The sequence below is a fragment of the Microbacterium sp. MYb45 genome (genome assembly GCF_002979655.1).
Lineage (GTDB): Bacteria > Actinomycetota > Actinomycetes > Actinomycetales > Microbacteriaceae > Microbacterium.
Map to the genome: position 1 here is coordinate 1 of NZ_PCPG01000015.1, position 57380 is coordinate 57380.

The window sequence follows — 57380 nt, forward strand, 5'->3', positions numbered from 1 at the left end:
GGCGGGGTGAGCGGGGTGTGCTCGCCCGGGGCGCCGTTGTTGTCGGTGGTCATCGTGCCACTCCTGTCTGGCCGGTCGGCGGCGTCGGGCCACCGGTGTTCTCGATGTGGGCGAGGGCGGCGAGCACGCGGCGGTTGCCCGACTCATCCTGCTCGAAGCCCAGCTTCTGGAAGATGGCGGTGATGTGCTTCTCGACACTCGCCTCGGAGAGGAAGAGGAGACCGGCGATCGCCTGGTTCGACTTCCCCTCCGCGATCAGCGCGAGCACGGTGCGCTCCCGTTCCGTGAGACGCATCATCCTGTCGTCACGGTTGCGCCGCGTGAGCAGCTGCGCCACCACTTCGGGGTCGAGCACCGTGGCACCCTCGGAGATGCGCTGCACCGAGGCGAGGAACTCCGAGACGTCGGCGACGCGATCCTTGAGCAGGTATCCGAGCGGACCACCCTGCGCCGCGATCAGGTCGGAGGCGTAGCGCTCCTCGACGTACTGCGAGAGCACGAGGATGGCGAGCGACGGATGCGTCGACCGGAGTCCGAGCGCCGCGCGGATCCCCTCGTCGGTGAACGTCGGGGGAAGCCGGACGTCCAGGATGCACAGGTCGGGTGCCGTGGTGGCGACGGCCTGGTCGAGGCCCTCGATGTCGGGGAGAGCGGCGACCACCTCGTGGCCGGCGTCTTCGAGCAGACGGACCAGTCCTTCGCGGAGGAGGACGGAGTCCTCGCAGATCAGGATGCGCACGGTACGTTCACCTCCAGGCTGGTCGGTCCGCCCTGCGGACTGTCGAGGCGGAACGTCCCGCCGGCGGCGAGGATACGGTTCGCGATGCCGTCGAGGCCGCCACCCGGCTGCACCTGCGCGCCGCCGATGCCGTTGTCCTCGACCCGCGCCCAGAGCGTGTTCCCCTCGCGGAGCCGCACGATGACTCGGGCTTCACTGGCCCGCGAGTGCTTCGCGGCGTTGGTAAGTGATTCCGCGATCGAGAAGTACACGGCGGCCTCGGCCTCGCGACTGCATCGTCCGTCCATGCGCACATCGAGGTGCACGGGGATGTGCGATCGGCTGGCGAGGGCCGACAGCGCGGCGTCGAGGCCGCGGTCGTCGAGCACGGACGCGTGGATGCCGCGGGCGAGCTGCCGCAGCTCCGTGATGGCCGCCTTGGTCGAGGTGTGCGCCTCGTTGATGAGTTCCTTGGCAGTGTCCGGATCGCTGTCGATCTTCTGCTGAGCGAGGCCGAGCGTCATACCGACGGAGACGAGCCGCGGCTGGACGCCGTCGTGCAGGTCGCGCTCGATGCGTGTGCGCTCCAGATCGGCGGCGCGGACCGCTCCTTCCCGCTGGGCGGTCGAGGTGCGGACGCGTTCGGTGAGCTCCGTCTCCTTGCTGCGGACGACGATCGCCAGTGACAGCGTGCGGTGCAGCAGCGCCAGGCCGATCATCCCGACCACGGAGGCCGCGATGCCGAGGATACCGACCAGCGGTGCCCAGGCGACGGGGATGCCTCCGCCGCCGAACGGTCCCATGACCGCGTCCGCCGCGGTGAGCGGGGCGAAGGAGATGATGATCGACCACACCAGGCTCCAGGCGAGCCGCAGCACGATGAAACCGAGCACGGCCGAGATGGCGAAGTTCGCGACCGCTCGCCACATGCGGGGGTCGATCGCCTGGCGCCCGAGGGAGCGCAGCCAGCCGACGAACCCGGGGCGGTCGCGCTGCTGCAGTCGCAACGGGGTGATCGGGGTGCGGTAGAGGGCACCGACACGGGCGACCTCGAACCACCCGAGTCCGTACAGGGCGTACACGAGCCCGACGAGGAGCACGAGGCCGATGCCGGCGGCGAAGAGCAGACCGAGGCCGGTGCCGAGGAGTCCGCCGAGCATGCCGAAGATGGCGCCGCCGAGCGCGCCGACGCCTGCGAGGTGCAGGATCGTGAGGAAGATGCGCAACGGCGGCTTCACCGCCGTGGCGGGAGCCGGGGTCGCAGTCTGAGTGGTCATGGTTCCAAGGTACGGCGGGGCAGACACGCATGACACCGAGTCAGCCGGACGCTCCGCTTCGGGTTTTCCATAACCCGTCGTGGGTGCTTTCCGCCCCTATCGAGCGCGATGTCCATCTGCTTCACTGGCTGCATGGCAGCCCACGAAGGTGAACCTCACGGCGCAGGTCTCGGTCAACGACTGAACTGGTTGCGCGCGGGAGTGCTCGGCGCGAACGACGGCATCGTCTCGGTCGCCTCACTGGTCGTGGGCGTGGCGGGCGCGACGACCGACAACGCAGCCCTGCTCACCGCGGGGATCGCCGGACTGATCGGCGGGGCGATCTCGATGGCGCTCGGAGAGTACGTCTCGGTGAGCAGCCAGCGCGACAGTGAACGCGCGCTGATCGCGAAGGAGAGTGAGGAGCTGCGCACCATGCCGGCCGCCGAGCTGGCCGAACTCACCGAGCTCTATCGCGACCGGGGCCTCTCCGAGGAGACCGCACGTCAGGTCGCCGAGGAGCTCACCGCACACGATGCGCTCTCCGCCCACCTGGAGGTCGAGCTGGGCATCGACCAGGACGATCTCGTCAATCCGTGGCACGCGGCGCTCTCTTCGGCGGTCGCCTTCACGCTCGGAGCTCTGCTCCCGCTACTCGCCATCCTGCTGCCGCCGCCCGAGTGGCGTGTTCCGATCACCTTCGTCGCCGTCCTGATCGCCCTCGCGATCACCGGTTCACTATCGGCGCGGATCGGCGGGTCCCCGCCCCTGAGGGCATCTATCCGACTGGTCATCGGTGGAGCGCTCGCTCTCGCCGCGACCTGGCTGATCGGCACGCTCCTCGGCACGACCGGCGTCGTCTGAGCGCCGAGCACACCGGGGGACGACGAAGGGCGGATGCCGCAGCATCCGCCCTTCGGGAATCCGGTTCGAGGATCAGTTCGACATGAACCCGACGAGCAGTCCGCCCGTCACCTTCACCGCGAGGTTGTAGATCCCGGCGACGACGGCGCCGAGCACGGTGAAGACGATCAGGTTCAGGATCGCCACGACCGCGGCGAAAGCCATGACCTGCGGCAGACCGACGACCTCCGAAAGCACGAACTCGTTGCCGGTGATGCCGAGCAGGAATCCCTCAGCGGTCTTCATGATCCCGGTCGCCTGGAGCACCAGGAAGATCAGGAAGAACGCCACCATCGTGACCACGGCGAGAGCGACCGCTCCGAGGAACGAGAGCTTCACGGCCGACCAGAAGTCGACGTAGACCAGACGCAGGCGGACCTGCTTGCCACTGGTCTTGCGTGTCGACTTCTTCGCCAGCTTGTCGGCCACTGTACTCATGCGTCTGTATCCTCGGGGGTCTCTGTCGTCTCAGGTGCCTGGGTCTCGGCATCCTCCGCATCGGCCTCGTCTTCGGCGAGGCCACGCTCGCCATTACGGGCGATGGCGAGGATGCGGTCGGCCTCCGTCGTCCGGGCGAACACCACTCCCATGGTGTCTCGACCCTTGGCGGGGACCTCGGCCACGGCAGAGCGTACCACCTTGCCGCTGGAGAGAACCACCAAGACCTCGTCGTCCTCGGCGACGATCAGACCACCCGCGAGAGTGCCCCGATCGTCGTTCAGCTTGGCGACCTTGATGCCTGTTCCACCGCGTCCCTGGACCCGGTATTCCTCGACCGCGGTGCGCTTCGCGTAGCCGCCGTCCGTGACGATGAACACGAACTTCCCGGGGGCGGCGACCGACGCCGACAGCAGGCAGTCCTCGTCGATCTTGAACTTCATACCCCGCACACCGGCCGTCGCCCGACCCATCGGACGCAGCGCCTCATCGGTCGCCTCGAAGCGCACCGACATGCCTCGACGGCTGATGAGGAGGATGTCGTCCTCGGCGTTCACGAGGAGCGCGCTGACGAGCTCGTCCTCGTCGTTCAGACGGATCGCGATGACGCCGCCTTGACGGTTGGTGTCATACGCCTCGAGGCGGGTCTTCTTGACCAGACCCTCGCGCGTGGCCAACACCAGGTAGTCGGCGACCTCGTAGTCGCGGATGTCGAGCACCTGAGCGATGCTCTCGTCGGGCTGCAGCGCCAGCAGGTTCGCGACGTGCATGCCCTTGGCATCGCGTCCGGCCTCCGGCACCTCATACGTCTTCGCGCGGTAGACGCGACCCTTGTCGGTGAAGAAGAGCAGCCAGTGGTGCGTCGTCGTCACGAAGAAGTGCTCGACGATGTCGTTCGCACGAAGCTGCGCGCCCTTGACCCCCTTGCCGCCACGGTGCTGGGAGCGGTAGTTGTCGCTGCGCGTGCGCTTGATGTAGCCCTCGCGCGTGACGGTGACGACCATCTCCTCCTCGGCGATGAGGTCTTCCATCGAGACGTCGCCGTCGAAGCCGTGCAGGATGTGCGTGCGGCGCTCGTCACCGAAGCGGTCGACGATGCCGGTCAGCTCTTCACGGATGATCGTGCGCTGACGGCCCTCGTCGGCGAGGATCGACTTGTAGTCGGTGATCTGTGCTTCGAGCTCGTTCGCCTGGTCGATGATCTTCTGACGCTCGAGTGCAGCCAGACGGCGCAGCTGCATCTGCAGGATCGCGTCGGCCTGGATCTCGTCGATGTCGAGGAGCTCCTGGAGTCCCTCATTCGCATCGGCCGTGGTCTGCGACCGACGGATGAGCGCGATGACCTCGTCGAGCGCGTCGAGCGCCTTCAGGTATCCGCGCAGGATGTGCATGCGCTTCTCGGCCTCGCGCAGACGGAACTCCGTGCGCCGGACGATCACCTCGATCTGGTGCGTGATCCAGTGCGTGATGAAACCGTCGATCGCGAGCGTGCGCGGCACGCCGTCGACGATCGCGAGCATGTTCGCGCCGAAGTTCTCCTGCAGCTGCGTGTGCTTGTACAGGTTGTTCAGCACGACCTTCGCGACCGCGTCGCGCTTGAGCACGACGACCAGGCGCTGACCCGTACGGTCGGAGGACTCGTCGCGGATGTCGGCGATGCCGGTGATCTTGCCGTCGCGGGCGAGGTCGCCGATCTTCACCGCGACGTTGTCGGGGTTGACCTGGTAGGGCAGCTCGGTGATGACGAGGCAGGTGCGGCCCTGGATCTCTTCGACGTTGACGACGGCGCGCATCGTGATTGAGCCGCGGCCCGTGCGGTACGCCTCGTGGACGCCCTTGGTGCCGAGGATCTGCGCGCCGGTCGGGAAGTCCGGACCGGGGATGCGCTGGATCAGGCCGTCGAGCAGCTCCTCGCGGGAGATGCCGGGGTTGTCGAGTGCCCACAGCGCCGCGGCCGATACCTCGCGCAGGTTGTGCGGCGGGATGTTCGTGGCCATGCCGACCGCGATACCGACCGAGCCGTTGACGAGCAGGTTCGGGAAGCGGGCCGGCAGAACCGTCGGCTCCTGAGTCTGACCGTCGTAGTTGTCGGTGAAGTCGACCGTGTCCTCTTCGATGTCGCGCACCATCTCGAGCGCGAGCGGGGCCATCTTGGTCTCGGTGTATCGAGGAGCCGCGGCGCCCATGTTGCCGGGAGAGCCGAAGTTGCCCTGGCCGAGAGCCAGCGGATACCGCAGAGACCACGGCTGCACCAGACGCACGAGGGCGTCGTAGATCGCCGAGTCGCCGTGCGGGTGGTACTGGCCCATGACCTCGCCCACCACACGGGCGCACTTCGAGAACGACTTGTCGGGGCGGAAGCCGCCGTCGTACATGCCGTAGATCACACGGCGGTGAACCGGCTTGAGGCCGTCGCGCACGTCGGGGAGGGCACGCCCGACGATGACCGCCATGGCGTAGTCGAGGTAGCTGCGCTGCATCTCGAACTGGAGGTCGACCTGGTCGATCTTGCCGTGGTCGTGTTCCGGCTCGGTGCGTTCTTCGTCAGTCATCAATCAATCTCTCTGTCACACATCTGGTCTGAGCCCGCGGGGCGTCAGATGTCGAGGAAGCGGACGTCCTTGGCGTTGCGCTGGATGAAGCTGCGTCGGGACTCGACGTCTTCACCCATCAGCACGCTGAAGATCTCGTCGGCGGCGGCGGCATCCTCGATGGTGATCTGCTGCAGGGTGCGCGTGGTGTGATCCATCGTCGTCTCCCACAGCTCCTTCGGGTTCATCTCACCGAGACCCTTGTAGCGCTGGATGCCGGCGTCCTTCGGGATCCGCTTGCCGTTGTCGAGGCCGTGCTTGAGCAGAGCGTCGCGTTCGGCATCGCTGAACACGTACTCGTGCGGGGAGTTCGACCACTTCAGTCGGTACAGCGGCGGCATCGCGAGATACACGAAGCCGGCCTCGATGAGTCCGCGCATGTAGCGGAACAGCAGCGTGAGCAGCAGCGTGGTGATGTGCTGGCCGTCGACGTCGGCATCGGCCATCAACACGATCTTGTGATAGCGCGCCTTCTCGATGTCGAACTCTTCGCCGATGCCCGTGCCGAAGGCCTGGATCATCGCCTGGACTTCCTTGTTGCCCAGGGCCTTGTCGAGACGCGCGCGCTCGACGTTGAGGATCTTGCCGCGGAGCGCCAGGATCGCCTGGGTGTGCGGGTCGCGACCCTGCACGGCGGAACCACCGGCCGAGTCACCCTCGACGAGGAAGATCTCGCTGATCGACGGATCCTTGCTCGTGCAGTCCTTGAGCTTGTCCGGCATGGCCGCCGACTCGAAGACGCTCTTGCGACGTGCGGTCTCGCGGGCCTTGCGGGCGGCGAGGCGAGCGGTCGCCGCGTCGAGAGCCTTGCGGATGATGTTCTTGGCCTGGACCGGGTTGCGTTCGAACCAGTCTCCGAGCTGATCGCCGACGACCTTCTGCACGAAAGCCTTCGCCTCGGTGTTGCCGAGCTTGGTCTTGGTCTGACCCTCGAACTGCGGCTCGCCCAGCTTGATCGAGATGACCGCCGTGAGTCCCTCGCGCACGTCGTCGCCGGAGAGGTTGTCGTCCTTCTCCTTGAGGATGTTGTTCGCACGGGCGTACTTGTTCACCAGGGTCGTGAGCGCCGCGCGGAAGCCTTCCTCGTGCGTTCCGCCCTCGTGGGTGTTGATCGTGTTGGCGTAGGTGAAGACGTTCTCGGTGTAGGAGGTGGTCCACTGCATGGCGACCTCGAGGGAGATCTTTCGCTGCGTGTCCTCCGACTCGAACGCGATGATCTCGTCGTTCACGACCTCGGCATGGCGCACCTTGTTGAGGTACTCGACGTAGTCGACGAGTCCGCGCTCGTAGAAGAAGACATCGCCGGGCTGCTTCGTGATCGTCGCGCCCTCTTCCTCCACCTCATAGGCCGAGGACTCGCGCTCGTCGCGCAGATCGATGCGCAATCCCTTGTTGAGGAACGCCATCTGCTGGAACCGCGTGCGCAGTGTGTCGTAGTCGAAGTCGATCGATTCGGTGAAGATCGACGCGTCCGGCCAGAACGTGATGCTGGTACCGGTCTCGTCGGTCGCCTCGCCCTTCTCGAGCTTCTGCTGCGGGATGCCGCCGTCGGCGAAGGAGTGGCGCCAGACGAAGCCCTTCTGCTTGACCTCGACGTCGAAGCGGGTCGACAGCGCGTTCACGACCGAGGATCCGACACCGTGCAGACCACCGGAGACGGCGTAGGCGCCGCCGCCGAACTTTCCACCGGCGTGCAGGATCGTCAACACGACCTCGACCGTCGACTTGTTCGGGTCGGAGGAGTGCGGGTCGACCGGGATGCCACGACCGTTGTCGACCACGCGCACGCCACCGTCGGCCAGCATCGTCACCGAGATCGTGTCGGCGTATCCGGCGAGTGCTTCATCGACCGAGTTGTCGACGATCTCGTAGACCAAGTGGTGCAGACCGCGCGGACCCGTGGACCCGATGTACATGCCGGGTCGCTTGCGCACCGCCTCGAGGCCTTCGAGGATCTGGATCGAGTCGGCTCCGTACTCGCCGGGCTGCTTGATCTTGGGAGAGATCGTGTTGCTCGTGGTCTCGGAGCCGTCGATGGGGTCGGAGGTTCCCCCGGTGTTCGATTCCGTCTCGTCAGCAGGGGATTCAGGCGTCATCAGAGGGCATTCTCCACATCGATATCACGAACTCCCATTCTAGCGGGGTTTCGTCGGGAAATGCCGCTCAACGGCCGTGTGTGGCCCTCTGAGCGTTGTGGACCCCATTCGTGGTGTCCTACCCGTAGGTGTCGCGCGGGCCCCGCCCTGGAACGACTCTGGGACCCCATTTCCAGGAGGGGACGTCCGGTCCGATGAAGCGGAGGTTCTCGACACCCGCGTCGGGATAGCGACGGCCGATCTCGGTGAGGATGGTCGCCCGCATGAACTGGAGGTTCTTCGCCCAGGCCGTCGAGTCGCACTTCACGGTGAGCAATCCGCGCTCGAGAGAGACCGGTTCGGAGTGCTTCGCGGTATCGGCGCCCGCCAGATCGGCCCACTGCCGGACCAGGTCCTCACGGGCGAGCGTGATCTGCCAGCCGGAGTCCCGACTCAGCTTGTCGAGCACCGCGCCGAGTGCACCCGGATCCCGACCCGGGGTGAACGGCGCGTTGTCGTCGTCGGTGACGATGCGGCGCTTGCGCTTCCAGCTCTTCGAGCTCGGCTGCAGCCCGCGCAGGCGCAGGTACGTGCCCACCGTCTCCGGCACTTCGACCGGCGGAGTCGACGCGGCGTCAGTCATCCGCAGCCTCCCGCTCGTCGCTGATCGTCCCGGCACTGATCCGCACCACGTGGGCATGCAGCACCTCGGGGATATCCTCCTCCACCGCCGCCGTGACCACCACCTGCTCGTAGCCCGCCGTCAGGGTCGCGAGTCGCTGTCGTCGGTCGGCATCGAGTTCGGCGAAGACATCGTCGAGGATCAGCACCGGATCTCCGGCGGGGGACTCGCTGCGCAACAACTCGGCGGACGCCAGTCGGAGCGCGAGCGCGACCGACCAGGATTCGCCGTGTGAGGCGTAACCCTTCACCGGGAGATCACGCACACGCAGGACCAGGTCGTCACGATGCGGACCTGTGAGTGTGAGACCGCGATCGAGCTCGCTCGACCGCTTGGCTGCCAACGAGGCACGGAAGAGTTCCGCGATGTGCTGCGGATCACTGAGCTTGCCGCTGGCAGGGGATTCCTCCGCGCCCGACGCTCCGTCCTCTCCCTCTTCGGGATCCCCACCGCCGACCGACAGCGCCCACTCCAACTGCGGACGATGATCGGCGCCGGCGATGGCCTCATACGCGTCGGCCACCGGCTGCTGAAGATCCGCAGCCAACCGCTGGCGCACCGTGATGATCTCGGAACCGAGTGCGACGAGCTTGTCATCCCAGACATCGAGCGTGCTCAGACCCTCACCGCGGATGCCGCGGGCTCGCGCCGACTTGAGCAGGGCGTTGCGCTGCTTGAGCACGCGGTCGTAGTCCGCGAGCACGGCCGAGATGCGGGGGATACGCTGAATGAGCAGCTGATCCATGAATCGGCGGCGCGCGGAAGGATCGCCACGCACGATCTGCAGATCTTCCGGGGCGAAGAGCACCACATGCGCGTAGCGCGGAAGCTCGTTCGGCTTCGACGGCGAGCCGTTGATGCGGGCCTTGTTCGACCCCTGCCGATTCACCTGCACCTCGGCGAGAACCCGCCGTTCGCCATGCGAGAGCCGCGCACGGATGACCGCGAACTCCTGGCCGTCGCGCACCATCGGCGCATCCGACGACACCCGGTGCGAACCGAGGGTCGCGAGGAAGACCACCGCCTCGGCGAGATTCGTCTTGCCCTGCCCGTTTCGACCGACAAGCACGTTCGGGCCGGGGTGGAGCGCGAGTTCAGCGGTCGCGTAATTGCGGAAGTCGACCAAGCTCAGGTGTTCCACGATCACGCTGTCAGCCTACCTTCGGGCTCTGACATCTCCCTCCGGCGGATTCGAGCCGGCGGCCGCTCGAGTCCGTCGAGCAGCCGCCGGCCGTTGATCACGGAAGCGGTCCGTAGAGCGACGGCGAGGTGCGGGCGCCCGTGGTCTTCTCGAACGCATACGCGAGCCCCAGCAAGGTGCCCTCGTCGAAGTCCCGTCCGAGAAACTCCAGGTTCACGCCGCTGCCGGGAACAGACTCACCCTCGATCGTCCGACCCATCGGAACGGTCACGGACGGCATCCCGGTGTTCGGGCTCAATCTCATGTTCGTCCCCTGGGTCCCATATGCGTTCGTGCTCGGATAGACGATCGCGTCGAGATCGAGATCCTCCATCATCTGGGTCACGAGGGTCTTGCCCGCCGCGATCTGCACCGTGTGCGAGCCGGTGTCGCCGGCCCACGCCTCGTACGTCGCGTCGGTGACGGCGTTGCGTGCCTCGTAGATCGATCGCCGAGACGTCACGAAGCTGTTCGTCGCGAGGATGTCCGTGAGCGTCCGTGCCTCGACCTCGGGACCGAGATGGGTGGCGATGTACTCGTCGAGGTCGTGTCGGAACTCGTTCGTCGATCCGGATCCCTCGTTGAGCACGGCGGCGAAACCTGCCGGCGGCGTCACGGGCACGATGGTCGCGCCCTGGGCGGTCAGCGCCGCAGTCGCCTCCGAGAAGAGGCGGACGGTGCCGGAATTGGTCCCGACCATCGAGGGGATGAAGGCGATGCGCGCACCCTGCAGCGCATCCGGGTCGAGGAACGAGGTGTACGAATCGGGGACCAGTCCCTGCTGCCGTGCGGTGACAGGATCGGCTTCGTCGACTCCGACCACCGCGTCGAGTGCGATGGCCGCGTCGATGACCGATCGGGCCATCGGTCCGCCCGTGTCCTGCGAAAGCGCCAGCGGGATGATGCCGTCACGGCTCGCCAAACCGACGGTGGGACGAACTCCGACGAGCTGGTTGTACGACGACGGGACCCTGATCGATCCGCCGGTGTCGGTGCCGAAGCCGAGCGCGGCGAAATTGGCCGCGACGGCGGCGCCCGTCCCTCCGCTGGACCCGCCGGCCGTCTTCGTGGTGTCGTACGGGCTCGCCACGAGAGATGTCGAACCCGGTTCCTGGAACGACGAGAACTCGGAGACGAACCCGTAGGCGAACTCGTCGAGGCTCGCCTTCGCCATGATCACGGCACCGTCGCTGCGGAGACCGCTGACCATCGAGGCGTCGTTGGTCGTCTGGTTCTCGTTCCAGCACGCGCATCCACCGGTCGTCACCATGTCGACCGTGCCGTAGTTGTCCTTCAGCGCGATCGGAACACCCAGCAACATGCTCGTCATACCCTGGGACGCACGGATCTCATCGGCCTCCGCTGCCGTATCGAGCGCCTTCGGGTTCACCGTGATGATCGAGTTGAGCGGACGACTTCCGCCCGGTACGACGGCACGGTCGTATGCCTCGATCCGATCGAGGTACTCCTGCGTGATGCTCTGCGAACTCGCGACTCCCGCATTCATGGCTGACTGCATGTCGATCACCGTCGCTTCGACGAGCTCGAAGGGCCCGTCGTCGTAGATGATGCGCTGCGACAGATCTGCGAGATCGAGAATCGTGAGCTCACCGTCGGCATCGGTATCCAGGATGGACACGCTCGACCAGTCTGGCGAGGCTGTCGTCAGACCGAGCGAATCCCCTGCGATCTCCAGGTCTTCAGCCGTGAGCACGCAGGCGTCGGAAACGGGTGGGAGCTTTTGGTGGCATGCGGAGCGTCTTTCGTCTGAAGAGACGAGCGCGGCCGCACGGCTATGCGGAGCAGCCGTGCTCTGGGGCACTGCTGACTCTCGCAGCCTGGTGTTTCGTGTTCCGAGCGTTGCTGTTTCCGACAGGTAACGGTCGAAAACCTCAGGATCAGCGCAGGAGGAGGTTCGGCTGAAGAAGGTACTTGAACGAATCGAGACCGGCCTGATCGACCGAAGTCTGGCTCGTGATGAGCACCGGGCTGAGCTTGTTGGCGTTGTCGCTCGACGTGAAGGTCACGCGGACGAACTCGCTCTTCACCGCACCGAGAGCCTCGATCAGATACTGCGGGTTCAGGCCGAGCGTGACTTCGTCGCCGCCCGAGAGAATCGCGTCGACGGACTCGGAAGCCCTGGCGTGCTCGCTGCCCGAAGCATCCATCGTCACACTGTCGTTCGAGAACGTGAAGCGAAGCGGCGCGGCACGGTCGAGCACGAGCGACACACGCCGGACGGCCTCGACGAGATCAGCGGTGTTCACGACCGCGTAGTGGTCGGTCTGCTCGGGGAAGAGGCGGCGGACCGGCGGGAAGTTGCCTTTGATCAGCAGCGATGTGACCGTCTTGTTGCCGGCGGTGAACGCGATGATCTCGCGGTCCCCTGCTCCGGAGAAAGCGATCTGGATGGTGCCGGCGTGGCCGAAGGTCTTTCCGACCTCGAGCAGCGTACGCGCCGGAACCAGTGCGGTCGCCTCGACGGATTCCCCGTCCCACGGAACGTCACGGAGAGAGACCCGGTAACGGTCGGTCGCGACGAGGCTGAGGCTGTGACCCGACACCTCGAGCTGCACGCCGGTCAGCACCGGGGTCACGTCGTCGCGGGAAGCCGCGAATCCGACCTGCGAGATCGCCGTACCGAAGTCATCGGCAGGAACGACACCCGAAGACCCGCTCACCTCGGGGATCGACGGGTATTCCTCGACGGGCATGGCCGCGAGGGTGAACCGGGCGGAGCCGCAGGTGACGGTGATGCCACCGTCTTCTTCGACAGCGATCTCGATCGGAGCGTTCGGAAGCCGGCTGGCGATGTCGGAGAGAAGTCGACCGTGCACGAGGATCGTGCCCGGGGTCTCGACGGTGGCTTCGATCGTCGTCCGTGCGGAGGCCTCGTAGTCGAAAGCCGAAAGTGTGAGTCCGGAACCGTCCGCCTCGATCAGCACACCGGCCAGGATCGGCTGCGGGTTGCGCTGCGGCAGAAGCTTGACGACGAACGAGACAGCCTCGCTGAAGACATCGCGGTTGACCTGAAACCTCACTGGTGCTCCCTTGTCGTCGAACTGTGACGCGTTGTCGTCGGCCCTGCCGGTGCAGGGCTTCCCATGCTAGCCCCCTGTTCGCCCGGATCCCTACGCCGGAGTTCTTGTCGTTCGTTCGACGGTTCTCCCCACCGTCTGGTGATGGGATCGCGCCTTGAAAGACTTAACTCCTTAACGGTGTTAACAGCTGTGGATACTGTGGATAACTCGGTGGATAGCAAGAGCGAGTAAGGAACTACACGCTTGTCAGTTGTGGAATCCCTGAGGAATCCGCGGGCTGGGGCCGACTACGGGTGCGGAGGCTCCCCCATAGTTATCCACAGGTTTGATCGATTGACCCACATTCGTCCCGATCAGACTGACAGTCATCCACAAGTTATCCACATGTGCATAGAGGCATCTATCCGGCGCCGGGAATGCCTGTCAGGACGCGAAAAGGGGGACCCAGCACCCCTTCGGATGCCGAGTCCCCCTCATACCCGCGTGTCGCGGCGTCAGCGACGCCCGAGCTGCGTGGTGATCTCGGTGACCTGGTTGTAGATCGAACGTCGCTCCTTCATGAGCTCGCTGATCTTCTTGTACGCGTACATGACGGTCGTGTGGTCACGGTTGCCGAAGAGCTGACCGATCTTCGGGAGGGACAGGCTGGTGCGCTCCCGACAGAGGTACATGGCGATCTGTCGGGCGGTGGCGATCTGCTGCGATCTGCTGGAACCGTAGAGGTCGTCGACCGTGAGCTTGAAGTACTGCGCCGTGGCCGTGATGATGTCCGTCGGCGAGATGATGTTGTCCTCGGCCGTGTCGATGATGTCGCGGAGCACGGTCTGGGCCAGCGAGATGTCGAGTGCCGATCGATTCAGGCTGGCGAAGGCGGACACCCGGATGAGGGCTCCTTCGAGCTCACGGATGTTCGAGGAGACCACGGTCGCGATGTACTCGAGGACCTCGTCGGGGATGTGCAGCGCCTCGCTCTGCGCCTTCTTCCGGAGGATCGCGATGCGTGTCTCCAGGTCGGGAGCCTGCACGTCGGTGATCAGACCCCATTCGAAGCGGCTCCGCATCCGATCCTCGAAGCCGGTGAGATGCTTCGGGGCGACGTCGCTGGTGATGACGACCTGCTTGTTGTGATCGTGCAGCGTGTTGAAGGTGTGGAAGAAGGCTTCCTGCGTCTCGGCCCGCCCCTGCAGGAACTGGATGTCGTCGATCAGGAGGATGTCGACGTCGCGGTACCTGGCCTGGAACGCGGCGCCACGGTTGTTCGCGATCGAGTTGATGAAGTCGTTGGTGAACTCCTCACTCGAGACGTAGCGAACCTTGACCCCGGCGTAGAGGGACTGCGCGTAGTCACCGATCGCGTGGAGGAGGTGCGTCTTCCCGAGGCCGGAGTCGCCGTAGATGAACAGCGGGTTGTAGGCCTTCGCGGGGGCTTCGGCCACGGCGACGGCGGCCGCGTGGGCGAAGCGGTTCGACTGGCCGATCACGAAGTTGTCGAAGGTGTACTTCGGATTGAGCCGTGATTCGTGGCGCAACTGTGTCGGCTGCTCCATCGGCGACTCCACACGGACCTGCTCGTGTCGCCCGAAATCGCCCACCGCGATCGGCGCCGCCTGCTGCTCGGCCAGCTCGTGATTGACCACGACCCGATATGAGGTCACTTCCTCGCCGATGTGCGAGAGCGCCTCCATGATCGGCAGCCGCAGGCGCTTGTTGATCTGCGCGGCGGTGAGATCGTTCGGCACCTCGAGGTAGAGCGTCGCGGACATGACGCCGGCCGGGACGGCCAGACTCAGAAATCCCTGCAGCTGGGGAGTGACACGATCGTCATCGACCAGAAGCTCCTGCACCGTGGTCCAGATGGGGACGTCGGGCTGGGCAGGTGATGACATGACGCTCCGGACGAGGAATCGAGGCGGGGTCGACGTGCTGTGCCCCTGTGGATAACTTAGGATGCCACGGTAGTCACCGCGGCTGTGAACGGCAACCTGCCCTTGAAAATACGCGCGCGTGTTGTGCTCGCCGGGCGAGCCCCGGTTGTGGATAATGGCTGTGCGGTTCGTGCCGGTGGTCGACCACGGAAGCGCGCAGATTTGCTCTGCGCGCCGGTAAGACGTACCCTAAGTCGGTTGACTTATGCCTTTTTCGGCAGTTCCCCATGTCTCCGGTCGAAGTGAATCCGGTGGCAGCATTCCCGGAGTGATTCCATGAGCAAGCGCACTTTCCAGCCCAACAACCGTCGTCGCGCCAAGAAGCACGGCTTCCGTGCCCGCATGCGTACGCGTGCCGGCCGCGGCATCCTCGCTGCCCGCCGTGCGAAGGGCCGCACCGAGCTCTCTGCGTAGTCCACTGTGCTCGCCCGCCCGTATCGGCTGACCCGCGGGAGCGACTACCGTCTGGTCGTTCGACGCGGATCCCGTTGTGGCGGGGCGCGCGTCATCACCTCGATGTTGACGACGGGCGAGAGCAGGGCCGCGAGGTTCGGATTCATCATCAGCAAGCAGGTAGGCACCGCTGTAGTGCGCAACACCGTGCGTCGGCGACTCAAAGCCGTGTGCGCGGAAGCGCTGCAACGCGTTCCCGAGGGCACGGATGTCGTCATCCGTGCCCTTCCTGCGTCGGCGACGGCATCCTTCGCGGAACTCCGCGCCGATGTTGATCGGTGTCTGAGCCGACTCGCCCCAACGGTCGCGGTGTCGGCATGACCGCTCTCCCGGCCTCGTCCATCGGGACGGCGCGCATGCAGTCGCAGGATGTGCTTCGCAGCGTTCCCCTGGTGCCGCGCAATCTGGTGCTGGGATTCCTCACCGCCTATCGCAAGGTGATCTCCCCTATGTATGGAGATGTCTGTGCGTACTACCCCAGCTGTTCCGCCTACGCTGTAGGTGCGGTGCAGCAGCACGGCGCGGTGAAGGGGGCGGTGCTCTCGGCATGGCGCATCCTCCGCTGCAATCCCTGGACCAGCGGTGGCGTCGACGACGTCCGTCCGCATGAACACTTCCGCTACGACCTGACTGCACACGGTTTCGTCGTCCCTTCCCGAAAGGACTGATCGGTGGGTCTTGACCTTCTGCTAGCCAGCTCCACTCCCAGCGATGCACCTGCTGCGGGTGGCTTCGATCTGATCGGCACCATCCTCTGGCCGCTGAAGTGGGTCGTCGAACTCATCCTCGTCGCCTGGCACTGGCTGCTGACCACCGTCGGCCTTCCCGCCGCATCTGGTCTCACCTGGGTGTTGTCAATCGTCGGACTCGTCATCGTCGTCCGTGCCGCCCTGATCCCGCTGTTCGTGAAGCAGATCAAGAGCCAGCGAAAGATGATGGAAATCGCTCCTGAACTGCGAAAAGTTCAGGAGAAGTACCGAGGTAAGAAGGATCAGCTCTCTCGCGAGGCCATGAGCCGCGAGACGATGGCCCTGTACAAGAAGCACGGCACGACGCCGATGTCGAGCTGTCTGCCGCTGCTCGTGCAGATGCCGATCTTCTTCTCTCTTTACAGCGTGCTGAGTGACGTCAGCAAGCACGCCAAGGACAGTGTCGGTGGCGTCGGGTTGCTGAGCCCGGAGCTCACCAAGGAGTTCTACGACGCGAAGCTCTTCGGAGTCGCTTCGCTGCACGAGACCCTGGGCAACGCGGTCGACGCGCAGAACACGACCGCGATCGTCATCCTGGTCACGCTCGTCGTCCTCATGATCGCCTCGCAGTTCTTCACGCAACTGCAGATCATCTCGAAGAACCTGTCGCCCGAGGCCAAGACCGGCCAGGCGTACCAGATGCAGAAGATCATGCTCTATGTCCTTCCGCTGGGCTTCATCTTCTCGGGTGTCTTCTTCCCGCTCGGTGTCGTCGTGTACTGGTTCATCTCGAACCTCTGGACCATGGGACAGCAGTTCCTCGTCATCCGTGAGATGCCGACTCCCGGCTCTGAAGCCGCCAAGGCCCGTGAAGAGCGCCTCGCTCGTAAGGGCAAGGCGATCGACTCCTCCGGCAAGGTCGTCCCGATGGCCGCATACGAGGCGGAGCAGCAGCGTCTGCTCGAAGAGGCCGAGAAGGCCAAGGCGGAAGCACCGAAGCGTCAGCAGCCGGTGGGTAAGAAGCGCGCGAAGAAGAAGGGGAGCGGCTCATGACTGAGACCATGACCGAGAACACCGAGCCCACGGTGGCTCAGCTCGAGAACGAAGGCGACGTCGCGGCGGACTACCTCGAGGAACTTCTCGACATCGCCGACATCGACGGAGACCTGAATCTCGACGTCCGTCAGGGCCGCGCCTACGTCTCGATCGAAGCTGAGGGCGACGGGCTGTCCCTGCTCTCCGCCCCCGATACGGTGCAGGCGCTGCAGGAGCTGACCCGTCTGGCCGTGCAGAGCAAGACTGGCTCGTTCTCGCGCCTCATCCTCGACATCGCCGGCTCGCGCGACACGCGCCGTCGCCAGCTCGAGACGCTCGTCGACGCTGCCGCAGCCAAGCTCGATGAGGGTTCGTCCCAGGCCTCGCTGCCCTCGATGTCCAGCTATGAGCGCAAGCTCGTGCATGACATCGCCGCGGAACGGGGGCTCGTCTCCGAGTCGTACGGCGAAGGCGCTGACCGGCACACGGTTCTCCGCCGTCGTTGATGTTTCACGTGAAACATCGATTCTGTGTGAACCTTCATGAGTGAGATCGAGCAGGAACCGCCGATCTCCGCCGAGCTGTTCGGAGATCGCATCGAGATCGCGCGGGCGTTCACAGCAGCGCTCGCACGTGAAGGGGAGGAGCGAGGACTCATCGGTCCTCTAGAGCTTCCTCGCCTGTGGACGCGCCACATCCTCAACAGTGTGATCGCCGCGCCTCTCTTCCGCGGTTCTGTTGCCGACATCGGATCCGGTGCGGGCCTTCCCGGGATCGTGCTCGCCATCGCTCGTCCTGATGTGGAGTGGACGCTCGTCGAACCGATGGAGCGTCGGATCACCTGGCTCAATGAACAGGTCTCGGAACTCGGGCTGACGAACACGACCGTGCTGCGTGCGCGGGCTGAAGACGTGCCCCCCGCAAGTTTCGATGTCGTGACGGCGCGCGCGGTGAGCGCGCTGCGGACTCTCGTCCCGATCACGGCACCGCTGGTGCGCGACGGGGGAGAGCTCATCCTTCTCAAGGGTATGAATGCGGCGAACGAGGTAGAGGCTGCTCAGAAGCAGATCAAGAAGTTCCGTCTCTCTGACGTACGGGTGGAAGTACTGGGAGAGGGCGTGCTGCCGGAGACGACCCGCGTGGTTCGAGCTCGAGTGCGCTGAGCTTCTGCCATCAGATAAGCGGGGTGTTTCACGTGAAACACCCCGCTTCCTCGTATCGGGGTGGTCGCGAAGCATCGATGTTTCACGTGAAACACCGCGATAGCTGTAGCTGGCGAAGCCTTCTCATCTACCGGTGGACACCGCTCGGCCGCCGGATGCCGTGCGGGAGAAACCCGGTGTGCATTCGGCCGCCCGTGGGGACTTCACGCAGTCGACCGTGGTCTTCCCTGCGAGTAGGAAGGAGTTCGCGGCTGAGATGGGGACGGTGCACGGAGTGCTACCCATCGACGCGACGCATACCTGCAGGCCCGGGATCGCCGTGCGCGGTGTTTCACGTGAAACGGGGCGATCCGTCCCGCGGAGGATGATCTCGTCTCCGGTCCCCGTATCCGTATATCGATGGCGGGTATGACGAACGGGGAAGGCGTCGTGATGGCTGCGAAGGCTGCGGTTCCGGGAGGTAGTGCCCTGTGAGGACCGGGGTGGCTCCCGCTGGTCTGGGCGCTGTTCCCCTCGGCCTCGTCTCGAGCGGTCGCGACCCATTCGTCGTGAGCTTCACCGGTGCTGGTCGGAAGGCGGCGCCGGAACGAGCGGTGATGCCGGCGTGCGGACGGTACGTCGGTGAAGTCGGAGGAACGGCCCACGGTGTCGATAGCACGGCGAGTTCAGAGGGACCCCTGCGAGGTGCCGCGGTTCTCCTCTGCCTCAGCGTGGTGCCGGAGGCGGACGTGGGCGATGTTTCACGTGAAACGTCGCTCTGCGGGGCAGTGTGCCCCGACGGAACGGGTGTGGCGTACGACGGTGCGGCCACCCGCTGCGGTTCAGACACCGCAGTGTCGCCGTGCTGGTGCGCGCGGGTGGGGGAGTGGTTGCCGTCGTTGTCGTGCGCGGCGCGCTCGCACAGCTTCGCTCCAGTCTCTGCACCACACATGCCGAGCCCGCTGCCCGGGTGGCTTCTGGCTATCGTCACTCCTTCCGCCGCATCAGTTGCCAGCGCGAGCGGCCGACCACTCCCTCCCAGCCGACCAGATTGCTCGTGAGGGTTGTCGGCCCCCGTGCCCGCCTCATGAGGAAGTGAATCCGTCATCGTTTCACGTGAAACGTCGATCCAGGTGCGTGGTGCGGAGAGCATGGATCCCGTCTCGCCCGGTCGCGGTGACCCTCGGAAGCGAGCTGTGCGGGCTCGCTTCCTGCGGAATCGGCGGCCCGTCGTGGGCTCGCGTAAGCCGGTGTCGCCCGCAGCGATTAGAGTGGAACGCGGCCCCGAAAGGAGTGGATGTTTCACGTGAAACAATCCGAGAAGACATCGACGAACGAATCGTTCGGGATGGATACACCGCTCGCGCGGGAGATTGCCGACCTTTCGGCCCGGAGGCGCGCGCTGGAGGCCGCATCGGTCGAGTTCACCGGCGAGACGCGCGTCCTGACGGTGTCGAACCAGAAGGGCGGCGTGGGGAAGACCACGACGGCCGTGAACATTGCGTCCGCACTCGCGGGCCTGGGGGCGAAGGTCCTGGTCATCGACCTCGACCCGCAGGGCAATGCGTCGACCGCGCTCGGTGTTCCGCACAGCGCCGACATCCCCAGTGTCTACGACGTGCTCATCGAGGAGTTCCCCCTCGCCGATATCGTCCAGCCCAGTCCCGAAGATCCCAATCTCTTCTGCGCGCCCAGCACGATCCACCTTGCAGGGGCGGAGATCGAGCTCGTCGCACAGGTGGCCCGCGAACACCGGTTGCGCCGCGCGCTCGTGGACTACCTCGCCGACAATCCGATGGACTTCGTGATCATCGACTGCCCGCCGTCGCTGGGGCTCCTCACGATTAACGCCTTCACGGCCGCATCCGAGGTTTTCATCCCGATCCAGTGCGAGTACTACGCGCTGGAAGGACTGAGCCAGTTGCTCGGTAGTATCCAGATGATCCAGAAGCATCTGAATCCCGACCTGCATCTCTCCACCATCCTGCTCACGATGTTCGACGGCCGCACCCGCCTCGCCCAGCAGGTCGCTGAAGAGGTGCGCACGCACTTCCCGGATCAGGTGCTGGAGACGGTGATTCCGCGCTCGGTCCGTGTATCTGAAGCGCCGAGCTTCGGACAGACCGTGATCGCCTATGACGGACAATCCGCCGGCGCCATCGCCTACCGCGAGGCCGCTGTCGAGATCGCATCGCGGACAGCGACGCAGAGCAAGGAGAAATGATGGCCAAGCGCACTGGACTGGGTCGGGGTATCGGGGCCCTGATCCCCACGGCTGATCAGGCGGAGCGTCCCGTCGATGTGTTCTTCCCTGGTGCGAGCCTGCGGCCGGCTGCCACGGAGGCGACGGTCGGGCCGGATGCCGAGGCACCCGCGCTGGAAGAGGTGCCGGGGATCCACCTGGTCCAGGTCGACCCGAACGCGATCGTCCCGAACCCGCGCCAGCCGCGGACGCACTTCAACCCGGAAGACCTCGCGGAGCTGGTGCACAGCGTGCGCGAGTTCGGCGTGCTGCAGCCCGTGGTCGTGCGCAAGAACACCGAGGGCGAGTACGAGTTGATCATGGGGGAGCGGCGCACCCGCGCCGCTCGTGAGGCAGGACTCGAGACGATCCCGGCCATCGTCCGCGAGACGGCCGATGAGGATCTCCTCCGCGATGCCCTGCTGGAGAACCTCCACCGGTCCGAGCTCAATCCGCTGGAAGAAGCATCTGCATACCAGCAGCTTCTGGAGGACTTCGGCATCACTCAGGAGGAGCTGGCCACGCGCATCGGCCGCTCACGTCCCCAGATCAGCAACACGATCCGGCTCCTGAAGCTGCCCGTCCCCGTGCAGCAGCGCGTCGCGGCCGGGGTGCTGACCGCTGGTCACGCCCGCGCGATCCTCAGTCTCGAGAATCCCGAATCGATGCAGCGCCTCGCCGACAAGGTCGTGAACGAAGACCTCTCCGTGCGCGCCACGGAAGAGGCTGCGAAGTCGCAGCCGTCGGCCGGCAAGACGACGAAAGCGACGCCCGGAGCACGGCGGGCATACCTCGACGAGGTCGCCGGAAAGCTCGGTGACCGGCTGAACACTCGCGTCAAGATCGCACTCGGTGCACGAAAAGGCCAGGTCACGATCGATTTCGCTTCGATTCAGGATCTCAATCGAATTCTCGAGGAGCTCGGCGAGAGCGGCTACGGCTCCGCCAGGTAACACCCACCGTCGTCCGCCCTTCATCTAGACTCGCGTCATCTCGACGTCGAGGGGGAGTCAGTCATGTCCAGAGCAACAGGTCCAGCTGCCATCAAACGCCGTGTGATCGCGGTGAGCATCGCGGCGGCGTTGGGTGGTTTCCTCTTCGGATTCGACACGGCCGTGATCAACGGAGCGGTCGACGCTCTCGCCGGTGACGTCTCCGGGTTCGACCTCGGCACCGCACTGAAGGGCTTCGCCGTCTCGTCGGCCCTCATCGGCTGCGCCGTGGGTGCCTGGTTCGCGGGACCGGTGTCCAACAAGTACGGCCGTATCCCCGTGATGGTGGTCGCCGCGGCGATGTTCTTCATCTCGGCGATCGGATCCGGACTCGCGTTCGGTGTCATCGATCTGATCGTCTGGCGCGTGATCGGTGGTCTCGGCGTCGGGGCGGCATCGGTCATCGCCCCCGCCTACATCGCGGAGGTCTCGCCGGCCGCCGTGCGCGGGCGCCTCGGCTCCCTGCAGCAGCTCGCGATCGTGACCGGTATCTTCGCGGCTCTCCTCTCCGATGCGCTGCTCGCCAACCTCGCGGGAGCGGCCGACCAGCCGCTCTGGGGGCTCACGGCCTGGCGATGGATGTTCATGGTCGCCGCGATCCCCGCCCTCGTCTACGGGCTCATGTCGCTGCGTCTGCCGGAATCGCCGCGGTATCTGGTGCGCAAGGGAGAGTTGGAGCGGGCCGCGAAGGTTCTGGAGACCGTCACGGGGACCATCGACACCGATGCGAAGATCAAGGAGATCACCGGGACGATCAACACCGAGCGCTCCGAGTCTCTGCGAGACCTTCGGGGCAACAGGTTCGGACTGAAGCCGATCGTCTGGATCGGCATCCTGCTCTCGGTGTTCCAGCAGTTCGTCGGCATCAATGTGATCTTCTACTACTCGACGACCCTGTGGCAGTCGGTCGGATTCGATGAGTCGAGCGCCCTGCTCACCTCCGTCATCACCTCGGTGACGAACATCGTCGTGACGATCGTGGCGATCCTGCTGGTCGACAGGATCGGGCGGCGCATCATGCTCCTCGTGGGTTCCGTCGGTATGACGGTGACGCTGGGACTGATGGCGGTCGCGTTCTCGTTCGGCACGCTCGACGCTCAGGGGACGGCGACGCTTCCGGACCCGTGGGCGACCGTCGCCCTGATCTGCGCGAACGGCTTCGTGGTCTTCTTCGGCGCCAGCTGGGGTCCGCTGGTTTGGGTGCTGCTGGGCGAGATCTTCCCGAACTCCATCCGCGCCGGTGCTCTCGCGGTGGCTGCGGCAGCACAGTGGGTCGCGAACTTCTTCATCTCGACCACGTTCCCGGCCTTCGCCGAGATCGGACTCACGTTCGCCTACGGCTTCTACGCGTTCTTCGCCCTCCTGTCGTTCTTCTTCGTGTTCTTCAAGGTTCCCGAGACCAAGGGCAAGGAGCTCGAGGAGATGACCGAGAACATGAAGGTCGTGCGACGCGGGGGTCCGCAGCAGACGTAGGCTGGATGTATGACCGAGTCCGTACAGCGCCGCGCCAGCCTGGAAGTGCTGCGCGCGGAGGCGGCAGACGAGCTCGCGGTCCTCATCCAGGAGCGACTCCTCGGCGGGGAGGACCCCTGGGAGTTCATGGAGGAGCTGCCGAGCGTCGACGAGCTGGTCGTCTACCTCCTGCGCGCCGACAACATCAACGCGAACGACGGAGTGCGCCCGAACGCCGCTCGGCACTACCGTGTGCTGCGTCAGATCGCCCTCGAGTACCCCGAGCTCACCTCGGCCGTCTGGGGGCTTCTCGACGAGAAGCAGCGCCACCGACGCTGGGACCCCAGCGTCGCAGACGCCTCCTGACCGCCTGCGGACACGAAAAAGGCCGCCACCCCCGGGGGATGGCGGCCTTTCGACGTCAGAGGATCAGCCGATGAATGCGGCGAGGTCCTTCTCGAGCGCGAACTTCGGCTTCGCACCGATGATGGTCGTCTTGACCTCACCACCGTGGAAGACCTTCATCGCCGGGATCGACGTGATCTGATACTTCATCGCCAGCTCGGGGTTCTCGTCGACGTTGAGCTTGAGGATGGTGATCTTGTCGGGGTTGTCGGCCTGGATCTCGTCCAGAACCGGCGCGACCATGCGACACGGACCACACCACTCAGCCCAGAAGTCCACCAGCACCGGACCGTCGGCCTGCAGAACGTCCTGCTCCCAGGTCGCCTGGCTCGTAGCCTTTGCACTCATCAGAGTTCTCCTTGATTGGGGTTCGCCTGCTACAACAGCAGACGAGCGAAAAGTGTTCCCGCCGCCTCAGGCGACGATGATCTCGGCAGCCTCTGCGGCCGGAACCTCGACCGAGGCATCCTCGAGATCCGCGAGGAAGTGCTCCGCATCCAGGGCCGCGATCGTTCCGGTGCCGGCAGCCGTGATGGCCTGGCGGTAGGTCGGGTCGATCACGTCGCCGGCGGCGAACACACCGGGAACCGAGGTCTTCGACGAGCGGCCGTCGACCCAGATGGTGCCCTCGGGCGTCAGCTCGAGCTTGTCGTGCACGAGGTGCGTGCGCGGGTCGTTGCCGATCGCGATGAAGAGTCCGTCGATGGGAAGGTCGCTGAGCGTGCCGTCGACCGTGTTGCGCAGCTGCACACCGGAGACGGAATCGCCACCGAGGACCTCGGCGACCTCGCTGTTCCACACGAACTCGATCTTCTCGTTCGCGAAGGCGCGCTCCTGCATGATCTTCGAGGCCCGCAGGGTGTCCTTGCGGTGGATCACGTAGACCTTGGAGGCGAAACGGGTGAGGAACGTGGCCTCTTCCATCGCGGAGTCGCCGCCGCCGACGACGGCGATCGTCTTCTCGCGGAAGAAGAAACCGTCGCAGGTGGCGCACCAGGAGACGCCGTAGCCGGAGAGACGCTCCTCGCCGGCGATGTCGAGCTTGCGGTAGGCCGAGCCGGTCGCGTAGATCAGCGACTGGGTCTCGTGCACCGCACCGGAGCCGAGCGTGACCGTCTTGACGGGGCCGGCGAGGTCGAGCTCAGTGACGTCGTCGTACAGGACCTCGGTGCCGAACTTCTCGGCCTGCTCCTGGAACTTCGCCATCAGCTCGGGACCCTGGATGCCCTCGGGGAAGCCCGGGTAGTTCTCGACCTCGGTGGTGTTCATGAGCTCGCCGCCGACCTCGACCGAACTCGCGATGAGCAGCGGCTTGAGGTTGGCCCTGGCCGCGTAGATGGCAGCCGTGAATCCGGCGGGGCCGGAGCCGATGATGATGACCTGACGCATGTGCTCTCCGTCTTAGAAACTGCGGTCGAATGACCTTCGACTGCTTCAACCCATGGTAACCGCGGGGCATTCCCTCCGCAGTGTGCGCCACCGGGCTGGGAGACGCCTCCGCGCGGATCAGCGGCCGGGCAGGAAACGACGCACGAGGCCGCCGGCCGCCTTGAGCTCGGGGGCGCGCATGAGGGCGAGGATCGCGACGTAGACGACCACGACCGTGAGGCCGATGATCGCGGTCGCGAGGGTCGCCGGGATGACACCGGACGTCGCCCACCCTGAGGGGCCGCCGAGGAGCAGATACACGCCCCAGCCGGCGAAGCCGGCAGGGACTCCCGCCACGGCGAATCGCAGGATGGCGAGCATCCAGGACCCCACCCCGAGCCCACCGATCTTCCGGTGCAGCAGCCAGGTGGCGACGACCGTCTGCAGGGTGCTTGCGATGGACTGACCGAGGGCGACGGCTGCGGCGAGCTGGGTCAGCGGGATCACGTCTGCGGCGAGGAGCCCGGCCGCGGCCAGAGCGGTGATCACGATGAGCACGCACTGGAAGATCGTGAACCAGAACGGCGTTCGGGTGTCGTCGTAGGCGTAGAACGTGCGCTGGACGATGAAGAGGATCGTCAGCGGAATCAGGCTGATCAGGTAACAGAGCAGCACCAGGGCAGCGCCCTGCGCATCGGGCGCGCTCTCTGTGAAGACGCGCGAGGCGGGAATCGCGGCGGCGGCTACGGCCGCCACTGCGGCGACGATGAAGAACAGGAGGGTGCGGATGCTGCGGGAGATGTCTCCGCGCACCTCGTCGTGACGACCGGCTGCCGCATGCTCGCTGATCTGCGTGAAGTACGGCGTCCCGATCGAGAGCACGATGACCGAGTACGGCAGCATGAAGATCAGCCAGGCATTGCCGGTGACCGCGAGCGAGGCACCCGATTCGGAGGCGGCGCTGACGATCCGTCCCTGAAGGATCCCTGCCGCGAGCGATGCGAACGCCATGAGGAAAGTCCAGCCGGCGAGCTTTCCGACACCACCCAATCCGACGCCGCGCCAGTGGAAGTCCGGGCGGAGTGCGAGACCGGTGCGCCGCCAGAACAGCAGGAGCACGAGGGCCTGGATGGCGATGCCGAGGGTCGCGGTCCCGCCGAGTGCGGCGATCATGTCCGGCGTCCAGTCCGCAGCGCTTCGGGACACGGGCGAGAACACCCATCCCAGCAGGAGGAAGCCGATGATCGAGACGATGTTGTTGACGACGGGGGCCCACGTGAACGGGCCGAAGATGCGGCGGGCATTCAGTGCTTCGCCGAGGAGCGCGTAGAGGCCGTAGAAGAGGATCTGTGGAAGACACCAGTACGCGAGAGCCGTCGCGAGCGCCTGGGTGGCGGAAGGGAGGCCACCCGCGACGAGCTGGATCAACCAAGGAGCGGCGATCGTCGCGACAGCGGTGACGGCGACGAGCACGACGGTGCCGAGGGTGAAGAGCTTCGAGATGAACGCGTTGCCGCCGTCCGCATCCGCGGCGGCCTTCACGATCTGCGGCACGATCACGGCCGTGAGGATGCCGACCGAGATGAGCGAGAAGACGCTATTGGGCAGTGTGTTCGCGGCGGCGAACGCGTCGGCGGGACCCGACTTGTACGAGCCGATGACGCCGACGAGGACGATGCTGCGCAGCAGGCCGGTGAGGCGGGAGACGAGAGTGCCGGCGCCGATGACGGCGCTCGCGCGGCCGAGGCTACTCACGCGTGTCTTCTGTCGTGGTGGCGTCCGGGCGGGCTTCCACGGCTTCCTCTTCCTCCAGGGCTTCGATCTGCGCTTCGACTGCTGATTCCTCGACTGCCTCACGCCGCTTGCGACGCACGGTGCGGATCACACCGAGCGCGATCAGCAGCACGATGATGCCGCCCAGGACGACGAGTCCGATCGTCTCCCACTCCGCACGCACCGCGACCCTGAGCGTCTGATCACCCTGGATCTGCACGCCCGTGGGGCTGTAGAGACTGAGTCGGAGGTCGACCTCGCCGCTGCCCACGCGAGCCGACACCGGAACCTTGATGCGTGTCGTGGACTGGGCCTGCACGATCGTCTCGTCCGGGGACCTGACCTCGAGGCGCGGATCCGTCGGCGAGACGAAGAGCTGCACCGTCACAGGCCACGGAAGGTCGTTGCGCACCGCGATCGGCAGATCGGCGTTCGCCGTGAGCAGCTGGATCGTGCTGGACGGGGGGATGTTGACCGCGTCGAGCGTGGCGCTCGTCTGTGCTTGATGATCCGCGAAACCCTCGGCGAACGCGGCGGCCGATGTTCCGACCGACAGCGTGCGCAGGATCCGGATGCGTTCGGGGCTGAGCAGCACCTGGGGGTCGGCGAGGATCGACGAGAACGCGGTGAGCCGAGACTCATCGGCGAGGAGTGTCGTCACGGCGGCGGATCGCGCAGCATCCGGTTCCCCGGTGACCGTGACCGGAACGGGCGCCGCTGCCCGGAGCGTCGCGAGCTCGAACCCGGTCGAGTCGGCGGCGGTGATCGCGTCGCGCAGCGCGTCGGAGGAGCGGTTCTCGTCCCGGTCCAGGCCGATGAGCAGGGGAGCGGTGGGGGCGGCACGCTGTGCCAGCTGGAGGAGGGCGGCCGCCTCGGCGAGAAGTCGCTGACGGTCGGCGGGATTCCGCGCCGCCGCCACCCGCGAGAGCACGTCGGAGGTCGCGGCGTCCGTGACCAGGAGGTCGTTGCCGCCGGCTGTCGCATGAGCCGTGCTCTGTCCGCCGACCGCCGTCGAGGAGACGATCGTCGTGGTGTCGGCGCCCACGTAGCCGGCGAAGGCGGTCAGGTCGGCGGAGGTGGGGGTCTGCGGCCACAGGATGTGCGGCAGAGCGCCGTCGATCGCCGTGAGTTCGTCATCGCTGGGGAGTGCCGGAGACTCCGTGGCGCTCGGGGTCGGACCGGGTGTCGCATCAGGCGCGTCGGTCGGTGCGGCCGTTGCCGGGACTCCCGGGAAGTTCGCGGGATCGAGCAATGGGGTGAGAGCCCGGGGCTGCAGCAGCTCAGGCAGACCCGCCTGCGCCTGCGCCGTCGCATCCGCATCACCGAACTGCAGCGCGAAACGCGCGTTCGGGAGGTTGTCGAGTCGTGTCAGCCAGTCGCGGGCGGTCTCCGGGGCGGCGGTGCCGAGCGCCCGGATCGCGGCGGGGATGGACGGGTCGATGGCCAGCACGGCGGTCGTCCCGGCGACGCCGTCGAGCTGTGCGGTCAGGGCTCCTTCGGGAGCGGTGAGCTCCGAGAGCTCGGCGGCCGTCAGCAGTGCGCCGCCTTCCGGCGTCGCCGTGACGGGAACGAGCACCCCGACCTGCGCGGTCTGGGGGGCGGCGATCACCAGCACACTCGTCGCGGTCGCATCCACGGCCTCGGCGTCTGCGGCATCGCCGGTCGAGGCAGTGAGTTCCGCGCGCAACGGGTAGACGCCGGGCGCGAGGTTGCCCAGGGTCGCCTCGGACACGAAGATCGTGGTCGTCGCCGACGCACCGCCATCGATCGGGTCGGTGTCTTCGGCGCCGATGGAGGCGAAGGCCCCTGTCGCCTCGCCGTCGTCGAGCCAGGTGGAGACGGCCGCAGCATCGGTGAGCGGGGTGCGATTGAGTTCGACCTCGACCTGACCCGTGGTGAGTGCCGCGTCAGTGGCGTTCTCCACGGTGACGATCGCCGACGTGGACGACCCCGGTGCGACGAGCCCGCGAAGACCGGCCGAGACATGCAGCTCGACGTTCTTTTCGTCGTCGGATTGCGCCTGATCGGCGGCGACCGCGGCGCTCGGTGCGACGAACGCACAGCCGCTCACTGCGATCGCGAGAACAGCGGTCGCTCCTGCGAGCCGTCGCAGGCGCGCACGGAGGCCGATGTCGGGGGTGATCGCGGTCATGAAGGTCTTCCTCGAACGCCCGGGAAGAGGCTGCTCGTGAGTACTGACCTAGTGATTCTAGGAGGCTCTGCGAAAGAGAACCCTGAAGACGCGTAGAGTGACGGCCGTGTCCGACACCCCCGCACCGGTCCCCGACCCTCTCCGCACGGCCGCGCTCGCCGCGGATCTCGACGCTGCGGACCTCCGCTCCGAGCCGCTGCGGCGCCTGTGGGGTGAGGAGGCGGACGACGCACTCGCCCGCGGGATGCGGGAGCCGATCCTGAGGGCCATCGACGGTGACTCCGGAACGCTCGCCACGCTCGGGCGTCTGCTCGTGCTCGGAATGCCACAGCCGCGTGCCCACGTCATCGACGCGTTGCCGCGGCTCGGAGTGGACGGACTCGTGGCGCTCGGTCTCGCCGAGGCGGACGCCGACACGGTGACGCCGACGGCCCTGCTGCGACCGCAGTCGTTCGTCGACGCCGACGGGGTGGGGGAATGGTGGATCGCGAGCGATCTCGATGAGGTCGCCCTCGACGCCCCGTTGCCCGCCGACCACGTGCTCGGTGTCGGCGGGGCATCGCGCACGCTCGCCGAGACCATCGTCCCGATCGAAGTGGAGCGCGCGCTCGACCTGGGCACCGGATGCGGCATCCAGGCGCTCCTCGTCGCACGACGCGCCGGCACGGTCGTCGCGACCGACATCTCGACCCGTGCCCTCGCGTTCGCCGAAATCAACGCCCACCTCAACGGGGTGACGAACATCGAGTTCCGCCACGGCAGCATGTTCGAGCCGGTGGCGGGGGAGGCGTTCGACCTGATCGTCTCGAATCCTCCGTTCGTGATCACCCCGCGCGTCGAGGGAGTGCCCGCATACGAATACCGTGACGGCGGACTCGTGGGAGATGCGCTGGTGGAGCAGTTCATCCGCAGCGCCCCTGCCCACCTGACCCGGAACGGCATCGCGCAGCTGCTCGGCAACTGGGAGTCGAAGGCCGCGATCACCGGGCTCGCACGTCTCGAAGCCTGGGTGCCGGCCGAGCTCGACCTGTGGGTGATCGAGCGGGAGGAACTCTCGCCTCTGGGCTACGCGGAACTGTGGATCCGCGATGGGGGGACCACGCCGCGCGACCCCGGTTTCACGCCGCTGCTGACCGCATGGCTCGACGACTTCGCCGCCCGTGGAGTGACCTCGATCGGCTTCGGCTACGTGCTGATGCGTCGGGGCACCTCGGGCGAACCACTGCGGCGAACTGAGCGCATCGCCCAGCCCGTCGCGAACGTCGGGGCCGCCTTGGCGACGGGCCTCGCGGCGCAGGATGTGCTCGCCGAAGGGCTGCCGGCCACCCTGGTGGTCGCTGCCGACGTCACCGAGGCGCGGCATCTGATGCCGGGTGACGATGACCCGAGCGTGATCGAGCTGCGTCAGGGCGGCGGCTTCGGTCGCACGATCTCTGTCGACCCTGCTCTCGCCGGTTTCGTCGGCGCCTGCGACGGAGAACTCACCGTGGTGCAGATCGCGGCCGCGCTGGCGGACCTCTTCGAGGTGCCGCTCGCCGACCTGTGGGCCGACCTCGAGCCCCGCATCCGCTCCCTCATCCTCGACGGCATCCTGCTGCCGGGGGAATAGTCCTCAGATTCATGCGTTGGAATAGATCATGAAGGCTTTCGGATTCCTCTCTTTCGGTCACTACGCCGACGTGCCCGGCTCGGCGACCCGCACCGCGGGCGACATGTTGAAGCAGACGATCGAGATCGCCGAAGGAGCCGACGAGATCGGTGTGAACGGCGCCTCGGTGCGCGTGCACCACTGGGCACGTCAGGCCGCCTCCCCGATGCCGCTGCTGTCGGCGATGGCCGCGCGCACGAAGCGCATCGAAGTCGGTACCGGCGTGATCGACATGCGCTACGAGAACCCCTTCCAGTTCGCCGAAGAGGCGGCCGCCCTCGACTTCATCGCCGACGGCAGGATCGCGCTCGGCGTGAGCCGTGGTTCACCCGAGACGGCGCTGCGCGGCTATGAGACGTTCGGCTACGTCGACGAGGAGGACCCGGAGCGCGGCAGCGTGCTCGCGCGGGAGAAGTTCGACCTGTTCCTGCGGGCGATCGACGGAGAGGGCCTCGCTCCGGGCGACCCGCGCATGGTGGGTGCCGGTCGGTACCTCGCGATCGAGCCGCAATCGCCGACCCTCCGCGACCACATCTGGTGGGGCTCGGGTTCGCGCGCCACGGCTGAGGAGACGGGACGCAAGGGGCTCAACATGATGAGTTCCACCCTCGTGACCGAGGCGACCGGTCAGCCGTTCCACGAGCTGCAGCGGGAGCAGATCGAACTGTTCCGCTCCGCATACAAGGAGGCGGGGCACACCGGCCGCCCGCGGGTCTCGGTCAGCCGCAGCGTCTTCCCGCTCGTCTCCGACATGGACCGGGCCTACTTCGGCCTGCGCAGCGAGGAGAACGCCGACCAGATCGGTGTGATCGACGGCTTCCGCTCGACGTTCGGCAAGACCTACGCCGCCGAGCCGGACGTGCTCATCGCGCAGCTGAAGCAGGACGAGGCCGTGATGGCGGCCGACACCCTTCTGCTCACCATCCCGAACCAGCTCGGCCCGGAGTACAACCTGCACGTGCTGGAGGCGTTCGCGACGCACGTCGCACCGGCGCTCGGCTGGAAGCCCAACACGGAGGGACCCGTCCAGGGCGACGCCGTCTGACGCGGCGCCCGCCCGCTGGCCGGCACCCCGTATCGAGGAATTCACTTTCGGACCGCACCGGTATATCAGTACGCTGACCGCATGCGTGCCTCTCGCAGAGCGACCATCGCCGGAACCATCGTCCTCATCGCGGTGCTCGTCGGCGCCCTCCCGGCTTCGGCCGCGACCGTCGCCTCCTGGGCGACCTGGCAGCCGCTCGTCGGCGTCGGCGGGGCATTCACGACATCGGTTGAGGTGGCCGCGCAGCCGGCGATCAGCGCGACCGTCTCCAGTGATTCACGGGGTGGCGCGCAGATCGGCGTCATCAGCGGGGCCTCGACCTGGCTCTCGGAGGGCACCGCGATCGGTGCGAAGTACGGTTCCAGCAGGAACCAGCCCTACCTGAACCTGCGCCCCCGGGCCGACAACGCCACGAGCCCCTCGACCACGACGTACTCCTTCGCGACGCCGACCCCGACCTCGGGATGGGCCTTCGCAGTGGGGGACATCGACGCGGACTCGGTGCGCATCCAGGCCGTCGCCCCCGACGGACACGTGCTGGATGCGACGGAGATCGGTCTGCGGGACCGGTTCAACTACTGCGCGGAAGGAATCGTCGGCAAGCCGTCGTGCACCGGTGCGGCCGATGATGTGCCGAGTTGGGATGCGACGACTCTCACCCTCACCGGCAACGCGGCGGCCGCGGACACCAGCGGCGCGGCGGCCTGGTTCGAGCCGAGCACCCCGATCAGCTCCCTCAGCCTGATCTTCACCCGTCGCTCGGGTCTTCCCGTGTACCAGACCTGGTTCGCGTCGATCGCGCAGGACATCACGGGCACCGTCACCGACACGGGGGCGCCGACGCCCGGCGTGACCCTCACGCTGACGGACGCGAACGGCACAGTCGTGGGGACCACGACGACCGCGGCAGACGGCACGTACTCGTTCCCCGGGTTCGTCGCCGCTGACGGTTACACCGTGCGCGTGACCCCGCCTGCGGGCAAGATCTCGACCGGGCCGACCACGGTCGCCGTGAACCTCAGCGGCGGGGACGCCGTCGCCGACTTCGGGCTGCGCGACATCGTGCCCGTCGCGGTCTCCGGAACCGTGACCGACACCACCGGTGCTGCGGTCCCCGGTGCGACCGTGACGATCGACGGCCAGACCACGACGACGGATGCCGACGGGAACTACCTGTTCGACCAGGTGCCCGTCGGGACGCATCCCGTGTCGATCACGACCCCGCCCGGCTACACCGTGGCCACTCAGCCGCCGCCGGTCACCGTTCCAGCGGGCAGCGAGGTGCCGATCACGGACGTGGACTTCGTGGTCGCCGAGAACGCCGACCTGCGCGGCACGGTGCGCGCCAACGGATCGGGCGTGGCCGGCGTCACCGTGACCGCGATCGCTCCCGGCGGGGCGACCCTCACACGGGTGACGGATGCGTCGGGGGCGTACTCGTTCCCCCGACTCGCTGCCGGTGACTACACGATCACGATGACGACGCCCGCGGGATTCGTCGCGACGTCTCCGGCCACGCGGAACGAGCAGGTGGCCGCGGTCGACGTGGAGAACGTGGACTTCGAGCTGGCGCGCCTCGGCGCGATCGACGGCACCGTGCGCGATGACGACGGTGCCCCCGTCGCGGGCGTGGTGGTGACACTCACCGGACCGGGCGCGCCGCAGCAGCTCACGTCCGACGCGGACGGCACGTTCGGGCTCGGCGCCCTGCCGCCCGGCGCCTACACCCTCACGGTTGTGCCCCCGACGGGCACGAGCGTCGTCGGCTCGGCGACGCGCACGGTCGTGATCACCGCCGCCGGCGACGTGATCGCCGAGCAGGACTTCACGCTCGCCGCCGATGCCGTCGTCGTGCCGCCGGACCCGACCGACCCGCCGGACCCGAGCACTCCGCCGACCAGTGGGGGCAACGGGACCGACCCGCTTCCCGCGACAGGACTCGGGCCCGAGACGCTCGCCTGGGCGGCCGGCGGTGCGGCCGTTCTCGTGCTCGGCGCGACACTCCTGATCCTCGGCCGCCGGCGCTCCGCGCGGAAGTAGCCCGGGCGGAGAGTCGCACCCGCGTCGCACAGTCCCCCGGGAATCGTGCGACCGCGGGCGAAGACTGCGACCGTGGTCAGCTGCTCTTCGGCGGGCCGAAGAGCTCCTCGCCGTGCTCGTGGAGCAGCTTGTACGCGTCGGCGAAGGTCTCCGGCTCCTTCTCGCCGGGTTTGCCGTACCGGGCCAGAAGCAGCCCGAGCAGCCCGCGTGCCGGCGGCGTCAGGGGCTTGAGGTGCTCCTTCACGTCGGGTTGCGGCACCGCCTCCTCCGGGTTCGGCGGCGTGTAGGAGGGCTTCGTCGTGGGCCAGTCGGCCGGATGCCGGGGCTGATCCAGGTTCACGACGTTGAACAGTGTGTTGGCCGAGGCGTCGCGGTCGTTGAGCGGCTTCAGACCGTGCAGACGCGAGAGCGTCGCCGTGACCGAGCCGTGGTGCATCTCGTCGTGGACGATGGTGCCGCGCTTCGTGTACGCCGACACCGCGATGGCCGGGACGCGGCATCCGAGTCGATCGAAGGTGAACCCCATCTCGCCCGCTCCGGTGTCCTTCGTCGGCTTCGTCGCCGCGGGCGGCGGCACGTGGTCGTAGCATCCGCCGTGTTCGTCGAAAGTGATCAGCAGCAGGGTGTTGACGGCGTTCGACCCCGTCGGCGAGGCGCTCGTGCGCACCGCCTCGTAGATCTCGTGGATCAGCAGATCACCGGCGCGCACGTCGGAGATCGCGCTGTCGAAGACTTCTTCGCCCTCGACGAAGCCCTCCCGGGGTGAGCCGAACGGCGGGTGGAAGTCGTTGTGGTCGTAGACCATCCGCGGCTCGATGAAGGCATACGCGGGGAGCTTGCCGTCCTTCACATCGGCGTAGAAGTCCTCCATCGTGCCGAAGTGGTCCGTGCGCCAGTACTTCTCCAGCACCGGGGCATGCAGCATGCCGGTGAAGGAGACGAGCTGGAGCTTGTCGATGTAGATCTTCCAGTCGAGCTTCTTCTCCTCGAGCCGGTTGAACACCGTCGGGGCGGCCGGTGCATCGATCCACTTGTCGTAGCCGCCGCCGGCCTGGTTCGTCACGAAGCCGTGCGACGTCGAGGCGTGGAAGAAGGAGCGATTGCAGAACGTCTGCGACGGGACGCCGGCGTACCAGTGGTCGAACACCGCGAACTCGGCGGCGAGCGTCGACAGCACCGGCAGCATCGCGGGAGAGAAGGAGCCCATGATGTGCTTCGCCTCGTCGACGCTCGGCTCCTTGCCCTTGCGCAGCCGACGGAAGTTGATGATGTAGTCCTGGAGGAACCCCGACATCGAGGCCTTCTCGCCGTTCGTCGGGGCGTTGTAGGGCGCCTCCATCTGGTCGACGAAGAGCTCGGCATTCGACTTCGGATCCACCGTTCCGAAGATCTGGGTGTTGACGTGCGGATACTCCTCACCCGGATCGGGATCGGGGTGGCTCATGATGCGATCGGTCTCGCCCTCGTAGACGTGCGCCTCGACCACGGTGCCGTCGGATGCCTTGTTGCTGTGCGTGCCGAACGCCAGGCCCTCGAACTTCTCACCCGCAGGCAGGTTCTCCTTCGAGTAGAGATACCCGAGGAGATTGTCGAACGAACGGTTCTCGCCCATCACGACCACGACGTGGTCGAACCCCGGCTCACTGCGCGGGGTCAGCGCGGCGTACGGGTCCGGATCGTCGGCGAAGCCGTCGCGCGCGCCCGCCGCGACGGATGCTCCGATGGCAGCGCCACCCGCGCCACCGACGACCGCGCCGGCGAGGGCCGCCCCGCCGATCTTGAAGAAGCCTCGGCGGGAGGTATCGGGTGCGGGGGAGGACTGCACGTCATCGTCGGCCATGCCGCGATCCTATGGCCGCGGCGTCTCATCGCCGGGGGATGCCGCGGAACTACTCCTGGTGAAGAGGCGTCGGGTCGGTGATCGAGGGTCCGGGCCTTCAGGCGGCGGCGATCCAGAGCAGGGCGCCGTCGCGCCAGCCGAGACCGGCGGTGCCTTCGGGGATCGGATCCTCGTGCCGGGGGCGCACGACTCTCATCCGCTTGCCGGCGAGCTCGACGATGTAGACGATGTCGGCCCCGCGATAGACGTGGGCGATGACGTCGACGCTCACCGGGGCGTCCGCGCCGACGGTCGGGGACAGGTGCAGGTCCTCCTGACGGAGCACCACCTCTCCGCCGCCGTCCGGGCCCGCACCGGTCAACGGCATCTGGATCCCGGTCCCGTCGAGGGTCGCGACAGCGCCCGAGCGGGTCGCCGGAAGGAGGTTCGCCGCCCCGATGAAGTCGGCGGCGAACGGGGTGCGCGGTGCGCCGTAGAGCTCGGCCGGTGCACCCTCCTGCTCGATCACACCGCCGTTCATGAGGACGATCCGGTCGGAGAGGCTCATCGCCTCCTCCTGGTCGTGCGTCACGAACACGGTGGTGAGCCCGAGGGTGCGGTGCAGTTCCTTCAGCTCGACCTGCATGTCTTCACGCAGCCGGGCGTCGAGGTTCGACAGCGGCTCGTCGAGCAGGAGCACGCGGGGCTCGAAGGCGATGGCGCGGGCGAGAGCGACGCGCTGCTGCTGACCGCCCGACAGCTGCGCCGGCATCCGATCGGCGAGGTGTCCCATCTGCACGCGCTCCAGAGCCCGCACGGCCAGCTCCTTCTGCTCGGCCTTCGACTTCTCACCCGACATCCGCAGACCGAAGCGCACGTTTTCGACGACGCTCATGTGCGGGAAGAGCGCGTAGCTCTGGAACATCATGCCCAGGTGCCGCTTCTCGGGCGGCAGCTTCGTCACATCCTGACCCGCGATCTCGATCGTGCCGCCGCTGGGCGACTCGAGACCCGCGATGCAGCGCAGGAGTGTCGTCTTGCCGCAGCCCGAGGGACCGAGGAGGGAGACGAATTCGCCGGACTGCATCGAGAGGTCGATGCCCTTGAGCACCTTCGTCCCCTTGAAGTCCTTGGTGAGTGAGGTGATGGTGAGTGTTGTCATCAGACGAACAACCTTCCCAGGCCGATGATGCGTTCGAGCACGATCATGAGGACGACGGTGAGCAGGACCATGAGAGTCGAGACGGCCGCCACGGTGGGCGACGTGCTGAACTCCAGCTGGCCGTAGATGGCGATGGGGAGCGTCTCGAGCTGCGGGGTGCGCAGGAAGAGGGCGATGACCGCATCGTCGAACGAGATGTTGAAGGCGAAGAAGGCGCCGGCCGCGATGCCGGGGCGGGCGATCGGGAGCACGACGAGCCGGTAGCGATTCCAGGTGCTGGCACCGAGAGTGCGCGCCGCCTCCTCGGTGAAGTGGTCGGCGCGGGTCATCACGCCGGTCACGGTGCGCATCACGTAGGGGATCGCGATGACGATGTGGATCGCGATCAGCACGCCCACGTTGGGTGACCCGATCGTGAGCGACGCGATGGACAGGGCGCCGATGGCGAGGATGATCGTGGGGATCGTCAGTGGCGACATCAACAGCGCCTGGATCGCCGCACCGCCGGGAACCTTGAAGCGGGTGAGAGCGAGGGCGGCTGCGGTGCCGATCGCGGCCGCGAGGATCGCGACGGTGATGCCGACGAGCAGACTCAGGCGGAACGGCTCGAGGTACGTGTCGGAGGTGAGCGCCTCGACGTACCAGTCGAGTGTGAAGCCCTGCCCGGGGAACGTCAGGAAGCGGTTCTCGCCGACCGAGGCACCGGCGACGACCATGAGCGGCACGAGCATGTACAGCGTCACGACGACGCCGAGGACGATCGCGAGGATCCTGCCGAGGATCGGAACGGAACGGACCATGGTCACACCTTCTGCTTCCCGAGCCGGGACGTCGCTGCGAGCACGAGCATGACCCCGGCGAACAGCAGCACGGCCTGCGCGGCCGCGAACGACCAGTCGAGGTTGGTGGTCGCGTCGACGTAGATGGTCTGCGCGAATACGGGGATCTGGGCTCCGCCGATGAAGCGGGGGGTGATGAACGAGCTCACCGACAGGACGAACACGAGCGAGGCACCGGCGACGATGCCGGGTACCGCGAGGGGGAGGACGACGTGTCGCAGCGTGCGCCAGAATCCGGCGCCGAGGGTGCGGGATGCCTCTTCGAGCTGCGGGGTGATGCCGGAGATGACGCCGAGGATGCTGAGCACCGCGAAGGGGAGGAGCACCTGCACCATCGCGATCACGACGCCGGTCTCGGTGCCGAGGAAGCCCTGGGTGCCGCCGACGAGGAACTCCGCGCCGGGGATCTGCATCATCAGCCCGGAGGGTCCCATCAGGACGACCCAGCCGAACGTGCGGACCACGACGCTCGTCATGAGCGGGAGGATCACGACGATCAGGAGGAAGGAGCGCACCTTCGATCCGGCTCGGGCCATCACATAGGAGAGGGGGATGGCGATCACGAGGGTGATCACCGTCTGGATCACCCCCAGGCGGAGCGAACGCAGCGCCGCCTGGAGGTGATATTCACTCGTGAACAACCGGGTGAAGTTGTCGAGGGTGAACCCGCCTGCCGACGATTGCACGCTCATGAGGAGCATGCCGGCCACCGGCGTGACGAAGGCGAGCGCGAGCAGTGCGATCGCCGGCAGGAGCAGGAGCCAGGGCTCCCTACGGGTTCGGACGCTCATTTGGTGATCAGCGCATTCCACTCGTCGGTCCAGGACTGACGGTCGGCGGCGATGTCGCCGGGCGCGTAGACCACGACCGTGTCGAGCTCGTCACCGGTGAGGACCGCATCCGCCGCGTCGTCCGAGAGCTCCGCCTTGGTGTTGACCGGCGAGTACCGCATGTTCTCCGCGAAGACGGCCTGCGCTTCGGGGCGCAGCTCGAAGTCGATGAAGAGCTTCGCGAGGTCGGGGTTGTCCCGGCCCTCGACGACGTTCGCCGTGATGAGGGAGGCGGTGGCGCCCTCCTCGGGGACGATGAACTCGACCGGAAGACCTGCGTCCTGCAGGGTGCCGGCGTAGTCCATCGCGTACGGAGCGATCCACGTGTCGCGCTGGGCGAACGCGGTCTGCAGGTCGGGCGACGTCGGGACCACGATCGCGTCGCCGGCCGAGGCGAGTGCCCCGAGGTCGGCGATGGCCTTCGAGGGGTCGTCGATTCCGCCGCCGAGAGCATCGGCGACGCGGAGCATCGAGAGCACACCGTACGTGTTCGAGAAGTCCGTGAGGGCGACGTGACCGGCGTACGCGTCGTCGAACAGGTCGAGCCACGAGGTGGGCGCCGGAGCATCCGCCTCGGTGTTGTAGACGAGTCCGATCGGCGCCAGCTGGATGACGGGGCCTTCGCCCCGCTCGAGGCCTGCGGTCGCGAGGTCGATCAGGTCACCGGACTCGGACAGGTCGTCGGCCGCGATCGGGGCGATGAGCCCGTCCTGAGCGGCCGTGAACTCCTGGCCGCCCGAGAAGTGCACGACATCGATCTGGGGGCTCGCCTTCTGGGCGGTGACCTGTGCGAGGGCGTCGGCGCTGTACAGCGTGATCAGCTCGACCTTGGCACCGGTCTCCTCCTCGAAGGGATCGACGACGGCCTCGATGAAGGCCTTCTCCCAGTCGCCGCCGAACGAGGTGACGACGATGGTCTCGCCGGCGAACTCCTTGTCGCCGGAGGATGCGGTGTCGTCACCGGATGCACAGCCGGCGAGGACGAGGGCGCCGGTGGCGACGAGCGCCCCGGTGGTGAGGATTCTTCGGGTATTCATGCACTGCTCCTTCGGGATGGGTCCAGCACTGAGTGAACGCCTTAGACCAGGCGTCCGATGGTGAGCTGCTTCGCTCCGTCGATGCGGATCGCGGCGCTCTCCTTGGCGAATTCCGCGAGTCCTTCGGTGATGCCGCCCCAGATGTTGACGGGTGTCCATCCGAGCGGGCCGAGAGTACGGGCACCACGATCGTAGAAGACTCCGATCTCGTACCACTCGAACGGCAGGCCGCCCATCTGCATCGGACGCTGCCAGTACCACTGCAGGTCACCCGGTGCGGGCACGACCTGCTGGTTCTCGAACGGCACCTTCTCGGGGTCGAAGTTCTGGGCCTCTTCGGGAAGGCCGACCATGACCTCGGGTCCGGCGTACATCGCGTGCATGGCCTGCATGGTGACCGGCTTCTCCAGCGCACCCCACATGGCTTCGCAGGTGCGAGGGGCGAGGTCCTCGAACAGGGTGGCGACGGCGCGGACGCCGTTCTCGTACTCGAGGAAGACCTGCTTGGTCATCGTGTTCCTTTCTCTGCAGCGGGGTGTTCCGCTGCGCGTTCACGGGCGGCCGAGACGAACGCCGCGAACAGCGGCATCTCCTCTGCGGCCTCATCGGGGGCGATCATCTTCTCGGGGTGCCACTGCACCGCCCAGAAGGGCCAGTCGTCGTCGGCCTCGACGGCTTCGACGATGCCGTCCGGAGCCCAGGCGACCGGATGGAGGCCGGGCGCGGTGACGTCGATCGACTGGTGGTGGATGGTGTTCACGACGCGGTTCCGCGTGCCGTAGAGCGCCGCGAGACGGCTGCCTTCGGCGAGCGTGATCGGATGCCGTGCCGCCAGCTGCTGGTCGGCGCCGCGCACGGGCTGGTGGTCAGCGGTCGTCGGGATGTCGACGATCAGCGATCCTCCGAAGGCGACGTTGCTGACCTGGAGGCCGCGGCAGATCGCCAGCACCGGCAGACCGCGTTCACGGGCTCCGCGGGCGAGCGCGAGTTCGTAGCCGTCGCGCGAGGGGTCGTAGTTCTTGCCCTCCTGCGGCGCGGCGCCGTAGCGCGAGGGGTGCACGTCTTCTCCGCCGGAGAGGACGAGCCCGTCCAGACGGTCGAGCACCTCGTCGACGCCGGCGGTCGGTGGCAGCAGCACCACGGCGCCGCCGGCGGCCTCTACGGGTGCCGCGTACTCGGTGCCCAGGCTGTGCGCCGGACGGCCGCTGCCGAGGTCGGTGTCGATGAACCGGCGCCAGGTGGTGATGCCGATGAACGGGCGGGTCACGAGAGCTCGATCCAGGTGGTCTTCAGGTCGGTGAACTTCTCCAGGGCGTGCAGGCTCTTGTCGCGGCCGAAACCCGATCCCTTGACGCCGCCGAAGGGGATCGTCATGTCGCCCTCCTCGAAGCAGTTGACCCAGACGACTCCGGCGCGCAGGCGCCGCGACAGGGTGTGCACGGCGTTGAGGTCGGTGCTCCAGAGGGCGGCGGCCAGACCGAACTCGGTGCCGTTCGCGATCGCGAGCGCGTCCTCCACGTCGTCGTACGCGATGACGGAGAGCACAGGACCGAAGACCTCGCGCTGGGCGACCTCGTGTTCGGGGGTGACGCCGAGCACGACCGGGGCGAAGTAGCTGCCGCCGTTGACGGCCCGGAACCGCTCGGCACTGCCGGCGGCGAGTTCGCCGCCCTCGGCCTGGGCGCGCTCGACGAATCCGGCGATCCCCGCGAGTTGCCGCTCGCTGACGATTGCGCCCATCGAGGTGGCGACGTCGAACGGGTCGGCGGGGAGGCTCGTGCGCGCGACCTCGGCCGCGATCTCCAGCGCGCGGTCGCGCTGAGCCCGCGGCACCAGCAGGCGGGAGGATGCCGTGCACATCTGCCCCTGGTTGTAGAAGCAGCCGTCGGCGGTGGCGCGCACGGCCCGTTCCAGGTCGGCATCCGGCAGCACCAGGCTCGCGGTCTTGCCGCCGAGCTCGGGCCAGACGCGTTTGCCGTTGGACGCGGCCGAGTAGCCGAGGAACTTCCGGCCGACCTCGGGCGAGCCGGTGAAGGTGACCACGTCGACGTCGGGGTGTTCGCCGAGTGCGCGGCCGGCGACCTGGCCGGTGCCGGGCGTGACGTTGAGGACGCCGGCGGGGATCCCGGCCTCGACCGCGAGCTCGGCGAGACGCAGCGCGGAGAAGGTGGTGTGCTCGGCGGGCTTGAGCACGACGCTGTTGCCGACCGCGAGGGCGGGGGCGAGCTTCCACGCGGTCATCGTCAGCGGGAAGTTCCACGGCACGACGGCGGCGACCACTCCGGCCGGCTCGCGGGTCACGAGGGCGAGGCTGTTCGGCGCGGTGACCGGCATCTCGTCGAGCACCTTGTCGGCGGCCTCGCCGTACCAGCGGAAGCAGTTCACGACCGCGCGCAGCTCGGTCTGCAGCGCCTCGCGGATGGGCTTGCCCATCTCGAGCGAGATCGTGAGGGCGAGCTCCTCGGCGTTGTCGTGGATCTTCTGCGCGAAGGCGATGAGCAGCTGGCCGCGCTCACGGGGCGCGATGCGCGACCAGACGCCGGAGTCGAAAGCGGCGCGGGCCGAGCGGACGGCCCGGTCGACGTCACCGGCAGAGGCGGCCGTGATCGGCGGGAGCGCACGACCGTCTCGCGGGCTCACGGGAGTCAGAGGCTCGGCCGAGCCCGCCTCCCACGCGCCGTCGATGAACATGCGCGTGTGCAGGGGCAGCGTCGCCGCGCGATCCGCCCAGTCGTCTCCAGTAGCCGTGAACACGATCGTCCTCTCCAGGGGTGATGGCCCTGGAGAGGATACTCGCCCTATTTCGCCACTAGGTCAAGCCATTGAGAACGATCTCGCCATTTCGTTACATGCCAGTAACAGAATCGGCCTACAGGCGGATGGCGCCGGTCGGCATGTCATTGGCCAGCGCTTCGGGGGCCTCATCGACGATCAGCGATCCGCGCAGCACCGGTGTGATCACCACCAGCGACTCCACGACCTCGAGTCCGTCGTGCCCCGCCACCGCCGGGCCCGTGAGGAAGCGGTAGAACTCGTCGGCATCCTTCACGAGCACATTGGCGAGCAGCTGCGAGGTTCCCGTCGTGGCCGCGATGAACTTCACCTCGGGAGCGGCGGCGAGGGCCGCGCCCACCTTCTCGAGCCGAGCCATCGGCACGCGAAGCCATACGAGCGCCTCGAGTCCCAGACCGAACAGGCTCGGCACGACCTCGGTGCGCGGATGCATCAGTCCGCGGCGGCTCAGCGACTCCATGCGTCGCCGGGTCGTCGTGACGTTGAGGCCCAGGGCGCGGGAGAGTTGGGCCACCGGCATCCGTCCGTCCTTCAGGAGGAGTCGGATCAGAGCCTCTTCGTCGTCGCTCAGGGAGTCGGCGGGGTCGACCTCCGAGCCGGACGACTCGTCGAGCATGCGGGCCTGTTCGTCGGTCAGTACGCCCGCACGCCAGTCGTGCCCCGAGCGGAAGAACTTCAGGACAGTGGTGACGTTGATCGAGTCGATGCCCTCGAGCTCGGGGAAGTCGGTGAACAGCAGCTCGCGGATGGAGGCGTCGTCGTGGGGGAGCAGCATGCCGGCGATGTCGCTGCTGCCCTCGAGCACCGAGACCGACGAGGCGTCGGCGCGGCGGGCGAGGGTGCGCGCCACATGCCATAGCGCGTGCGGCTCAGTCGTGATGCGGAACAGCACCGCGCGGGCGTGCAGCACGCGGGCGGGGTCGACGTAGGTGGAGACGCGGACCAGTCCGCGATCGAGCAGCCGCTGTCCCCGACGGGCGACGGTGCGCTCGGGCAGGTCGACCACGCGGGCGATCTCTCCCCACGACGCACGGCCGTTCACCTGCAGGGCCGCGGCGACGATCCGATCGGTCTCGTCGGCCATCACATCGTTCGCGGGCACGGGCTCTCCTTCAGCGGGACGGACTCGGTGGAAGGTTATCCCAGTCCGGGCACGCGCTGAGGCGTCGGTGGTCTCCTCGGCGCGGCAGAGTGGAGCGTCGCCGATGACCCATACTGAACCGATGAACCTTCCCGGACACGCTTTCAGCACCACCACCTGGGCAGAGATCGAACGCACCTTCCACCCGGGAATCACGGGGCAGGCGGTGTGGCGATCACAGCAGATCGGAGACACCCGCATCCGCATGGTCGAATACTCGCCGGGCTACGTCGCCGACCACTGGTGCTCGCGCGGCCACGTGCTGTTCGTCGTCGAGGGCACCCTCGAGACGGAGCTCGAAGACGGTCGGACCTTCACTCTGCACGCCGGGCAGAGCTATCAGGTCGGCACGGACATGGAAGCCCATCGCTCGAGCACCGAGACCGGCGCGCGTCTGTTCGTCGTCGACTGACGTCCGGCGTCCTCGCCATCCCGACCATGTGGGAACGGCGGGCGCCGCCGAGGTCGAAACCCCGACGGCGCCCGTGGATGCTGCGGACTACTCGGCCTCGGTCACCTCGACTGTGGCGTGCTGCCGACGGCGGCGCATCGCGAACAGGCCGAGGCCCGCCGCGAGGAGCACGACCGCTGCGACGATGTACGGGACGCTGTCGGCACCCGTGGTGGCGAGGTCGCCGTCCGCGCCACTCGAACCGCCCGAGCCGTCACCTGGCGTGACCGCTCCGCCGCCGGACACCGCGGTGACGGTGACCGAGGCCGTGACCTCGGTGCCGTCGGGCAGGATCGCGGCGAGCGTGTGCGCCCCGGCCGGGGTGTTGGCCGGGATCGTCACCGTGCGCTGGAACGAGCCGTCCGCACCGGCGGTCACCGTGCCCAGCTGCACCGGGTCGGAGCGCAGCTCGAGTCGCAGCCCGGCTCCTTCCGCGAAGCCGCTGCCCGAGACCGCGAGAGTGCTGCCGGCCGTGACCGATGCCGCGCCCAGCTCGATCTCGGCGGGAACCTCGGGCTCCGGCGTGACCGGAGGAGTGACGCCCTTCTCGGTGACCCACTTCTCGCCCGCATCCGACTTCGTCACCGTGAACGTGTCGTAGACGGCGCCGACGGGAAGGTCGGTGGTGGCATCCGGCTGCTTCTCCGCCAGGTACGAGCGGTAGACGAGCTGATTCTTCGAGACGTCGATCACCTGGTAGGTGGTGACGCCCTGGCCGCGCAGCACCTGGGTGGCGCCGTTGTTGGTCCAGACGTTCTTCTCCGGCGTCTCGAGCTCGTAGTGCTTCGCGCCGGAGTTCGACACCACGTAGACCGGGCCGGTGGTGATGCCGGGCGTCTCGGTCGCGTCGGTGTTCACGTAGCCGCGGGCGTAGGTGTGGTCGTGGCCCATGAGCACCAGGTCGATGTCGTTGCGCTGGAACACGGGGACCCAGTCGGCGCGGAGCTTCGGCTCGTCGCGACTCTCGGATGCCGAGAAGACCGGCTGGTGGAAGGTGACGACGTTCCACTTCGACGGGCTGTTCTGCAGCAGCAGGTCGAGCCAGGCGCCCTGGAAGCGGATCCACAGCTCCTCGCCCTGGGCGATCGGGCAGTCGGCACCCGTGCACGACGGCAGCGCCGGCGGGGTGAGGAAGGTCGCGTCGCGCGTCGCGTTGAGCGTGATGAAGCGCACGTCCTGGTAGTCGGTGTAGTACGCGGTCTCGGCGGCGAAGGCGCTCCAGTGCTCGAAGAGAGCGCGGTACTGGGCCGCGACCTCGGTGTCACCCTTGGCGAGATCGGCCAGTTCGCCGATGGAGCTCATCGACGGGTTGTTGTGCGGGTACTCGAAAGCGGCCTTCCACGCGGTGAGCAGCTTGTCGCCCGAGTACTCGTGGTTGCCGGGGGCGGCCATCACGTTGGTGCGCACGGCCGAGTCCTTCATGCCCTTGAACCAGTTGACCCATTCGTCCTCGTTGCTGGACTTGTTGATCAGGTCGCCCGCGTGCACGGAGCCGATCGAGCGCGGAGCGTTGGCCTCCGCCTGCTTCACGACGCTCGGCCACGTGGTGTCGAGTCCGATCTGCGCGTCGCCGTAGTAGATGAACTGGAAGTCGGTCGCCTTCGGGTCGGCCGTGCGGAACTCGTACCAGTCGCTCCAGCTGCCGGGCAGGCCGACGCGGTAGCGGTATTCGGTCGCCGCGGTGAGACCGGTGACGGTCGCCGAGAAGTGCTTGTTCGGGTTGCCGTTCACGACACCGGCGTCGTACGCGTCGACGGTGCGGACGTCGCCACCCGCGGTCGGCGCGATCTCGACCTGTCCGACCGTGTGCGACGCGTCGCCGGCGAGCCACGAGAACGCCTGCGAGATGGCGGGCTGCTCGGTGGGGCTCAGGATGACGCGGGTCGGCGGGGCGATCACGGGCGTACCGGGGTCGGATGCCTTCACCAGGGTCAGCGACGACATGTCGAAGTAGATGTCGGAGCTGGTCTCGCGGTCCTGGAACAGCGAGACGGCGATCGTGTTGGTGCCGTCATGCAGCAGGTCGCCCTCGGCGCTGAACGTGGTCGTCAGCGGGTCGCCGTTGGAGTCGCCGGCGTACTCGACGTTCTTCGTGTCGGTGATGCGGCCGTCGACATAGCGGGCGACCTCTTCGCCGTTGATCCACACGATCACGGCGTCGTCGTAGGTGATGGTGCTCTGCAGCGCCGCGACCTGCTCGGCGACTCCCGCCTCGAGCTCGAACGTCGTGCGGAAGAAGTACGTCGGCACGGTCGGCGCCTTCACGCCGTCGAGGTAGTGGTTCAGGAGCGTCTTCGGCGTCTGCGGGCCCACCGATCCGAGCTTGCCGTTCTTCGCGCCGAACGAGCCCGCGGCCGTCTTCCAGCTGCCGTCGTCGAACGCCGGGAGCGTCCAGTCACGGAGCGCGGCCGGTGCGGGCGACGGGTCGGATCCGTCGTCGAGGTAGTGCCAGGCGGTGTCGCCGGTGACCAGTGAGCCGGTCGGCACCTCGGGCTCGGGGGCGGCGAGGGCCGCGGGGGCGACGACAGCGCCGCCGAGCAGCGCGAGGAGCGCGACGGACGTCAGTCCGTGACGCCGCCAGCGCACCGCAGGGGTGGGGGAGGTCATGTCAGTCCTTCATGGGGGTGGGTTTCCGTGCTCAGCCGCACGGGGCTCCTCCACCCCATCGGTGTCGGGTGACGGGAGGCTGGCCCTCGGGCGACCGGGAGGTGAACGGTGTGGGCGGCACCTGCCGAAGCCCCACCGGCCCGCCCCGGTACGCTGGAACCCATGCTCAACATGGCTGACGGCCTCGCCCGTCTCGGTGCGCTCGCCGAGAACCCGGTCGTCCGCACCCTCGCGACGGCGTTCGCGGATGCCGGCTTCGATCTGGCCGTCGTGGGCGGACCGGTGCGCGATGCGCTGCTGGGTCGGGCGACGCACGACCTCGACTTCACGACGAACGCCGCGCCCGACGAGATCCTCGCCATCGTCACGCCGATATCGACCGCGCAGTGGGACATCGGGCGCGCGTTCGGCACGATCGGCGCGCGCGTGCAGGGCGAGCAGGTCGAGATCACGACCTATCGTGCCGACAGCTACGACGGCGTGACCCGCAAGCCCACGGTCGAGTTCGGCGACACGATCGACGGCGACCTCGTGCGCCGCGACTTCACCGTCAACTCCATGGCGCTCCAGGTGCCCGCCGTGAAGCTGGTCGATCCGACCGGCGGCGTGGAAGACCTCATCGCCGGCATCCTGCGTACACCGGCCGACCCGCGGATCTCGTTCGGCGACGACCCGCTGCGGATGCTGCGTGCGGCCCGCTTCAGCGCCCAGCTCGGATTCCGGGTCGAGGAGGCCACGGCTGAAGCGATCGCCGAACTGCGCGAGACCCTCAAGATCGTGAGCCCGGAGCGCATCCAGTCCGAACTCGTGCGCCTCATGCAGACCGACGATCCGGTGCGCGGCATCCGGGTGCTGGTCGACACCGGCCTGATCGACGAGTTCCTCCCCGAGGTCACCGAGCTGCGCCTCGAGGTCGACGAGCACCACCACCACAAAGACGTCTACGAGCACTCCCTCACCGTGCTCAGCCAGGCGATCGAGCTCGAGCACTCCCGGCATCCGGGCGCCGCCCCCGATGTGCCGCTGCGCCTCGCCGCGCTGCTGCACGACATCGGCAAGCCGCGCACGCGCAAGCTCGAGCCCGGCGGTGTGGTGACGTTCCACCACCACGACGTCGTCGGGTCGCGCATGGCTCGCAAGCGCCTGCAGTCCCTGCGGTTCGACACCGACACGACCGATGCCGTCTCCACGCTGATCGAACTGCACCTGCGCTTCTTCGGCTACGCCGAGGGCACCTGGACGGATGCCGCGGTGCGGCGTTACGTGCGCGACGCGGGTGACCTGCTGGAGCGCCTGCACATCCTCACCCGCGCCGATGTCACCACGCGCAACAAGCGCAAGGCCGGTCGCCTCGCCAGCGCGTACGACGACATCGAGTCGCGCATCGCAGCGCTGCGCGAGCAGGAGGAGCTCGACTCCATCCGTCCGGAGATCGACGGCAACCGCATCCAGCAGGTGCTCGGTATCGCTCCCGGCCGTGAGGTGGGCGAGGCGTACCGGTTCCTGCTCGATCTGCGGTTGGACGAGGGCGTGCTGGGTCCCGATGTCGTCGAGCAGCGGCTGCGCGAGTGGTGGGCCGCGCGGGGCTGATTTCTGGCGTCAGCGCAGTTCGGGGACGATGATCTCGACTTCGTCGGACACGAGCTCGAAGTCCTTCGGGTTGAACGTGAGGACAGCGGCGCCGAGCGCGTAGGCGTGACCGGCCAGCATGATGTCCTTACTTCGGGCGCGGGCGGGACGGTTCAGGATCACCCGTGACGCGAGGCGCGCGTAGCCATCGGCGGCGGCTTGATCGAACGGAAGCCAGTCGGCTTCGAGCAGTGCCGACAACCGCATCAGTTCGTTGCGTCGACGGCGACGGAGAGCCGGATCTGTCGCCCGCTCGACTCCGAGTTGCAGCTCGGAGTACGCGATTGCACTGAGCGCCACGTCAGCCGGCGGCAATCGGACGGCATCGAGCCGGATGAGGACGTTCGTGTCAAGAAGGATCACGGCTCTCCCACGGATCTCTGAAGGAGTCGAGGAAGAACGGGTTCTTGCGGTCGGCCTCCAGTTCGGCCAGCCATTCCTCCCGCATCTTGTCCTGTTCCGGAGTCGACGGGTTCGCATCGACCCTCGCCATCACCTCGCTCGAGGGGACCGAAAAGCGTCGTGGCCGAGGCGCCCGCTGCTGGAGTTGCGCCTCGAGCCCGCTCTCGTCGCCCTGCGCCAAGCGCGTCAGCACATCTCGCACCTCGGCCTCCATCGAGCGGGAGTTCCGCCGGGCACGTTCCTTGAGCGCGACGACGACGTCATCGCTGAGATTGCGGATGGTCACGGTTGCCATGTCTGCCTCCTGACAGCAGAATGCTAGCACCCGGCCCGCGGCAGCGTCACCCCTCGCGACGACGCTCCAGCTCGGTGAAGACGACGCCGCTTTCGTAGGCGACCGTCTCGACGATGTCGAAGCGTTCGGGGCGATACGGGCGCTCGCCGAACAGCGGGATGCCCGATCCGAAGAGCAGGGGTTGCCGCTTCAGCACGAGCCGGTCGATCTCGTCAGCGAGCGATGCGGCGAGAGCGCCGCCTCCGCAGAGCCAGATGTCGGCGCCGTCCTCCTGCTTCAGCCGCCGCACCACCTCGACCGGATCCTCGGCCGTGGCCTCCAGGTTCTCGGCCTCCGCGGTCTTCGTGCGGCTGAACACGATCTGGCGGAGGTGCGAGTACGGGCTGGGCAGGCCGCCCACCTGATAGGTGTTCCAGCCCATCAGTACCGTGTCGAAGACCTCGCGCGTCTGGGCGATGCCGAGGGCTTCGGCCGCGACGGTGGGGAGTGTGTCGGCGAAGCGGTCGTTGATCCCGTCCATGTGGTCTCCCTCGATGAGGAAGGCGTCGAATTCACCGTTCGGCCCGGCGATGTAGCCGTCGAGGGTGACGGCGGCGTAGTACACGAGTTCGCGCATGATGATCCAATCACTACAGATGTAGCAGTTACAGTACAACAGACGTAGTGATTGCGCTAGTCTCATGTCATGGCGAAGAACGACTCCCGGCGACGGACGATCGCGGATGCCGGACTCACGGTGCTCGCCCGAGAGGGCTCGCGCGGGCTCACGCACCGCGCGGTCGACGTCGTCGCCCAGGTCCCGACCGGCACGACCTCGAACTACTTCCGCAGCCGCGATGCCCTGATCGAGGGACTCGTCGAGCGGATCGGGGAGCGCCTCGCACCCACGCCCGAAGATCTGGAGCGACGCGCGACGGCCGAGCCCGGTCCCGCGCTGTTCGCCGACTACATCCGCGACATCGTGCGACGGCTGACCGAGGATCGGGACGTGACGCTCGCCCTGTTCGAGCTGAGGCTCGAGGGCGGGCGGCGGCCCGAGGTCGCCGCGGTCCTCGGCGCCTGGCAGCGGGCCGGCTTCGACGGCGACGTCGCGTTCAACGCCGCGGCCGGCCTCCCCGGCGGACGCCGCGAGATCGCCCTGTTCCACTACGCCATCGATGGGCTGCTGCTCGACAGGCTGACCACGCCGATCGATCCGGAGACGTCCACCGACGACGTGATCGACGACCTGGTCGCGGGGCTCATCCGCTGACACGGCGGGTGTTCCCTCGTGGGCGTGCTGCTCATACACTGAGTCAACGCACATCTTCGACGATCGGAGACCGCTGTGTCTGCGCCGTGGCAGGTATCCCGCGAGTCGCTTCCGGCGACATCGCGACTGATCGTCGAGCGTGCGCACGAGGAACTGCTGGCCGGCAACCTCGAAGACCGAAGGCTGCAGGCGGTGCGGCCCCTCGTGCGCGAGTCGTGGGAGCGGTCGTGGCGGCGAAGGGTCGGGCCCGAGGCCGCTCCGCCGCTCGAACTCGTCAGCGATGAGCTCGACGAGTACCGTCTCGCGCATCCGCTGGCGTCGGCCATGGACATGATCCGCGCATTGCTTCTGCCCGGCGAGACCGAGGACACCGGCGTGATCATCGCGGTGGGCGATCAGGCCGGGCGCCTGCTGTGGATCGAGGGCGACGACCAGCTGCGTACACTCACCGACGACATGGGTTTCGTCGCCGGCGCGAACTGGTCGGAGGATGCCGTCGGCACGAGCGCGCCCGGCACCGCCCTCGCTCTCGGCCAGTCCGTGCAGATCCGCGGCGCCGAGCACTACAACCGACTCGTGCATCCGTGGTCGTGCACGGCTGCACCGGTGCGCGACCCGGAGACGAAGCGGGTGCTGGGTGTGATCGACATCACCGGCGGTCCGGATGTCGTCTCGCCGCAGGCGCGGCTGCTGGTCGATGCGACCGCCCGTGCCGTGGAATCGGAGCTGATGGTCGCGCGGCTGCGGGAACGGAGCGAGGCCCCCCGGAACAGGCCGACGACCTCGAAGCCGCGCACCCCCGTGACCGCCCGGGCGACGCTGCATGTGCTCGGACGGGACCGCGCGCGGCTGGAGACGGAGTCGGCGCACGAGGAATCGATGATCGAGCTCAGCGCGCGGCACGCCGCCATCCTGCTGATGCTCGCCGTGCATCGTCAGGGGCTCTCCGCCGAGCGGCTGTGCGAACTCGTCTACGGCTCCGGCGTCTCGCCCGACACGCTGCGGCCCGAGATGGTGCGTCTGCGCAAGGTGCTCGAGCGCACGGCACCCGACCTGGTTCCGGAGTCGCGTCCGTACCGGCTGCCCGTCGCCCTCGACACGGATGCGCACGATGTGCTCTCCCTGCTCGACCGCGGCGCGCACCGCGTGGCGCTCACCGCCTATCGCGGACCCGTGCTGCCCGAGTCGACGTCTCCCGGGGTCGAGGACTTCCGCGAATCGGTGCGCGCGGCGCTGCACGAGGCGATGCTGTCGGAGGCGAGCCTCGACGTGCTGCTCGCCTACGCCGAGATCCCGGAGGGGCAGGGGGATGCCGAGGCGCTGCGCCTCGCCCTGGAGATGCTTCCGGCGCGATCGCCGAAGCGCGCGGGAGTGGTCGCACGCATCGAGCGCCTCGCCGCCGACTGAGGCCTCGCAATATATTGCAACGTTGCGCATCGGGGTGCAACCTTGCGCGCCCTACCGTCGGAGCACAGCCGCGAACCGAAGCGCGGCTCCGTCGAAGGAGACCCCCATGAGCATCGTCGAAGAAGACGTGTCCCTCGCCTACGCCGCTCCCGGGCAGCCGGGTGCCGTCGCGAACTACCGCCCGCAGTACGGCCACTACATCGGCGGCGAGTTCGTCGCCCCCGTGAAGGGCCAGTACTTCGAGAACATCAGCCCCGTCAACGGCAAGCCCTTCACCGAGGTCGGCCGGGGCACCGCAGAAGACATCGACCGGGCCGTCGACGTCGCCTGGAAGGCCTTCGCGAGCTGGGGCAAGACGAGTCCGGCCGAGCGATCGGTGATCCTCAACCGCATCGCCGATCGGATCGAGCAGCATCTCGAAGAGATCGCGGTCGCCGAGACCTGGGAGAACGGCAAGCCGGTTCGCGAGACCCTCGCCGCGGACATCCCGCTCGCCGTCGACCACTTCCGCTACTTCGCCGGGGTGCTCCGCGCGCAGGAGGGCGGCATCAGCCAGCTGGACGAGAACACCGTGGCGTACCACTTCCACGAGCCGCTCGGGGTGGTCGGTCAGATCATCCCGTGGAACTTCCCGATCCTGATGGCGGTGTGGAAGCTGGCTCCCGCGCTCGCCGCAGGCAACTGCGTCGTGATCAAGCCGGCCGAGCAGACTCCGGCATCCCTGCTCTTCCTGTTCGACATCATCGGCGACCTGCTGCCCGCCGGTGTCGTGAACATCGTCAACGGCTTCGGCATCGAGGCGGGCGCTCCGCTCGCGCAGCACAAGCGCATCCGCAAGGTCGCCTTCACGGGAGAGACCACGACCGGCCGTCTCATCATGCAGTACGCCTCGCAGAACCTGATCCCGGTGACGCTGGAGCTCGGGGGCAAGAGCCCGAACGTGTTCTTCGAGGATGTCGCCCGCTCGACCAGCGACCCGTTCTACGACAAGGCGCTCGAGGGCTTCACGATGTTCGCTCTGAACCAGGGCGAGGTCTGCACCTGCCCCTCGCGCGCACTGATCCAGCGGTCGATCTACGACGGCTTCCTCGCCGACGGGCTGGAGCGGGTCGGCAAGGTCGTGCAGGGAAACCCGCTCGACCCGGCGACCATGATCGGCGCGCAGGCGTCGAACGATCAGCTGGAGAAGATCCTCAGCTACATCGACATCGGCAAGCAGGGCGGAGCCAGGCTGCTCACGGGCGGCGAGCGGGTCGACCTCGGCGGCGATCTGAGTGAGGGCTTCTACGTCGCTCCGACCGTGTTCGAGGGCACGAACGACATGCGCATCTTCCAGGAGGAGATCTTCGGGCCCGTGCTGTCGGTCACCTCGTTCGACGGTTTCGACGACGCGATCTCGATCGCCAACGACACCCTCTACGGCCTCGGCGCGGGAGTGTGGAGCCGCAGCGGTGACACCGCCTACCGCGCAGGGCGAGCGATCGAGGCCGGACGCGTGTGGACCAACACGTATCACCAGTACCCCGCGCACGCCGCATTCGGCGGATACAAGCAGTCGGGCGTGGGTCGCGAGAACCACAAGATGATGCTCGACCACTACCAGCAGACGAAGAACCTCCTCGTCTCCTACGCGGAAGGGCCGATGGGCTTCTTCTGAGCTCGAATCCGGGCGGGCGCTCCGGCGTCCGCCCGGACCCATCCGTGAAGGGCGGAACCATGGTCAGCATCGGCACCTATCAGCGGGTCGACGTGACAGACGCCGCGGCATCCCTCGTCCGCGACCTGACCGCGCAGCACGGGCCGCTCATGTTCCATCAGTCCGGCGGATGCTGCGACGGGTCATCACCCATGTGTTATCCGGTCGGGATGTTCATCACGGGCCCGGGCGACGTGCTGCTGGGGTCTCTCGATGCCGGGCTCGAGGCGCCCGTCGAGATCTACATGTCGGAGTCGCAGTTCGAGTACTGGAAGTACACCCACCTGACCATCGACGTGGTACCCGGTCGCGGTGCCGGCTTCTCGGTCGAGGGCCCGACCGGGATGCGGTTCCTGATCCGCTCCCGGATGCTTAACGACGCGGAACTTGAGTACTTCGGGTTGGCGGCGTCGGGGACCTGAGCCATCCGCCCTCAGTAGACCATCCCCATCGCGACGCGCACCTCTTCGAGCGTCGCGTCTGCGATCCCCCTGGCGCGCTCGTTGCCTTCCCGGAGCACGCCGGCGGCATCCGCGACGGTGATCGAGGCCCGCTTCGCGCGGTGATCGGCCAGGAACTCGTTGACCGCCTCGGTGGTGAGGCGTTTGAGGGCGCCCGCACCGGCATCGCCGAGGTCATCCGCGATCTCCTGCGGGGTGCGACCGAGCACGACGGCCGCCGTCGCAAGGAGCCCTGCGACCCCTGGCCGGTTCGCGGGGTCGTAGGTGATGGCGCGTTCGGAGTCGGCGGGCGCACGCCGGATGGCGGCGGCGGTCTCGTCCGCCGTCATCCCCAGCGCGATCGCGTTGCCGTAGCTCTTCGACATCTTGCGGCCGTCGAGCCTGGCAGCTCCGGGGCATCCGTGACGAGAGCGGCAGGTTCGGCGAAGACCCGACCGTAGCGCTCGTTGAAGCGGCGAGCGATGGTGCGGGTGATCTCCACGTGGGGCAGGTTGTCCTTGCCGACGGGGACGAGATTGCCCTTGCAGAACAGGATGTCGGCCGCTTGGTGCACCGGATAGGTCAGCAGCAGACCGCTCAGCGTCCGGCCGGATGCCGCGAGCTCGCTCTTGACCGTCGGGTTGCGATGCAGCTCGGCCTCGGTGACCAGGCTCAGGAACGGGTGGAGCAGCTATGGAACCACGGTAAGTGTCACGCCGCGCTCTGGCTGGGCGATCACGCCGTTCTCCAATTGGTGGGCCGAGTACGAACTCTGGGTGAGTGGAATTTACGAGGGCCACAAGTTCTACAACCAGCTGCGTTGCCATGTCGATCTTGCACCGTTCAAGTCTCCGTGGAACCTCGACGCCTGGCGGCCCGACGTAAGCTACAGCAACGTCCTGGCGAGGTCATGCAACCCATAGGAGTGATCGTGAAGCAGAAGACCCGTCGGGTGATGGTCGGCATCGGCCTGCTCGGTGTCGCTGTCATCGTTCTCGCCATCGTCATGGCGGTGCTTGACGGTTACGTCTCAGACGCAACGCACGGGACCGGCAACCTCGCACCCGCCGCGCTCACGTTCCTTCTCGGCGCATGTCTCGCGCTCCTGGGATTCGGCAGCGTTCTCTTCCGTAGAGAGTGATCCGACTTCCCTGACGACGATGAATGCGGGAGTGGGTCAGACACGCTCCCGCATTCCTCATTCCTATCGGCTGACTGCGGGGACTTCTCTGTCTGACCTGACGCTGAACTGCGTCAGCGCGGCAGTCGCGGAACCGCGTCGACGAGCGCCCGCGTGTACGAATCCTGCGGGGCGTGCAGCACCGCCGCCGTCGGGCCCTGCTCGACGACACGGCCGTTCTGCAGCACGACCGTGCGGTCGCAGGCCGCAGCGATCGCGGTGAGGTCGTGCGACACCATCACGAGAGAGAGGCCGTTCTCGCGGCGCAGCCGGTCGAGCAGTTCGAGCACCTGCACCCGGGTCGTGACGTCGAGCGCACTCACCGGCTCGTCGGCCAGCAGCACCCTCGGGCGCGACACCACGGCCCGCGCGATCGCGATGCGCTGACGCTGACCGCCGGAGAACTCATGCGGGTACCGGCGCGCGGTGTCGGCGGGAAGCCCGACCGAATCGAGCGCCTCGGCGATGCGGCGCTGGGCGTCGGCACCGGACGCCAGGCCCAATGACCGGAGCGGCTCGCCGATGATCCGGTCGATGCGCTGGCGGGGGTCGAGCGACGAGTACGGATCCTGGAAGACGGGCTGCACACTCGCGCGGAACCGCCGCATCTGCGCGCGGTCACGCAGCGACAGGGGAGCGCCGTCGAACAGCACCTGGCCATCGCGCGGAGCGGCGAGGCCGAGCATCAGTCGCAGGATCGTGGACTTGCCCGCACCCGACTCGCCCACGAGACCGAGCGAGTCGCCGTCGGAGAGGCTCACCGAGATGTCGTCCAGCACCCGGCGGGAGCCGTACGCGAATCCGGCGCCTTGCAGTTCGAGGATCGTCATCGCGTGCCCTCCCCGGCGTCGAGGTACGCGTCGAGGGCGCGGGCGCTGTCGACCAGCATCCGCGTGTACGGCTCCGCCGGCTCCTGCAGCACCTGGGCCACCGGACCCGCCTCGACGACACTTCCGTCGCGCAGCACCACGATGCGATCGACCATGCGGGAGACCACGGCCAGGTCGTGGCTGATGAACAGCAGCGCCATGCCCCGCTCGGCGACCAGCCGCTCCAGCAGCGCGAGCACGCCGTCCTGCACCGTGACGTCGAGCGCTGTCGTCGGCTCGTCGGCGATGAGCAGTTGCGGTTTGGCGGCGAGAGCGATCGCTATCGCCACGCGCTGACGCTGACCACCCGACAGCTCGTGCGGGTAGGCGCGCGCGAACCGTGGTTCTGACAGGGCGACCTCCTCGAGCGCCGCCGCGACAGCCGCACGCAGCTCGGTTCCGCGAAGTCCGAGATGGCGGCGCAGCGGTTCGGCGACCTGCCGGCCCACCCGCATCAGAGGGTCGAGAGCGGTCAGCGGCTCCTGGAAAACGATCTGCGCCACCGGGCCGCGCAGCGGCTGGAGGTCGGCGTCCCGAGCGCCGACGACCTGATGCCCGTCGAGCAGCACGGAACCCGATGCGACGAGGGCATCCGGCAGCAGCCCGGTGACCGCCAGCGAGGTCAGCGACTTGCCGGAGCCAGACTCGCCGATCAGCCCCAGGCGCTCGCCGGCCCCGAGCGAGAACGACACGTCGCGCACGAGCACGCCGGACGAGGAGCGGACCGTGAGACCGGTGACATCGAGAAGGCTCATCGGCTCCTCCTGCGGGTCGGGTCGGCGAGGTCACGCAGACCGTCGGCGAGGAAGTTCACACCGAGCACGAGCGCGATGATCGCGACACCGGGAGCGATCGCACCGACCGGAGCCGTGAGCACGGTGCCCTGCGCCTCCTGCAGCATCCGCCCCCACGAGGCGTTGGGCGGCGGCGCGCCGAGGCCCAGATACGACAGGCTCGCCTCCGCGAGCACGGCAGCGCCGAACTGCAGCGCGAGGCTCACGGCGAGCGTCGGCGCGATGTTCGGCAGCACGTGCTGGAACACGATTCCGATCACGCTCGTGCCGCTCGTGCGGGCCGCCGTGACGAACTGCTCCTGCAGCACGCGACGCGCGAGGATGCGGGTGAGACGCGCGACCACCGCCGACATCGCGAGCCCGATCGCGAGCACCGCCGACCACAGGGACGCACCCTGGACGGCGACCACCAGCATCGCGAGCAGCAGCACGGGGAAGGCGATCACCACGTCGAGTCCGGCCGAGAGCGTGTCATCGACCCAGGGCCGGGCGAAGGCGGCGAGGAGGCCGATGATCGTGCCGAGGACAGCCGCGATCGCGACCGAGCAGGTTCCGACGATGAGGGCGATCCGCGCGCCCCACATCAGCTGCGAGAGCAGGTCGCGACCGAGTCGGTCGGTTCCGAGCAGGTGCAGCGTGCTCGGTCCTTCGAGACGGCCGCCGCTGGTGTCGGCGAGCGGGTAGGGAAGCCAGAACAGGGAGACCAGCGCCATCAGCACGATGAGGCCCGTGAGCACGATCCCGATGACGAGGGTCGCCTTCGGACGCCGGCGCACGGGAACGGATCCGGTGATCAACTGTTCGGCGACGCGGCTCATCGGTTCCCCGAGACGCTCGTGCGCAGGCGCGGGTCGATCAGGCGCTGCACGATGTCGGCGGCGAATCCGACGAGCAGAACGAAGAGGGTGCTGACGACGAGGACGCCCTGGATGACCTGGAAGTCGTGCTGCTCGATGGCCGACAGCAGCAGGCTGCCGAGACCGGGAAGGGTGAACACGCTCTCGACGACGACCGCGCCGAGCAGAGTCGTCGACAGCTCGATGCCGAGGATCGCGACGACCGGCACCGCGCCGTTGCGCACACCATGACGCAGCAGCGCCTCTCCCATGCCGGAGCCTCCGGCGCGAGCGGTGCGCAGGTAGTCGCTGCCCAATACGTCGAGAGTGGCTGAGCGCACATATCGGCTGAGGGAGGCGCTCATCACGATCACGATCGTGGTGATCGGCAGGGCGAGCGATCGCAGCGCATCGGCGGGGTCCTCCCAGTCGTCGCGGGGGAAGCCGCCGGAGGGCAGCGCGCCGAGTCCGAGCGCGAACACCCAGACGAGCACGACGCCGACCCAGAACACCGGGACGGCAACACCGAGCTGCGCGAACCCCGAGAGCACGATGCCGTACCAGCGGTCGGACTTCACGGCCGCGGTGATGCCGATCACGAGGGAGACCAGCAGGGCGATCGTGAAGGCGATGAGCGTGAGCGGAATGGTCACGGC

Annotated in this window: 53 protein-coding genes and 1 pseudogene (1 of these 54 running past the window's edge); 22 read left to right on the plus strand and 32 right to left on the minus strand. The window is 67.5% G+C overall.

Annotated elements, in window-relative coordinates; translation table 11 throughout:
- Positions 1 to 49: 49 nt before the first annotated feature.
- Both CQ034_RS16815 and CQ034_RS16820 read right to left on the minus strand, forming a co-directional pair.
- Positions 50 to 739, minus strand: coding sequence for a response regulator transcription factor (locus tag CQ034_RS16815; protein ID WP_105711972.1), 690 nt, complete (start codon positions 737 to 739; stop codon positions 50 to 52).
- Positions 727 to 1995 carry a histidine kinase gene (locus tag CQ034_RS16820; RefSeq protein ID WP_029264199.1) on the minus strand — a complete coding sequence of 423 codons (1269 nt, stop codon included), beginning with the start codon at positions 1993 to 1995 and terminating at the stop codon, positions 727 to 729. Before CQ034_RS16820 ends, CQ034_RS16815 begins: the two co-directional genes overlap by 13 nt.
- A gap of 132 nt (positions 1996 to 2127) precedes the next feature.
- Between CQ034_RS16820 and CQ034_RS16825 the strand changes: the two genes are divergently transcribed.
- Complete coding sequence (locus tag CQ034_RS16825) at positions 2128 to 2838, plus strand: VIT family protein (RefSeq protein ID WP_105711973.1); 711 nt, start codon at positions 2128 to 2130, stop codon at positions 2836 to 2838.
- 72 nt (positions 2839 to 2910) lie between these two features.
- Here CQ034_RS16825 and CQ034_RS16830 read toward each other — a convergent pair whose 3' ends face one another.
- The 8 genes from CQ034_RS16830 to dnaA all read right to left on the minus strand — a co-directional run bounded on the left by CQ034_RS16830 (position 2911) and on the right by dnaA (position 14770).
- Positions 2911 to 3315, minus strand: coding sequence for a DUF3566 domain-containing protein (locus tag CQ034_RS16830; protein ID WP_029264201.1), 405 nt, complete (start codon positions 3313 to 3315; stop codon positions 2911 to 2913).
- Positions 3312 to 5867 (minus strand): DNA gyrase subunit A, encoded by a 2556-nt coding sequence (gene gyrA, locus CQ034_RS16835; protein WP_029264202.1) that lies wholly within the window; start codon positions 5865 to 5867, stop codon positions 3312 to 3314. The genes CQ034_RS16830 and gyrA overlap by 4 nt, the downstream gene beginning before the upstream one ends.
- 44 nt (positions 5868 to 5911) lie before the next feature.
- The gene (gene gyrB / locus CQ034_RS16840) at positions 5912 to 8002 is read right to left on the minus strand and encodes a DNA topoisomerase (ATP-hydrolyzing) subunit B (protein WP_308737271.1); all 2091 of its coding nucleotides are present in this window, start codon (positions 8000 to 8002) and stop codon (positions 5912 to 5914) included.
- Positions 8003 to 8120: 118 nt separating this feature from the next.
- On the minus strand, positions 8121 to 8624 hold the full coding sequence (locus CQ034_RS16845; protein WP_029264204.1) for a DUF721 domain-containing protein: 504 nt from the start codon (positions 8622 to 8624) through the stop codon (positions 8121 to 8123).
- A complete protein-coding gene (recF, locus tag CQ034_RS16850) occupies positions 8617 to 9810 on the minus strand; it encodes a DNA replication/repair protein RecF (protein ID WP_105711974.1) in 1194 nt (397 codons plus the stop codon). The genes CQ034_RS16845 and recF overlap by 8 nt, the downstream gene beginning before the upstream one ends.
- A 91-nt stretch (positions 9811 to 9901) precedes the next feature.
- Positions 9902 to 11482 carry an amidase family protein gene (locus CQ034_RS16855; protein WP_258134251.1) on the minus strand — a complete coding sequence of 527 codons (1581 nt, stop codon included), beginning with the start codon at positions 11480 to 11482 and terminating at the stop codon, positions 9902 to 9904.
- A gap of 259 nt (positions 11483 to 11741) precedes the next feature.
- Positions 11742 to 12884: a DNA polymerase III subunit beta gene (dnaN, locus tag CQ034_RS16860; RefSeq protein WP_029264206.1), complete on the minus strand. Its 1143-nt coding sequence runs from the start codon at positions 12882 to 12884 to the stop codon at positions 11742 to 11744.
- A gap of 494 nt (positions 12885 to 13378) precedes the next feature.
- Positions 13379 to 14770, minus strand: coding sequence for a chromosomal replication initiator protein DnaA (dnaA, locus tag CQ034_RS16865; protein ID WP_029264207.1), 1392 nt, complete (start codon positions 14768 to 14770; stop codon positions 13379 to 13381).
- Between the two features lie 315 nt (positions 14771 to 15085).
- On the opposite strand from dnaA, the gene rpmH reads away from it, so the two are divergent.
- From rpmH to CQ034_RS16915, 10 genes are all read left to right on the plus strand, one after another.
- The gene (gene rpmH, locus CQ034_RS16870) at positions 15086 to 15223 is read left to right on the plus strand and encodes a 50S ribosomal protein L34 (RefSeq protein ID WP_013584598.1); all 138 of its coding nucleotides are present in this window, start codon (positions 15086 to 15088) and stop codon (positions 15221 to 15223) included.
- 6 nt (positions 15224 to 15229) lie between these two features.
- Complete coding sequence (gene rnpA / locus CQ034_RS16875; RefSeq protein ID WP_081860056.1) at positions 15230 to 15583, plus strand: ribonuclease P protein component; 354 nt, start codon at positions 15230 to 15232, stop codon at positions 15581 to 15583.
- Positions 15580 to 15930 carry a membrane protein insertion efficiency factor YidD gene (yidD, locus tag CQ034_RS16880; RefSeq protein WP_029264209.1) on the plus strand — a complete coding sequence of 117 codons (351 nt, stop codon included), beginning with the start codon at positions 15580 to 15582 and terminating at the stop codon, positions 15928 to 15930. Before rnpA ends, yidD begins: the two co-directional genes overlap by 4 nt.
- Positions 15931 to 15933: 3 nt before the next feature.
- Positions 15934 to 17004, plus strand: coding sequence for a membrane protein insertase YidC (gene yidC, locus CQ034_RS16885; RefSeq protein WP_029264210.1), 1071 nt, complete (start codon positions 15934 to 15936; stop codon positions 17002 to 17004).
- Complete coding sequence (locus CQ034_RS16890) at positions 17001 to 17492, plus strand: R3H domain-containing nucleic acid-binding protein (protein WP_029264211.1); 492 nt, start codon at positions 17001 to 17003, stop codon at positions 17490 to 17492. Before yidC ends, CQ034_RS16890 begins: the two co-directional genes overlap by 4 nt.
- A gap of 36 nt (positions 17493 to 17528) precedes the next feature.
- Entirely contained in the window at positions 17529 to 18149 is a 621-nt protein-coding gene (gene rsmG, locus CQ034_RS16895) for a 16S rRNA (guanine(527)-N(7))-methyltransferase RsmG (RefSeq protein WP_105711976.1), read from the plus strand.
- A 1327-nt stretch (positions 18150 to 19476) separates the two neighbouring features.
- Positions 19477 to 20352, plus strand: coding sequence for a ParA family protein (locus CQ034_RS16900; RefSeq protein WP_231481882.1), 876 nt, complete (start codon positions 19477 to 19479; stop codon positions 20350 to 20352).
- The gene (locus tag CQ034_RS16905; protein ID WP_105711977.1) at positions 20352 to 21323 is read left to right on the plus strand and encodes a ParB/RepB/Spo0J family partition protein; all 972 of its coding nucleotides are present in this window, start codon (positions 20352 to 20354) and stop codon (positions 21321 to 21323) included. Before CQ034_RS16900 ends, CQ034_RS16905 begins: the two co-directional genes overlap by 1 nt.
- A gap of 63 nt (positions 21324 to 21386) precedes the next feature.
- Positions 21387 to 22835, plus strand: coding sequence for a sugar porter family MFS transporter (locus CQ034_RS16910; protein ID WP_181156359.1), 1449 nt, complete (start codon positions 21387 to 21389; stop codon positions 22833 to 22835).
- Between the two features lie 9 nt (positions 22836 to 22844).
- Complete coding sequence (locus CQ034_RS16915) at positions 22845 to 23180, plus strand: hypothetical protein (protein WP_017829903.1); 336 nt, start codon at positions 22845 to 22847, stop codon at positions 23178 to 23180.
- 63 nt (positions 23181 to 23243) lie between these two features.
- On the opposite strand, the gene trxA is transcribed toward CQ034_RS16915, so the two are convergent.
- From trxA to CQ034_RS16935, 4 genes are all read right to left on the minus strand, one after another.
- A complete protein-coding gene (trxA, locus tag CQ034_RS16920) occupies positions 23244 to 23567 on the minus strand; it encodes a thioredoxin (protein ID WP_021201395.1) in 324 nt (107 codons plus the stop codon).
- A gap of 66 nt (positions 23568 to 23633) precedes the next feature.
- The gene (trxB, locus tag CQ034_RS16925) at positions 23634 to 24608 is read right to left on the minus strand and encodes a thioredoxin-disulfide reductase (RefSeq protein WP_105711979.1); all 975 of its coding nucleotides are present in this window, start codon (positions 24606 to 24608) and stop codon (positions 23634 to 23636) included.
- A 117-nt stretch (positions 24609 to 24725) separates the two neighbouring features.
- Positions 24726 to 26342 carry a murein biosynthesis integral membrane protein MurJ gene (gene murJ, locus CQ034_RS16930; protein WP_105711980.1) on the minus strand — a complete coding sequence of 539 codons (1617 nt, stop codon included), beginning with the start codon at positions 26340 to 26342 and terminating at the stop codon, positions 24726 to 24728.
- Positions 26335 to 28512: a DUF6049 family protein gene (locus tag CQ034_RS16935; protein ID WP_105711981.1), complete on the minus strand. Its 2178-nt coding sequence runs from the start codon at positions 28510 to 28512 to the stop codon at positions 26335 to 26337. The genes murJ and CQ034_RS16935 overlap by 8 nt, the downstream gene beginning before the upstream one ends.
- A 97-nt stretch (positions 28513 to 28609) precedes the next feature.
- On the opposite strand from CQ034_RS16935, the gene CQ034_RS16940 reads away from it, so the two are divergent.
- The 3 genes from CQ034_RS16940 (at position 28610) to CQ034_RS16950 (ending at position 33245) form a co-directional block, all read left to right on the plus strand.
- A complete protein-coding gene (locus CQ034_RS16940; RefSeq protein ID WP_105711982.1) occupies positions 28610 to 30121 on the plus strand; it encodes a methyltransferase in 1512 nt (503 codons plus the stop codon).
- Between the two features lie 28 nt (positions 30122 to 30149).
- Positions 30150 to 31205 (plus strand): LLM class flavin-dependent oxidoreductase, encoded by a 1056-nt coding sequence (locus CQ034_RS16945; protein ID WP_105711983.1) that lies wholly within the window; start codon positions 30150 to 30152, stop codon positions 31203 to 31205.
- Positions 31206 to 31286: 81 nt separating this feature from the next.
- Positions 31287 to 33245, plus strand: a complete 1959-nt coding sequence (locus CQ034_RS16950; protein WP_105711984.1) for a collagen binding domain-containing protein — start codon at positions 31287 to 31289, stop codon at positions 33243 to 33245.
- A gap of 76 nt (positions 33246 to 33321) precedes the next feature.
- Here the strand turns inward: CQ034_RS16950 and CQ034_RS16955 are convergent, their stop codons facing one another.
- The 9 genes from CQ034_RS16955 to CQ034_RS16995 all read right to left on the minus strand — a co-directional run bounded on the left by CQ034_RS16955 (position 33322) and on the right by CQ034_RS16995 (position 42827).
- Positions 33322 to 35085, minus strand: a complete 1764-nt coding sequence (locus CQ034_RS16955) for an alkaline phosphatase family protein (protein ID WP_105711985.1) — start codon at positions 35083 to 35085, stop codon at positions 33322 to 33324.
- 97 nt (positions 35086 to 35182) lie between these two features.
- A complete protein-coding gene (locus tag CQ034_RS16960) occupies positions 35183 to 36226 on the minus strand; it encodes an ABC transporter ATP-binding protein (RefSeq protein WP_105711986.1) in 1044 nt (347 codons plus the stop codon).
- Positions 36226 to 37026 carry an ABC transporter permease gene (locus CQ034_RS16965; protein WP_029264224.1) on the minus strand — a complete coding sequence of 267 codons (801 nt, stop codon included), beginning with the start codon at positions 37024 to 37026 and terminating at the stop codon, positions 36226 to 36228. The genes CQ034_RS16960 and CQ034_RS16965 overlap by 1 nt, the downstream gene beginning before the upstream one ends.
- Before the next feature lie 2 nt (positions 37027 to 37028).
- Positions 37029 to 37856 carry an ABC transporter permease gene (locus CQ034_RS16970; protein WP_029264225.1) on the minus strand — a complete coding sequence of 276 codons (828 nt, stop codon included), beginning with the start codon at positions 37854 to 37856 and terminating at the stop codon, positions 37029 to 37031.
- A complete protein-coding gene (locus tag CQ034_RS16975) occupies positions 37853 to 38932 on the minus strand; it encodes a polyamine ABC transporter substrate-binding protein (protein WP_029264226.1) in 1080 nt (359 codons plus the stop codon). Before CQ034_RS16975 ends, CQ034_RS16970 begins: the two co-directional genes overlap by 4 nt.
- Before the next feature lie 41 nt (positions 38933 to 38973).
- Positions 38974 to 39444, minus strand: coding sequence for a DUF3830 family protein (locus CQ034_RS16980; protein WP_017829890.1), 471 nt, complete (start codon positions 39442 to 39444; stop codon positions 38974 to 38976).
- Positions 39441 to 40199, minus strand: coding sequence for a gamma-glutamyl-gamma-aminobutyrate hydrolase family protein (locus CQ034_RS19630; protein WP_181156360.1), 759 nt, complete (start codon positions 40197 to 40199; stop codon positions 39441 to 39443). The genes CQ034_RS16980 and CQ034_RS19630 overlap by 4 nt, the downstream gene beginning before the upstream one ends.
- The gene (locus CQ034_RS16990) at positions 40196 to 41686 is read right to left on the minus strand and encodes an aldehyde dehydrogenase family protein (RefSeq protein ID WP_105711987.1); all 1491 of its coding nucleotides are present in this window, start codon (positions 41684 to 41686) and stop codon (positions 40196 to 40198) included. The genes CQ034_RS19630 and CQ034_RS16990 overlap by 4 nt, the downstream gene beginning before the upstream one ends.
- A gap of 115 nt (positions 41687 to 41801) precedes the next feature.
- Positions 41802 to 42827 carry an Lrp/AsnC family transcriptional regulator gene (locus CQ034_RS16995; protein ID WP_105711988.1) on the minus strand — a complete coding sequence of 342 codons (1026 nt, stop codon included), beginning with the start codon at positions 42825 to 42827 and terminating at the stop codon, positions 41802 to 41804.
- A 121-nt stretch (positions 42828 to 42948) separates the two neighbouring features.
- On the opposite strand from CQ034_RS16995, the gene CQ034_RS17000 reads away from it, so the two are divergent.
- Positions 42949 to 43278 (plus strand): DHCW motif cupin fold protein, encoded by a 330-nt coding sequence (locus CQ034_RS17000; protein ID WP_105711989.1) that lies wholly within the window; start codon positions 42949 to 42951, stop codon positions 43276 to 43278.
- A gap of 87 nt (positions 43279 to 43365) precedes the next feature.
- Here CQ034_RS17000 and CQ034_RS17005 read toward each other — a convergent pair whose 3' ends face one another.
- Complete coding sequence (locus CQ034_RS17005) at positions 43366 to 45924, minus strand: metallophosphoesterase family protein (RefSeq protein WP_105711990.1); 2559 nt, start codon at positions 45922 to 45924, stop codon at positions 43366 to 43368.
- A gap of 162 nt (positions 45925 to 46086) precedes the next feature.
- On the opposite strand from CQ034_RS17005, the gene CQ034_RS17010 reads away from it, so the two are divergent.
- Positions 46087 to 47514: a CCA tRNA nucleotidyltransferase gene (locus CQ034_RS17010; protein ID WP_105711991.1), complete on the plus strand. Its 1428-nt coding sequence runs from the start codon at positions 46087 to 46089 to the stop codon at positions 47512 to 47514.
- Positions 47515 to 47523: 9 nt separating this feature from the next.
- Here the strand turns inward: CQ034_RS17010 and CQ034_RS17015 are convergent, their stop codons facing one another.
- From CQ034_RS17015 to CQ034_RS17025, 3 genes are read right to left on the minus strand one after another with little or no spacing between them, the layout of a single operon-like run.
- Positions 47524 to 47916, minus strand: a complete 393-nt coding sequence (locus CQ034_RS17015; protein ID WP_105711992.1) for a PIN domain-containing protein — start codon at positions 47914 to 47916, stop codon at positions 47524 to 47526.
- Positions 47903 to 48250 (minus strand): hypothetical protein, encoded by a 348-nt coding sequence (locus tag CQ034_RS17020; protein ID WP_105711993.1) that lies wholly within the window; start codon positions 48248 to 48250, stop codon positions 47903 to 47905. Before CQ034_RS17020 ends, CQ034_RS17015 begins: the two co-directional genes overlap by 14 nt.
- Positions 48251 to 48296: 46 nt before the next feature.
- On the minus strand, positions 48297 to 48866 hold the full coding sequence (locus CQ034_RS17025; RefSeq protein WP_105711994.1) for a dihydrofolate reductase family protein: 570 nt from the start codon (positions 48864 to 48866) through the stop codon (positions 48297 to 48299).
- A 69-nt stretch (positions 48867 to 48935) separates the two neighbouring features.
- Between CQ034_RS17025 and CQ034_RS17030 the strand changes: the two genes are divergently transcribed.
- From CQ034_RS17030 to CQ034_RS17045, 4 genes are all read left to right on the plus strand, one after another.
- Positions 48936 to 49502 carry a TetR/AcrR family transcriptional regulator gene (locus tag CQ034_RS17030; RefSeq protein ID WP_105711995.1) on the plus strand — a complete coding sequence of 189 codons (567 nt, stop codon included), beginning with the start codon at positions 48936 to 48938 and terminating at the stop codon, positions 49500 to 49502.
- A gap of 75 nt (positions 49503 to 49577) precedes the next feature.
- The gene (locus CQ034_RS17035) at positions 49578 to 50909 is read left to right on the plus strand and encodes a GAF domain-containing protein (protein WP_105711996.1); all 1332 of its coding nucleotides are present in this window, start codon (positions 49578 to 49580) and stop codon (positions 50907 to 50909) included.
- A 106-nt stretch (positions 50910 to 51015) separates the two neighbouring features.
- Positions 51016 to 52566, plus strand: a complete 1551-nt coding sequence (locus CQ034_RS17040; RefSeq protein ID WP_105711997.1) for an aldehyde dehydrogenase family protein — start codon at positions 51016 to 51018, stop codon at positions 52564 to 52566.
- A gap of 59 nt (positions 52567 to 52625) precedes the next feature.
- Complete coding sequence (locus tag CQ034_RS17045; RefSeq protein WP_105711998.1) at positions 52626 to 53027, plus strand: DUF779 domain-containing protein; 402 nt, start codon at positions 52626 to 52628, stop codon at positions 53025 to 53027.
- An 11-nt stretch (positions 53028 to 53038) separates the two neighbouring features.
- Here CQ034_RS17045 and CQ034_RS17050 read toward each other — a convergent pair.
- Positions 53039 to 53736: pseudogene (locus tag CQ034_RS17050) on the minus strand (tryptophan--tRNA ligase); the annotation flags it as partial.
- Between the two features lie 85 nt (positions 53737 to 53821).
- Between CQ034_RS17050 and CQ034_RS19845 the strand changes: the two are divergent.
- Together CQ034_RS19845 and CQ034_RS17060 are read left to right on the plus strand one after the other, a co-directional pair.
- Positions 53822 to 53968, plus strand: a complete 147-nt coding sequence (locus CQ034_RS19845; RefSeq protein ID WP_181156361.1) for a DUF2599 domain-containing protein — start codon at positions 53822 to 53824, stop codon at positions 53966 to 53968.
- A gap of 8 nt (positions 53969 to 53976) precedes the next feature.
- A complete protein-coding gene (locus CQ034_RS17060) occupies positions 53977 to 54186 on the plus strand; it encodes a hypothetical protein (protein ID WP_146114868.1) in 210 nt (69 codons plus the stop codon).
- A 113-nt stretch (positions 54187 to 54299) separates the two neighbouring features.
- Here the strand turns inward: CQ034_RS17060 and CQ034_RS17065 are convergent, their stop codons facing one another.
- The 4 genes in view from CQ034_RS17065 to CQ034_RS17080 are tightly spaced (each overlapping or abutting the next) and all read right to left on the minus strand, a layout consistent with a single transcriptional unit that may run on beyond the window.
- Positions 54300 to 55055 (minus strand): ABC transporter ATP-binding protein, encoded by a 756-nt coding sequence (locus CQ034_RS17065; protein ID WP_105712001.1) that lies wholly within the window; start codon positions 55053 to 55055, stop codon positions 54300 to 54302.
- Positions 55052 to 55849: an ABC transporter ATP-binding protein gene (locus CQ034_RS17070; protein WP_105712002.1), complete on the minus strand. Its 798-nt coding sequence runs from the start codon at positions 55847 to 55849 to the stop codon at positions 55052 to 55054. Before CQ034_RS17070 ends, CQ034_RS17065 begins: the two co-directional genes overlap by 4 nt.
- Entirely contained in the window at positions 55846 to 56706 is an 861-nt protein-coding gene (locus CQ034_RS17075; RefSeq protein WP_181156362.1) for an ABC transporter permease, read from the minus strand. The genes CQ034_RS17070 and CQ034_RS17075 overlap by 4 nt, the downstream gene beginning before the upstream one ends.
- Positions 56703 to 57380: the 3' portion of an ABC transporter permease gene (locus CQ034_RS17080; protein ID WP_105712003.1), read on the minus strand. Its footprint extends 285 nt past the window's final position; the window shows 678 of its 963 coding nt (coding positions 286–963); its start codon lies off the right edge, out of view; the stop codon is at positions 56703 to 56705. Before CQ034_RS17080 ends, CQ034_RS17075 begins: the two co-directional genes overlap by 4 nt.

Coding starts and splice junctions, on each gene's coding strand:
- CQ034_RS16820 (WP_029264199.1), bottom strand. CDS start 1,995: ATGACCACTCAGACTGCGACCCCGGCTCCCGCCACGGCGGTGAAGCCG.
- CQ034_RS16825 (WP_105711973.1), top strand. CDS start 2,128: ATGGCAGCCCACGAAGGTGAACCTCACGGCGCAGGTCTCGGTCAACGA.
- CQ034_RS16830 (WP_029264201.1), bottom strand. CDS start 3,315: ATGAGTACAGTGGCCGACAAGCTGGCGAAGAAGTCGACACGCAAGACC.
- gyrA (WP_029264202.1), bottom strand. CDS start 5,867: ATGACTGACGAAGAACGCACCGAGCCGGAACACGACCACGGCAAGATC.
- gyrB (WP_308737271.1), bottom strand. CDS start 8,002: ATGACGCCTGAATCCCCTGCTGACGAGACGGAATCGAACACCGGGGGA.
- CQ034_RS16845 (WP_029264204.1), bottom strand. CDS start 8,624: ATGACTGACGCCGCGTCGACTCCGCCGGTCGAAGTGCCGGAGACGGTG.
- dnaA (WP_029264207.1), bottom strand. CDS start 14,770: ATGTCATCACCTGCCCAGCCCGACGTCCCCATCTGGACCACGGTGCAG.
- rpmH (WP_013584598.1), top strand. CDS start 15,086: ATGAGCAAGCGCACTTTCCAGCCCAACAACCGTCGTCGCGCCAAGAAG.
- yidD (WP_029264209.1), top strand. CDS start 15,580: ATGACCGCTCTCCCGGCCTCGTCCATCGGGACGGCGCGCATGCAGTCG.
- CQ034_RS16890 (WP_029264211.1), top strand. CDS start 17,001: ATGACTGAGACCATGACCGAGAACACCGAGCCCACGGTGGCTCAGCTC.
- rsmG (WP_105711976.1), top strand. CDS start 17,529: ATGAGTGAGATCGAGCAGGAACCGCCGATCTCCGCCGAGCTGTTCGGA.
- CQ034_RS16900 (WP_231481882.1), top strand. CDS start 19,477: ATGGATACACCGCTCGCGCGGGAGATTGCCGACCTTTCGGCCCGGAGG.
- CQ034_RS16905 (WP_105711977.1), top strand. CDS start 20,352: ATGGCCAAGCGCACTGGACTGGGTCGGGGTATCGGGGCCCTGATCCCC.
- CQ034_RS16910 (WP_181156359.1), top strand. CDS start 21,387: ATGTCCAGAGCAACAGGTCCAGCTGCCATCAAACGCCGTGTGATCGCG.
- CQ034_RS16915 (WP_017829903.1), top strand. CDS start 22,845: ATGACCGAGTCCGTACAGCGCCGCGCCAGCCTGGAAGTGCTGCGCGCG.
- trxA (WP_021201395.1), bottom strand. CDS start 23,567: ATGAGTGCAAAGGCTACGAGCCAGGCGACCTGGGAGCAGGACGTTCTG.
- trxB (WP_105711979.1), bottom strand. CDS start 24,608: ATGCGTCAGGTCATCATCATCGGCTCCGGCCCCGCCGGATTCACGGCT.
- CQ034_RS16935 (WP_105711981.1), bottom strand. CDS start 28,512: ATGACCGCGATCACCCCCGACATCGGCCTCCGTGCGCGCCTGCGACGG.
- CQ034_RS16945 (WP_105711983.1), top strand. CDS start 30,150: ATGAAGGCTTTCGGATTCCTCTCTTTCGGTCACTACGCCGACGTGCCC.
- CQ034_RS16950 (WP_105711984.1), top strand. CDS start 31,287: ATGCGTGCCTCTCGCAGAGCGACCATCGCCGGAACCATCGTCCTCATC.
- CQ034_RS16955 (WP_105711985.1), bottom strand. CDS start 35,085: ATGGCCGACGATGACGTGCAGTCCTCCCCCGCACCCGATACCTCCCGC.
- CQ034_RS16960 (WP_105711986.1), bottom strand. CDS start 36,226: ATGACAACACTCACCATCACCTCACTCACCAAGGACTTCAAGGGGACG.
- CQ034_RS16965 (WP_029264224.1), bottom strand. CDS start 37,026: ATGGTCCGTTCCGTTCCGATCCTCGGCAGGATCCTCGCGATCGTCCTC.
- CQ034_RS16970 (WP_029264225.1), bottom strand. CDS start 37,856: ATGAGCGTCCGAACCCGTAGGGAGCCCTGGCTCCTGCTCCTGCCGGCG.
- CQ034_RS16975 (WP_029264226.1), bottom strand. CDS start 38,932: ATGAATACCCGAAGAATCCTCACCACCGGGGCGCTCGTCGCCACCGGC.
- CQ034_RS16980 (WP_017829890.1), bottom strand. CDS start 39,444: ATGACCAAGCAGGTCTTCCTCGAGTACGAGAACGGCGTCCGCGCCGTC.
- CQ034_RS17000 (WP_105711989.1), top strand. CDS start 42,949: ATGAACCTTCCCGGACACGCTTTCAGCACCACCACCTGGGCAGAGATC.
- CQ034_RS17005 (WP_105711990.1), bottom strand. CDS start 45,924: ATGACCTCCCCCACCCCTGCGGTGCGCTGGCGGCGTCACGGACTGACG.
- CQ034_RS17010 (WP_105711991.1), top strand. CDS start 46,087: ATGCTCAACATGGCTGACGGCCTCGCCCGTCTCGGTGCGCTCGCCGAG.
- CQ034_RS17020 (WP_105711993.1), bottom strand. CDS start 48,250: ATGGCAACCGTGACCATCCGCAATCTCAGCGATGACGTCGTCGTCGCG.
- CQ034_RS17025 (WP_105711994.1), bottom strand. CDS start 48,866: ATGCGCGAACTCGTGTACTACGCCGCCGTCACCCTCGACGGCTACATC.
- CQ034_RS17030 (WP_105711995.1), top strand. CDS start 48,936: ATGGCGAAGAACGACTCCCGGCGACGGACGATCGCGGATGCCGGACTC.
- CQ034_RS17040 (WP_105711997.1), top strand. CDS start 51,016: ATGAGCATCGTCGAAGAAGACGTGTCCCTCGCCTACGCCGCTCCCGGG.
- CQ034_RS17045 (WP_105711998.1), top strand. CDS start 52,626: ATGGTCAGCATCGGCACCTATCAGCGGGTCGACGTGACAGACGCCGCG.
- CQ034_RS17065 (WP_105712001.1), bottom strand. CDS start 55,055: ATGACGATCCTCGAACTGCAAGGCGCCGGATTCGCGTACGGCTCCCGC.
- CQ034_RS17070 (WP_105712002.1), bottom strand. CDS start 55,849: ATGAGCCTTCTCGATGTCACCGGTCTCACGGTCCGCTCCTCGTCCGGC.
- CQ034_RS17075 (WP_181156362.1), bottom strand. CDS start 56,706: ATGAGCCGCGTCGCCGAACAGTTGATCACCGGATCCGTTCCCGTGCGC.